Source organism: Pseudomonas sp. St316 (assembly GCF_018325905.1).
GTDB lineage: Bacteria > Pseudomonadota > Gammaproteobacteria > Pseudomonadales > Pseudomonadaceae > Aquipseudomonas.
Map to the genome: position 1 here is coordinate 1 of NZ_AP021901.1, position 57,145 is coordinate 57,145.

Here is a 57,145-nt window from a genome sequence, read left to right on the forward strand (position 1 = left end):
CGACTTTCGCCCCCACTTGTGCAACGACCTCAGGCCGGGTTATCCACAGAGCTTATCCACTGACCGCCCGTCGTCTTTCTCGCGGTTAACGCATTGATAAATCATGGGCGATCGGCAAGCTGCATGTGGATAAGTGGCCGTCTGCTCGCTACAATGGCCGCTTGTTTTTGCCTCACCGGCTTTCAACTTAGGGGATATCCGTGTCAGTGGAACTTTGGCAGCAGTGCGTAGAGCTTTTGCGCGATGAGCTGCCTGCCCAACAATTCAACACTTGGATCCGTCCACTACAGGTCGAAGCCGAAGGCGACGAGTTGCGTGTCTATGCACCGAACCGTTTCGTTCTCGACTGGGTCAATGAAAAGTACCTGGGCCGGGTCATGGAACTGCTCGACGAGCATGGCAATGGCATGGCGCCTGCGTTGTCCTTATTAATAGGCAGCAAGCGCAGCTCGGCACCGCGTGCAGCGCCCAACGCGCCGCTGGCCGCCGCAGCGTCACAGGCCCAGCAGGCTGCCCCGGCACCGGTTAACAACCATGCTGCCCCGGCACCCGCGCCAGCCCCGAGCAAACGCAACGCACAGAAGGCCGCCGAGGTCAGCGAAGAGCCCTCCCGGGACAGCTTCGACCCGATGGCCGGTGCCAGCTCCCAGCAGGCGCCAGTGCGTGCCGAACAGCGCACCGTCCAGGTCGAAGGCGCGCTCAAGCACACCAGCTACCTGAACCGGACCTTTACCTTCGAGAATTTCGTCGAAGGTAAATCCAACCAACTGGCTCGCGCGGCCGCCTGGCAGGTCGCGGACAATCCCAAGCACGGCTACAACCCGCTGTTCCTGTATGGCGGCGTCGGCTTGGGTAAGACCCACTTGATGCACGCCGTGGGCAACCATCTATTAAAGAAGAACCCGAATGCCAAGGTCGTGTACCTGCATTCCGAGCGTTTCGTGGCCGACATGGTCAAGGCGCTGCAGCTGAACGCGATCAACGAGTTCAAGCGTTTCTACCGTTCGGTGGACGCCTTGCTGATCGACGATATTCAGTTCTTCGCCCGCAAGGAACGTTCCCAGGAAGAGTTTTTCCACACCTTCAACGCGTTGCTTGAAGGCGGGCAGCAGGTCATTCTCACCAGTGACCGCTACCCGAAAGAGATCGAAGGCCTCGAGGAACGCCTCAAGTCGCGTTTCGGCTGGGGCCTGACGGTGGCCGTCGAGCCGCCCGAGCTGGAAACCCGGGTCGCGATCCTGATGAAGAAAGCCGACCAGGCCAAGGTCGAGCTGCCTCACGACGCCGCGTTCTTCATCGCCCAGCGTATCCGCTCCAACGTGCGTGAGCTTGAAGGTGCCCTCAAGCGGGTGATCGCTCACTCGCACTTCATGGGCCGCGACATCACCATCGAGTTGATTCGCGAATCCTTGAAGGACCTGTTGGCACTCCAGGACAAGCTGGTGTCTGTGGATAACATTCAGCGTACTGTGGCTGAATACTACAAAATCAAGATTTCCGACCTGCTGTCCAAACGCCGTTCGCGTTCGGTAGCCCGTCCGCGTCAGGTAGCCATGGCCCTGTCCAAGGAACTGACCAACCACAGCTTGCCGGAAATCGGCGATGTGTTTGGCGGACGCGACCACACCACCGTGCTGCACGCCTGCCGCAAGATCAACGAACTTAAGGAATCCGACGCGGACATCCGCGAGGACTACAAGAACCTGCTGCGTACACTGACCACTTGATGACCACCAGCGCAGCTTATTAAGGCAAGGGACTAGACCATGCATTTCACCATTCAACGCGAAGCCCTGTTGAAACCCCTGCAACTGGTCGCAGGCGTCGTCGAACGCCGCCAGACCTTGCCGGTACTTTCCAACGTGCTGCTGGTTGTCGAAGGCCAGCAATTGTCGCTGACCGGTACCGACCTGGAAGTCGAGCTGGTCGGTCGTGTGCAACTTGAAGAACCGGCCGACCCGGGTTCCATCACCGTGCCGGCGCGCAAGCTGATGGACATCTGCAAGAGCCTGCCCAACGACGCGCTGATCGACATCAAGGTCGATGAGCAGAAGCTCGTGGTCAAGGCCGGTCGCAGCCGTTTCACCTTATCCACACTGCCAGCCAACGATTTCCCGACCGTTGAAGAAGGCCCGGGTTCGCTAACCTGCAGCCTGGACCAGAGCAAGCTGCGTCGCCTGATCGAACGCACCAGTTTCGCCATGGCCCAGCAGGACGTGCGTTATTACCTCAACGGCATGCTCCTGGAAGTGTCTGCTGGCGTCATCCGCGCCGTTGCCACCGACGGACACCGCCTGGCGATGTGCTCGATGCAGGCCGATATTGGTCAGCCGGATCGTCACCAGGTCATCGTGCCGCGCAAAGGTATCCTGGAGCTGGCCCGTCTGTTGACCGAGCCGGACGGCAACGTGAGCATCGTGCTGGGCCAACACCACATCCGCGCCACCACTGGCGAGTTCACCTTCACGTCGAAGCTGGTAGACGGCAAATTCCCCGACTACGAGCGCGTGCTGCCAAAAGGTGGCGACAAGCTGGTCCTGGGCGACCGTCAGGCGCTGCGCGAAGCCTTCAGCCGTACCGCGATCCTGTCCAACGAGAAGTACCGTGGCATTCGTCTGCAACTGGCCAATGGTCAGCTGAAGATCCAGGCGAACAACCCGGAGCAGGAAGAAGCGGAAGAAGAAGTCGGCGTTGAGTACAACGGTGGCTCCCTGGAAATCGGCTTCAACGTCAGCTACCTGCTGGACGTGCTGGGCGTGATGACCACCGAGCAAGTGCGTCTGATCCTGTCCGACTCCAACAGCAGCGCGCTGGTGCAAGAGTCCGATAACGACGACTCGGCTTATGTTGTCATGCCGATGCGTCTGTAATCATGCCCAGCAGCAGAAGCTAGATGTCCTTAAGTCGCGTCTCGGTCACCGCGGTGCGCAATCTGCACCCGGTGACCTTCTCCCCTTCCCCTCGTATCAATATCCTTTACGGCGCCAACGGCAGCGGCAAAACCAGCGTACTGGAAGCCGTGCACCTGCTCGGGCTTGCCCGTTCGTTTCGCAGCACCCGCCTGTTGCCGGTCATCCAGTACGATCAACTGGCGTGCACCGTGTTTGGGCAGGTGGAACTGGCAGAAGGCGGCCATAGCGCCCTGGGGATATCGCGGGACCGGCAAGGCGAGTTCCAGATCCGCATCGATGGGCAGAACGCCCGCAGCGCCGCCCAGTTGGCCGAGATCCTGCCGTTGCAGTTGATCAACCCGGACAGCTTTCGCCTGCTGGAGGGCGCGCCGAAGATTCGTCGGCAATTTCTCGACTGGGGCGTGTTCCACGTGGAACCGCGTTTCATGACGACTTGGCAACGCCTGCAGAAGGCGCTGCGCCAGCGAAACTCTTGGCTGCGACATGGTACACTTGACGCCGTTTCGCAAGCGGTTTGGGACAGGGAACTGTGCCAGGCCAGCGCTGAAATCGATGAATACCGCCGCGCTTACATCAAGGCCTTGAAACCGGTCTTCGAGCAGACCTTGAGCGAACTGGTTGAGCTTGAGGGCCTGACGCTCAGCTATTACCGAGGCTGGGACAAGGACCGGGAACTGAGCACCGTGTTGGCTGGCTCGCTGCAGCGCGACCAGCAGATGGGCCATACCCAGGCCGGACCACAACGTGCTGACTTGCGTCTCAGATTGGGCGCACATAACGCCGCGGACATCTTGTCCCGGGGGCAGCAGAAGTTGGTGGTGTGTGCCTTGCGCATCGCCCAGGGGCACCTGGTCAGCCAGGCTCGCCGCGGTCAGTGTATTTATCTGGTGGATGACTTGCCGTCCGAACTGGACGAAGCCCACCGTCGCGCGCTGTGCCGCTTGCTGGAAGACTTACGCTGCCAGGTTTTCATCACCTGTGTAGACCACGAATTACTGAGGGAAGGCTGGCAGACGGAAACGCCAGTCGCTCTGTTCCACGTGGAACAGGGCCGTATCACCCAGACCCACGACCATCGGGAGTGAAGGCATTGAGCGAAGAAAATACGTACGACTCAACGAGCATTAAAGTGCTGAAAGGCCTGGATGCCGTACGCAAACGTCCCGGTATGTACATTGGTGACACCGACGATGGTAGCGGCCTGCACCACATGGTGTTCGAGGTGGTCGACAACTCCATCGACGAAGCCCTCGCCGGCCACTGCGACGACATCAGCATCATCATCCACCCGGATGAGTCCATCACCGTTCGCGACAACGGCCGTGGCATTCCGGTAGACGTGCACAAAGAGGAAGGCGTTTCCGCCGCCGAGGTCATCATGACCGTCCTCCACGCAGGCGGTAAATTTGACGACAACTCCTACAAGGTCTCCGGCGGTCTGCACGGCGTAGGTGTTTCGGTGGTGAATGCGCTGTCCGAAGAACTGGTCCTGACCGTTCGCCGCAGCGGCAAGATCTGGGAACAGACCTACATCCACGGCGTGCCCCAGGCACCCATGGCAATCGTTGGCGACAGCGAAAGCACCGGCACCCAGATCCACTTCAAGGCTTCGAGCGAAACCTTCAAGAACATCCACTTCAGCTGGGACATCCTGGCCAAGCGGATTCGTGAACTGTCCTTCCTCAACTCCGGTGTCGGCATCGTCCTCAAGGATGAGCGCAGCGGCAAGGAAGAGTTGTTCAAGTACGAAGGTGGCCTGCGTGCGTTCGTTGAATACCTGAACACCAACAAGACCCCGGTCAACCAGGTGTTCCACTTCAACGTCCAGCGCGAAGATGGCATCGGCGTGGAAATCGCCCTGCAGTGGAACGACAGCTTCAACGAGAACCTGTTGTGCTTCACCAACAACATCCCGCAGCGCGACGGCGGCACCCACCTGGTGGGCTTCCGTTCGGCACTGACCCGTAACCTGAACAACTACATCGAACAGGAAGGCCTGGCGAAGAAGCATAAAGTCGCCACCACCGGTGACGATGCCCGCGAAGGCCTGACCGCGATCATTTCGGTGAAGGTACCGGATCCGAAGTTCAGCTCCCAGACCAAGGACAAGCTGGTCTCTTCCGAAGTGAAGACCGCTGTCGAACAGGAAATGGGCAAGTACTTCTCCGACTTCCTGCTGGAAAACCCGAACGAAGCCAAGCTGGTGGTCGGCAAGATGATCGACGCCGCCCGTGCCCGTGAAGCGGCGCGCAAGGCCCGTGAGATGACCCGCCGCAAAGGCGCGCTGGACATCGCCGGCCTGCCGGGCAAACTGGCCGACTGCCAGGAAAAGGACCCTGCCCTGTCCGAGCTGTACCTGGTGGAAGGTGACTCTGCTGGCGGTTCCGCCAAGCAGGGCCGCAACCGCCGCACCCAGGCCATCCTGCCGCTCAAGGGCAAGATCCTCAACGTCGAGAAGGCGCGCTTCGACAAGATGATTTCCTCCCAGGAAGTCGGCACCTTGATCACGGCGTTGGGCTGCGGCATTGGCCGCGAAGAGTACAACATCGACAAACTGCGCTATCACAACATCATCATCATGACCGATGCTGACGTCGACGGTTCGCACATCCGTACCCTGCTGCTGACGTTCTTCTTCCGTCAGTTGCCGGAGCTGATCGAGCGCGGCTACATCTACATCGCCCAGCCGCCGTTGTACAAGGTCAAGAAAGGCAAGCAAGAGCAATACATCAAAGACGACGACGCCATGGAAGAGTACATGACGCAGTCGGCTCTGGAAGATGCGAGCCTGCACCTGAACGAAGATGCCCCAGGCATTTCCGGTGAAGCCCTTGAGCGCCTGGTCAACGACTTCCGCCTGGTGATGAAGACCCTCAAGCGTCTGTCGCGCCTGTACCCACAGGAACTGACCGAGCACTTCATCTACTTGCCGGCCGTGAGCCTGGAGCAACTGTCCGATCACGCAGCGATGCAAGATTGGCTGGCCCAGTACGAAGTGCGCCTGCGCACTGTCGAGAAATCCGGCCTGGTCTACAAAGCCAGCCTGCGTGAAGACCGTGAACGTAACGTCTGGCTGCCTGAGGTCGAACTGATCTCCCACGGCCTGTCGAACTACGTCACCTTCAACCGCGACTTCTTCGGCAGCAACGACTACAAGACTGTCGTATCCCTGGGCGCGCAACTGAGCACGCTGCTGGACGAAGGTGCGTACATCCAACGGGGTGAACGCAAGAAAGCCGTGACCGAGTTCAAGGAAGCCCTTGAATGGCTGATGGCCGAAAGCACCAAGCGCCACACCATCCAGCGATACAAAGGTCTGGGCGAGATGAACCCGGATCAACTGTGGGAAACCACCATGGACCCAAGCTCGCGCCGCATGCTGAAAGTCACCATCGAAGACGCCATTGGCGCAGACCAGATCTTCAACACCCTGATGGGTGATGCGGTCGAACCTCGTCGTGACTTCATCGAGAGCAATGCGTTGGCGGTGTCCAACCTGGATTTCTGATCCCTTCAGTTACCCCGCTCCAAAAAAAGCCAACGCATATGCGTTGGCTTTTTTTTACGTTTAAAAAACGTGCACCGTTTAAGGTCTTTGGGTAAAAAGTGGGGTAACTCGGTAACACCTTGGCACAAAGCCTTCACGCTCAATGGCTTAGGAATAGCGTGAGAGCCCCGGATAGCAAGGCCTCAGATTTTCTGGCGCAGAACTTGCGTGTTAAATAAACAACACATCGTTTCTTTAAATTGACAGAGAAGCGATGGGTACGAGGTGACACGAATAAATCCAATACCAAGGGTAGTCTCAATGAGCGGTACGCAAACTTCCAATCATCTTGAGCAAGGGCTCAAACCCCGGCATGTAACGATGCTATCCATCGCTGGCGTCATCGGCGCAGGCCTTTTCGTGGGCTCCGGCCACGCTATCGCCGCGGCCGGTCCAGCCGTGCTGCTGGCTTACGCTGCCGCGGGCGCCCTGGTGGTGCTGGTGATGCGGATGCTGGGGGAAATGGCGGTGGCGTCGCCGGACACCGGCTCCTTCTCGACGTATGCTGACCGTGCGATCGGTCATTGGGCCGGTTTCACCATCGGCTGGCTCTACTGGTGGTTCTGGGTCCTGGTGATTCCGCTGGAGGCCAACGCCGCCGCGACGATCCTGCATGCCTGGTTTCCGAACGTGGCGATCTGGGCGTTCACTTTGGTCATCACCCTGCTGCTGACGGTCACCAACCTGTTCAGCGTGAAGAATTACGGGGAATTTGAATTCTGGTTCGCCCTGGTCAAGGTCGTGGCGATCATCGGCTTTGTTGGCCTCGGCCTCCTGGCGATCTTCGGCTTGCTGCCCACCAGCCAGGTCAGCGGTGTTTCGCACCTGTTCGACACCCAGGGCTTCCTGCCCAACGGTATGGGCGCGGTGTTGGGGGCAATCCTGACCACCATGTTTTCGTTCATGGGCACCGAGATCGTGACCATCGCGGCGGCCGAATCGAAGAACCCTGGCCAGCAGATTTCCAAGGCGACCAACTCGGTCATCTGGCGGATTGGCTTGTTCTATCTTGTGTCCATCTTCATCGTCGTCGCCCTGGTGCCGTGGAACGATCCGCTGCTGGCCAGCGTCGGTTCCTACCAGACGGTGCTGGAGCGCATGGGCATCCCCAATGCCAAATTGATCGTCGATATCGTCGTCCTGGTGGCGGTCACGAGCTGCCTGAACTCGGCGCTGTATACGGCTTCGCGGATGATGTTCTCGTTGGGCAAGCGTGGTGATGCGCCGGCCGTTTCCAAGCGCACCAACAAGAGCGGTACACCTTACTGGGCGGTGATGCTGTCGACTGGGGCGGCCTTCCTGGCCGTGTTCGCCAACTACGTGGCGCCGGCTGCGGTCTTTGAGTTCTTGCTGGCCAGCTCTGGCGCCATTGCGCTGCTGGTGTACCTGGTCATCGCGATTTCGCAGCTGCGCATGCGCAAACAGCGCATGGCTCGTGGTGAAAAAGTCGCCTTCAGCATGTGGCTGTTCCCCGGCCTGACCTACGCGGTGATTATCTTCATCGTGGGGGCCTTGACCATCATGCTGTTCCAGGAAGCCCACCGCGTGGAAATCCTCGCGACCGGTCTGCTCAGCTTACTGGTTGTCGCTTGCGGGTTGCTGGTGCAACGCCGGCGGAACGCAAAAGCAGGGAGCTTGGTACAGACGATCGGGTGATATCCATTGTGGCGAGGGGATTTGCCTTGGGGCCGCTTCGCAGCCCAACGGGGATAAATCCCCTCGCCACGGATGTACCGCTTTTCTAACTCGCGACAGACGCCTCCGTTCCCGCCGCCACACTCTCCAACCGATACCCATACCCGTAAATCGTCAGCAACTGCCAACCCCGGTCTGCCGTCAGCCCGAGCTTGTTGCGCAGGCGATAGATGTGGGTGTCGAGCGGGCGGGACGAGGTCATTTCCTCGTGAGTCCAGAAGCGTTCATAGAAATACTCCCGAGACAGCGGCCGGCCCAGGTTGGCGAACAGGCAACGGGCCAGGCGGTATTCCCGTTCGGTCAGGCTGATGGGTATGCCGGCGCGGGTGATGGTCAGCTCGGCGTCGTCGAACGCCAGGTCGTTGAACACCAGCACGTCGCTGGCGGGCGCGCGTTGCAGGTTGTGACGGCGCAGCACAGCGGTGACCCGAGCCTTGAGCTCGTTGGGCCGGAAGGGTTTGCTCACATAGTCGTCGGCGCCGCTGTTGAGGGCCTGGACGATGTCGTGCTCGCCGTCGCGGCTGGTCAGCATGATGGCGGCCGGTGGCGAATCCATGTGTTCGCGGGTCCAGCGCAGCAATGAAAGCCCGCTGATATCCGGCAGTTGCCAGTCGAGGATCAACAGGTCGAAGGTTTCCCGGCGCAGTTGCCGCAACAAATCCTCGCCTCGCTCAAAGCTGTGCAAGGTCCAGGCTTGCTCGCCCCTGCCAGGGATTTGTTGCAGTGTCTGTTCTACCCGGCGCAGCTCGGCCGGCTCATCGTCCAATATGGCGACACGCATGGAATGCGATTCCTTGATCTCGAGAGTAACGGACATCTTCAGGTGGCAATGAAAGGCCGCCAGTGGCTGATTCGTTGTCATTGACCTGTCGCTGGCTGCGACAATACCGGCTCGCGGCACAGAGGGAAAGGCAGCAGCGCGCCAGCCATCGAGTCCCGTTATAGTCATGGGCTTTGCAGGCCCGTAAAGAAATCCCCAGTCCTTGAGGTTGGCCAGGAGGCCTATGAGTAACCAGCGTCGCCGTGAAAGTCGTGAGCCAACCCAGGTCCAGCGGTTGTTTCGTCAGTTGGTGCGGGAGTGGTTGTGGATAAGTTTGTTGCTGTTGCCGCTGACGGCCTTGCTGTCATTGAGCAGCCAATCGACGGGTAACTATCCAGGTGCTGTGTTGTTGTCGGTGTGTTTGGTGGCCTGTGTATTGGGCTTGTTGCTGTTGCGCCCGCGCTTGGCCCTGTGGACAACCGTGGGTGGCATGAGCCTGGCCCTGTTGATCAATGCCGTGCTGGGCGCGCGAGGCTGGTGGTGGTCGCCCATGGCAAGTGTGCTGGGCATCATGTTCGGCTACCTGATCTGGAATTGGCGGCGCCTGAGCGTGGTGCTGGCCTATTTCGGCTGGGAGCTGGCACGTCTGGACGCTGAGCCCAAAGTCTTCCCGGAACGTCGCCGCGCCTCCTACACCGGCAGCGACCGTTTGCAGGGTCAGATCATGGCTCTGGAACAAGCCATGAGTCGAACCCGCGACACCCGGCGCTTCATTGCCGATGGCCTGGAATACCTGCCGGTGGCGACCATGATCAGTGATCCCCAAGGCAAGCTGTTGCTCGGCAATCGCAAGGCGCGCGAGCTGTTCGGCCATGGCCTGGCGGGCGGTGACGTGCTGGAGCATCTCGGGCAATTGGGTTATCCAGGGTTGGAGCATGGGGCGCATTACCGATTATCCACATTACCCTTGGTGGAGTTTCGCGACATTCACGAGCGCAGCTTGCGCCTGGAGCGGGCTGCGTTATTGCCGGTTGATGGCGATGCGCCGATTGGTTGGTTGTTGAGCCTCACGGACCTGAGTGCCGAACGTGAGGCTGAAGAACAGCGCAGCGTCATGCTGCGTTTCCTCTCCCATGATTTGCGTGCCCCGCACTCGGCGATCCTCGCCCTGCTCGATGTGCAGCGATACCAGGAAGGTGGGGATAATCCGCTGTTCGACCAGATCGAGCGCCAGGTACGTCGCGCCCTGGACCTGACCGAGGGCTTTGTGCAATTGGCCAAGGCCGAATCCGAGGCGTATCAATTCCAGCCGACGTTGTTCGCCATGCTGGTGCTGGATGTGCTCGACCAGGCGCTGCCCATCGCCCAGGCAAAACGCATCCGGTTGATTCATGACATAGAGGATGAAGAGGCGATGGTGAGGGCGGATCAGCCGTTGCTGACCCGTGCCCTGTTCAATCTGCTGGAAAATGCCATCAAGTACAGTGCGCCCGACGCCTGCATTTCGCTGCAGGTTCAGTGCTCCCCGGGCTGGTTGATCTGCAATGTCGCCGACCAGGGCAAAGGCATCAGCGCCGAAGAACTACCCGACCTGTTCAGTCAGTACCGACGGTTTTCCTCGGCTCACGGGGTCGATGGAATTGGCTTGGGGTTGTCGATGGTCAAGGCTGTGGTTGACCATCACGAGGGGAAAATCGAGTGCCGTAGTGTGGTGGGTAAAGGCACGACGTTTAGCCTGCGTTTCCCGTTACTGGAAGATGAAAAGATCGCAGCCTTCGGGCTCTAGGCGTTGCCTAAGGCTGCGATCTTTTGGTGCTATAAAAAACTTATGCACCTAACCACGGGTTTTATGTGTTTAGGAAATATGTATTAAAAACATAGACCTACAGCATAAAAGCAACGGATTCAGAAAAAACGGTACACAGGTTATCCACAGATCTCAAACAGCGAGCTGGTCGGTGGTGGCCGGTGTTGTCGGGGTTGGAGGCAGCGAGCCCATTTCCCGTTGTGTCTGTTCATTCCAGGCTTGTACACGGTCATTGAGCTCGGCGATGGCGCGCGGCCCAGTGCCTTCGGCGTACATCGGCGCGCCGATCACCACGGTGATGACGCCCGGTTTCCTGATCCAGCCAGCCTTGGGCCAGAATTTGCCGGCATTGTGTGCAATCGGCAGCACGGGCAGATCGGCGTTCACGGCCAATGCCGAACCGCTGCGGGAAAATTTGCCGACGGTTCCAAAAGGAACGCGGGTGCCCTCGGGGAAGATCAGCACCCAAACATTATCCTTGAGCAGTTCGTCGCCCTTCTTCGCAACCTGCTTGAGGGCCGCCTTGGGGTTGTCGCGATCGATGGCGATCGGGCGCAGCATCGCCATGGCCCAGCCGAAGAACGGCACGAACAACAGCTCACGCTTGAGCACTTGGCTCAACGGTTCGAAATAGGCCGAGAGAAAGAATGTCTCCCAGGTGCTCTGGTGGTTGGACTGGATCACGCAGGGCCGGTCAGGCACGTTCTCGGCACCTTTGACTTCATAGCGGATGTCCAGGAACACTTTGCTCAACCACAGTGCGCAGCGGCACCAATACACGTTGATGAAACGGTAGCGCGCCTTGAACGGCAAGAAAGGCGCGATAAAAAAACTCAAGGAGCACCACAGCAAGGAACTGGTGCCCAACAGCAGGTAAAAGAGAAAGGCTCTGATGGCCTGCAATATAGACATAGCGGCATTTACCGTTGCGGGCAATGCCCGCCTGTTCAAGCGCTTCCCGAACAATCCTTGATCAGGTTGTCTTGGGAGCTCTAATTGTGGATAAGTTCAGCGGCAATCGCCGCCAAGTCGTCAAAAATCAAGGTGCCCACCGGTAGGGTCTTGCCCAGAGTCTTTTCGCCTTTCCCGGTCTTTACCAAAACTGGCTGACAATCGACGGCCTTGGCCGCCTCCAGGTCACCGAGGCTGTCGCCGACGAACCACACACCCGCCAGCGCCACGCCGTAATGTGCGGCAATGGTTTTCAGCATGCCCGGCTTGGGCTTGCGGCAATCGCAACCTTCATCCGGACCGTGTGGGCAATAGACGATCAGCCCGACTTCCCCGCCCTGCTCCGCCACCAGGGCGCGCAAGCGCTCATGCATGGCATCCAGGACGGTGAGGTCATAGTAACCGCGGGCGATGCCCGACTGGTTGGTGGCAACCGCCACCGTCCAGCCGGCCTTGCTCAACTGCGCGATGGCTTCGATCGAACCGGGCAGCGGCAACCACTCCTCCACCGATTTGATGTAAGCGTCGGAGTCGTGATTGATCACCCCGTCCCGATCGAGAATCAGCAGTTTCAACAGCAGCTCCTCAACCCAGCACGGAAATATCGGCAATATTGAGGAACAGGCTGCGCAGGCGGGCCAGCAATGCATAACGATTCTTGCGAACGTCTTCGTTGTCCGCATTCACCATCACGGCTTCAAAGAACGCATCGACTGGCTCGCGCAGTGCCGCCAGACGCGCCAGTGCCTCGGCATAATCGCGTTTTTCCATGAGCGGTTGTACCGACGCATACGCCTGTTGAATCGCCGAGTTGAGCGAAAACTCGGCGGCATTATCAAAGTAACGTGCTTCAACGGCTTTGACTGAAGGCTCGGCCTTGCTCAGCAGGTTCGACACACGCTTGTTCACCGACGCCAGCGCTGCCGCTTCCGGCAATTTGCGGAACGCCTGCACCGCTTGTACACGCTGGTCGAAGTCCAGGGCCGAACCCGGCTTCAGGGCACGCACCGACAGGTAGGTGGCGACTTCGACACCTTCGTCTTCATAACGCGCACGCAGGCGGTCGAAGATGAACTCCAGGACGGCATCGGCCAGGCCGGCTGACTTGACCTTGCTGCCGAACGCATTGACGGCGAACGCCACGGCGTCGTTCAGGTCCAGGTCCAGCTGTTTGTCGATCAGGATCCGCAACACGCCCAGCGCCGCACGACGCAAGGCATAAGGGTCTTTGCTGCCGGTGGGCAGCATGCCGATACCGAAGATGCCGACCAGGGTGTCGAGCTTGTCAGCGATCGCCACGGCCGCACCGGTCAGGGTGCTCGGCAGTTCGGCGCCGGCACCGCGGGGCATGTACTGCTCGTTCAGTGCCAGGGCTACGTCCTGCGGCTCGCCATCGTTGAGGGCGTAGTAGTAACCGGCGACGCCTTGCATCTCCGGGAACTCACCGACCATTTCGGTGGACAGGTCGCACTTGGACAGGATCCCGGCACGGGCCGCGCGCTGGGCGTCGCCACCGATGCGCGGGGCGATGAACGCGGCCAGTTTCGACACGCGCTCGGCCTTATCGTAGACGCTGCCGAGTTTTTCCTGGAACACCACGTTCTTCAGGCGCTCGTTGAAGCTTTCCAGGGGTTGTTTCTTGTCTTGCTTGAAGAAGAACTCGGCATCGGTCAGGCGCGGACGAACGACTTTTTCGTTACCGGCGATGATCTGCTGCGGGTCCTTGCTTTCGATGTTGGCGACCGTGATGAAGCGCGGCAGCAACTTGCCTTCGGCGTCCAGCAGGCAGAAGTACTTCTGGTTGTCCTGCATGGTGGTGATCAGCGCTTCCTGTGGCACTTCAAGGAAACGTTCCTCGAACGAGCACACCAGCGGCACTGGCCATTCCACCAGCGCGGTCACTTCGTCCAGCAGGCTTGGCGGCACGATGGCAGTGCCTTCCTGCAGGGTCGCTAGCTCTTCGGTGCGTTTGCTGATCAGCTCGCGGCGCTCGTTGGCGTCGGCCAGCACGTAGGCGGCACGCAGGTCGGCCAGGTAGTTGGCCGGCGAGGTGATACGCACGCTTTGCGGATGATGGAAGCGGTGCCCACGGGAATCGCGACCGGCCTTCTGGGCCAGGATCGTGCAATCGATGACCTGGTCACCGAGCAGCATCACCAGCCATTGGGTCGGGCGCACGAACTCTTCCTTGCGCGCCGCCCAGCGCATGCGCTTGGGAATCGGCAAGTCATTGAGGGAGTCTTCGACGATGGTCGGCAACAGGCTGGCGGTCGGCTTGCCCTTGATGCTCTGGCTATAGCGCAGCTTCGGGCCGCTCTGGTCGATTTCGCTCAGGTCCACGCCGCACTTCTTGGCGAAGCCCAGGGCCGCTTGGGTCGGGTTGCCGTCGGCATCGAACGCGGCCTGGCGTGGCGGGCCGTCGAGGTTGATGCTGCGGTCCGGCTGCTGGGTCGCCAGGGCGGTGATCAGCACGGCCAGGCGACGCGGCGCGGCGTACACCTGTTTGGCTTCGTAGCTCAGGCCTGCAGCCTGCAGGCCTTTGTCGATACCGGCCAGGAACGCATCGGCCAGGGTGTTCAGGGCTTTGGGTGGCAGTTCTTCGGTGCCCAGTTCAACCAGGAAATCTTGAGCACTCATTGTGCAGCCTCCAGCTTAGCCAACACTTCATCACGCAGGTCCGGGGTCGCCATCGGGAAGCCCAGCTTGGCACGGGCCAGCAGGTAGGCTTGCGCAACGGAACGCGCCAAGGTGCGTACACGCAGGATGTATTGCTGGCGCGCGGTCACGGAAATCGCCCGGCGTGCATCCAGCAGGTTGAAGGTATGGGACGCCTTCAACACCATTTCATAGCTCGGCAACGGCAGCGGCTGGTCCAGCTCGATCAGGCGCTTGGCTTCGCTTTCATAGAAATCGAACAGTTCGAACAGCTTGTCGACGTTGGCGTGTTCGAAGTTGTAGGTCGACTGTTCCACTTCGTTCTGGTGGAACACATCGCCATAGGTCACTTTGCCGAACGGGCCGTCGGCCCACACCAGGTCGTAGACCGAATCCACGCCCTGCAGGTACATGGCCAGGCGTTCCAGGCCGTAGGTGATTTCGCCGGTCACCGGGTAGCACTCGATGCCACCGGCCTGCTGGAAGTAGGTGAACTGTGTCACTTCCATGCCGTTGAGCCAGACTTCCCAGCCCAGGCCCCAGGCGCCCAGGGTCGGCGATTCCCAGTTGTCTTCGACAAAGCGAATGTCGTGCACCAGCGGGTCCAGGCCCACGTGCTTGAGCGAGCCCAGGTAGAGCTCCTGGAAGTTTTCCGGGTTCGGCTTCAGGACTACCTGGAACTGGTAGTAGTGCTGCAGACGGTTCGGGTTTTCGCCGTAGCGGCCGTCAGTCGGGCGGCGGCTGGGCTGCACATAAGCGGCGTTCCAGGTTTCCGGGCCGATGGCACGCAGAAACGTGGCAGTGTGGAAAGTGCCGGCGCCTACTTCCATATCGTAGGGCTGAAGTACCACGCAACCTTGCTCGGCCCAGTATTGCTGGAGGGCGAGGATCAAGTCTTGGAAGGTACGCACGGCTGGCGTAGGCTGGCTCACGAAATTCACCTGTTTCTTGGGCTGCGATTTAAAGAGCGGGAGTATACCCGATTCGTTCGTGCGCACGCCCCCTGGAGCCTTATGCCACGCTGCTTTTGGTGTTCTGACGATCCGTTGTACATGGCTTATCACGATCAGGAGTGGGGCACGCCGCTGCGCGATGCGCAGGGTTTGTTCGAGTTGCTTTTGCTCGAAGGGTTCCAGGCCGGGTTGTCCTGGATCACCGTTTTGCGCAAACGCGAGCGCTACCGCGAGGTGCTGTACGGCTTCGATGTGCAGCGCGTGGCGCAGATGAGTGACGCGGAAATCGACGACCTGATGCTCGACCCCGGCATCATCCGCAACCGCCTCAAGCTCAAGGCCGCCCGGCGCAACGCCCAGGCCTGGCTGGCGTTGGAAGACCCGGTAGCGTTCCTCTGGTCGTTCGTCGGTGACCAACCCATCATCAACCATTTCAAGGACCGCACCGAAGTGCCGGCCATCACGCCCGAGGCGCTGGCGATGAGCAAAGGCCTGAAAAAAGCCGGCTTTACCTTCGTCGGGCCGACCATTTGCTACGCCTTGATGCAAGCCTCGGGCATGGTCATGGACCACACCCAGGATTGCGACCGCTACGCCGAGCTGGCAAACGGTGGTTAGAATAGCCGGCTCGCAACACGGCCCATACATTCAGGAGTGACCTGTGGATAAGTTGAAAGGCGCCTTGCTGGTCGGCGCTCTGCGGTTGTTTGCGCTGCTGCCCTGGCGCGCGGTGCAAGCGGTGGGTTCGGCCATTGGCTGGCTCATGTGGAAGCTGCCCAACCGCTCCCGCGACGTGGTGCGGATCAACCTCGCCAAATGTTTTCCCGAGATGGACCCGGCCGAGCGCGAACGCCTGGTGGGCCAGAGCCTCAAGGACATCGGCAAATCCCTGACCGAAAGCGCCTGCGCCTGGATCTGGCCAGCCCAGCGCTCCATCGATCTGGTGCGTGAAGTCGAAGGCCTGGACGTTTTGAAAGAGGCGTTGGCCTCCGGCAAAGGCGTGGTGGGCATCACCAGCCACCTGGGCAACTGGGAAGTGCTCAACCACTTCTATTGCAGCCAGTGCAAACCGATCATTTTCTACCGTCCGCCCAAGCTCAAGGCGGTGGATGAATTGCTGCGCAAGCAGCGCGTGCAACTGGGCAACAAAGTCGCCGCCTCGACCAAGGAAGGCATCCTCAGCGTCATCAAGGAAGTGCGCAAGGGCGGCCAAGTGGGTATCCCCGCCGACCCGGAACCGGCGGAATCCGCCGGCATCTTCGTGCCCTTCTTCGCCACCCAGGCCCTGACCAGCAAGTTTGTGCCGAACATGCTTGCCGGTGGCAAGGCCGTGGGCGTCTTCCTCCACGCCCTGCGCCTGCCGGACGGCTCCGGCTACAAAGTCATCCTCGAAGCCGCGCCCGAGGCCATGTACAGCACCGACACCGAAACCGCCTGCGCCGCCATGAGCCAAGTGGTGGAGCGCTACGTGCGGGCCTACCCGAGCCAATACATGTGGAGCATGAAACGCTTCAAGAAACGCCCACCAGGCGAGGCGCGGTGGTACTGAAAGCCTATTGCCTGGGTGTGGTGAATGCCGAATCGTGAACACCCAAGAACCCCCTGTGGGAGCCGAGCTTGCTCGCGATGACGGCGGTACATTCAACATCAATGCAAGCAGCCCCACCGCTATCGCGAGCAAGCTCAGCTCCCACAGTTTTTCCGGATTTGTACACAGACATCGCCTCCACCCCCAATCCCTGTGGGAGCCGAGCTTGCTCGCGATGGCGGCGGCACATTCAACATTGATGCAAGCAGCCCCACCGCTATCGCGAGCAAGCTCAGCTCCCACAGTTTTTTCGGATTTGTACACAGACATCGCCTCCACCCCCAATCCCTGTGGGAGCCGAGCTTGCTCGCGATGGCGGCGGCACATTCAACATCGATGCAAGCAGCCCCACCGCTATCGCGAGCAAGCTCAGCTCCCACAGTTTTTCCGGATTTGTACACAGACATCGCCTCCACCCCCAATCCCTGTGGGAGCGAGCTTGCTCGCGATGACGCCGGTACATTCAACATCGATGCAAGCAGCCCCACCGCTATCGCGAGCAAGCTCAGCTCCCACAGTTTTTCCGGATTTGTGCACAGACATCGCCTCCACCCCCAATCCCTGTGGGAGCCGAGCTTGCTCGCGATGACGCCGGTACATTCAACATCGATGCAAGCAGCCCACCGCTATCGCGAGCAAGCTCAGCTCCCACAGTTTTTCCGGATTTGTACACAGACATCGCCTGCACCCCAATCCCTGTGGGAGCCGAGCTTGCTCGCGATGACGCCGGTACATTCAACATCAATGCAAGCAGCCCCACCGCTATCGCGAGCAAGCTCAGCTCCCACAGTTTTTCCGGATTTGTACACAGACATCGCCTCCACCCCAATCCCTGTGGGAGCGAGCTTGCTCGCGATGACGCCGGTACATTCAACATCGATGCAAGCAGCCCCACCGCTATCGCGAGCAAGCTCAGCTCCCACAGTTTTTCCGGATTTGTGCACAGACATCGCCTCCACCCCCAATCCCTGTGGGAGCGAGCTTGCTCGCGATGACGCCGGTACATTCAACATCGATGCAAGCAGCCCCACCGCTATCGCGAGCAAGCTCAGCTCCCACAGTTTTTCCGGATTTGTGCACAGACATCGCCTCCACCCCCAATCCCTGTGGGAGCCGAGCTTGCTCGCGATGACGGCGGCACATTCAACATCGATGCAAGCAGCCCCACCGCTATCGCGAGCAAGCTCAGCTCCCACAGTTTTTCCGGATTTGTACACAGACATCGCCTCCACCCCAATCCCTGTGGGAGCCGAGCTTGCTCGCGATGGCGGCGGCACATTCAACATCGATGCAAGCAGCCCCACCGCTATCGCGAGCAAGCTCAGCTCCCACAGTTTTTCCGGATTTGTACACAGACATCGCCTCCACCCCCAATCCCTGTGGGAGCGAGCTTGCTCGCGATAGCGCCCTGACAGCCGCCGCCCAACCGGGCTAACGTATTCCCCCAGGCAAACCCAATGGAGGCCGAATGGATAACGGTCCAGGTAAACGCGTCATCGTCGTTGGAGCGGGCATCGTAGGCGCATCGCTGGCCTACCACCTGGCGGCCAAAGGTGCGAATGTCACGGTGGTTGAGGCTGAGGGCATCGCGTCAGGTGTGACCGGCAGCTCATTCGCCTGGCTCAACGCCACCCACGGCGACCCCGACCCCATTGCATCATTGCGCGGTGCTGCCCTCCAGGAATATCACCGGCTTGAAGCGCAGCTACCCGGTCTGAAGATCCAATGGAGCGGCGCCCTGTCTTACGGCGCGAGCTCAGAAGGTTCGGCAAACCGGATACCTCAATCAAAGATCAGTGAGCTTGAGCCAAATCTCAGGAACCCTCCTCAGTTCGCTTCGTATGCAGCAGAAGAAGGAGCACTGGACGCCGTAGCAACAACCCATGCGTTGATTGCCGGGGCTCAGGCGAATGGCGCGAAAGTGCTTACCCAAACGCCGGTGCTCGGCTTTAAAACCCAGGATTCCAGCGTGTTTGGCGTCGAAACCGCCGCGGGCGTCATCGAAGCCGATATCGTCGTATTGGCAGCCGGCACAGGCATCACGAAGCTGACCGATCTGCTTGAAGTATCCCTGCCCATAGACGCCTCGCCGGCAATCTTCATCCGCTACAGCTCGCCACCCAACCTGGTACGCACCCTTATCTCCAGCCCTGAAATGGAAGTGAGGCAAACCCCGGAAGGTGCGTTGTTGGCGGCTGAAGACTACTTGGACGATGACCTGGAAAACCAACCAGCGGCGATAGCACTGCGAACGGCCAACGCCATCAAAAACGAACTCCACGGCGTTGTCTCCCTGGATCTGCAATCGGCCCGTGTCGGATTCAGGCCCATGCCCGCCGATGGTATCCCCATCATTGGTTATCTTGCGCAGGTCGGCGGCGTATACGTGTGCGCCATGCACCCCGGCGTTACCCTGGCCGCGATTGTGGGTCGTCTTGCCAGTGAAGAGATCGTCGGCGACAGCGCGTCCCCTGCCCTCAACCCCTGCCGTCCGGATCGATTTTTCAAGCTCAGTGACGGTTGAATGGCCTAAGCTCGGCTATTCCCCAATCAGCCAAGGAAGCGTCAATGGGCATTCGAGGTAAAGACCGTCAGATCGATAACGTTGAGTTCAATGTCAGCGACATCGCCCGCAGCAAAGCCTTTTATGGGAGCGTATTCGGCTGGAATTTCGTCGACTACGGCCCGACCTACACCGAATTCAGCGACGGTCGCCTGACCGGTGGCTTCACGACCGGTGAACCCGTGCGCCCGGGTGGACCGTTGATCATCCTGTACGCGGATGACCTCGAAGGCACCCAACTCAGGCTCGAAGCCACAGGGGCGACCATCAGCCGTGATGTGTTCGCTTTCCCGGGTGGCCGACGTTTTCACTTTATCGATCCGGATGGCTATGAACTGGCCGTGTGGTCGGCTTCCTGATGATCGATTGAGCACAAAGAGGCGCAAAACCTCAATCGTGTCCATGATTAAGGGCCTGCGATATCGGCGACGTTGGGATGGCAAAGCCATCTCTAAATCGGTCGGACTACCGTCCAGTCAGAAATATCGCACTTGCTCTGGTTCATTTATCAAGGAGTCCTCTCATGAACATCGACTTCACCGGCCGTCACGTCTTAGTCACCGGCTCCACCAGCGGTATCGGTTTCGCCACAGCCAAAGGCTTCCTCGAATCCGGCGCCCACGTGGTCATCAATGGTCGCAGCGAGAGCAGCGTGGCGGACGCGCTGCAGCGCTTGGGCGACCTTGCTTCAAGGGCCGATGGCTTTGTCGGCGATCTGAGCAACGCGCCAGGCTGCCAGGCACTGATCGCCAAATACCCACGCTTCGATATCGTCATCAACAACTTGGGCATTTTCAAACTGGAAGACTTTTTCGAGACGCCGGACAGCGAATGGCAGCGCTTTTTCGAAACCAACGTGATGTCCGGCGTGCGGGTTTCCAGGGCATACGCGCAAGGCATGGTCGAGCGCGGTTGGGGGCGGATTGTGTTTGTTTCGTCGGAGTCGGGCGTGAACATTCCCGCTGACATGATCCATTACGGCTTTACCAAAACCGCGCAACTGTCCATTGCTCGCGGCCTGGCCAAGCGCCTCGCCGGCACGGGCGTGACGGTGAATTCGGTGTTGCCTGGGCCGACGCTTTCCGAAGGCGTCGCCCAGATGCTCCAGGCAGATGTCGAGCGCAGCGGGGAAAGCCTGGAAAAGGTCGCGGCAGATTTCGTCAATCTGCACCGCAGCACCTCGATCATCCAGCGCGCTGCGCGCGTCGAGGAAGTGGCCAACATGATCATCTATGTCAGCTCGGAGCAGGCCTCAGCCACCACCGGTGCGGCGTTGCGCGTCGATGGCGGTGTGGTGGACAGCATCGTCTAGGGGACTGGACAGTCCTGACCAGAGCAGGGATGGAAGCGTCTGTGAGTCCAGGAGAGGGTCACCCACACTGACCAGGCTTGGAAGAACATGCCATGGATAGTTGGCGCTGCGGTGATGGAGCAGATGCAGATTGATGTGGTAAGGCCAGATGAAAAACCTTCCGAGCCATCCCACTTTCCAGGCGTAAGTCCATTCCTGCCAGCCGGGGGTTACACCGGGGCCGCCACTGTGTTCGGCGATGCTGCGGATTTTTTGCAGCAGATTTCCCAGGGTGGCGAGGGGCCCAAACCATAGCAACGCAATCAGCCACATCGTCTGGGCAGAGGTTTGCCAAGCCACGAACGTTAGTACTGCGAGCCAGACAATACCCGCGGCAACGACGGGCCGAGTCATTCTCGGTGGTGCCCCGCCCGCGTCTTTGTAGGCGCGCAGATTGCGCAGCATATTGATAATGAACAGGTCCCCCAGCAATTGCTTCAGCAATAACTTCCCGCTTAGCGGACGGAACGCCCAAGGTTGTCGGTGATAAAGAAAGCGTCTTTCCGGATCGCTCGTTGTTCCCGTGTGTTGATGATGTTCAAGGTGCAGTGGCCTATAGAACTCAACGGGGACCGTTCCCGGAACCCCGATGCTCAGGTTAATCAAAAAGTCGTTGATACCGCGATGACGCGTCAAGTGATAGTGAGTCGCATCGTGGTACAGGATGAAAAGTGCGTGTTGGCGCGCGGCGATGATGACGAAGGCCACGCCATACAAACCCCAGTGCGAGACATACAACGCAATGCGCAACGTCACGATGATGCATAACCATTCAAGCAGGATGGCCGCCATGGTGCGCAAATCCACCCTCAGGCGTGTCAGCATGAGGGTGCTCAGGCCTGCCGTCCCACCAATGGCCGCGCCGTACACCGCGTCGAGCAGTACATGTTGGCCGGTGGTCAACACGGTGATCATTAGAACCAGGCTCCACAGCGCGAAGAGCCATGCCTGGCGAACGCGCAGGTAACCGAGGACAACGCTAATGGCTACCGGCAATGCGACATGTCCACTGGGCGAGGCCGCGAGGGGGGAATCAATCTGGTAGAACCACGTGAGCCACTGCGACGTGCTATCCGGGCGCTCGATCATGGTTGGCCAGAACAGATGGCTCAGCAGGCAGGTGCCGGAGGCCAGGGCCGCCGCAAAAAAAACCGGTAGCAACCATTCGCGGCGACGCCCTAGAAACACCAGCGTGGGCATGATCAATAAATAGCTCAGGTACAGGGGCAGTGTGTAGGGCAGTTGCGCAATTTGCGCATCAATACGGGTGGGCTGAACAATCCGTACCGGCCCCATCGGGACGTGCGTGACAAGAAAATACAGGGCGCCCGTGACGACGATGTAGATCACCAGCCAACTAAAGGGACGGGTCACGCCAGTTTCGATACGACGACCTGCAAAAGTGGATGACATGAATAAGGGCGCCTGATTTATCCGAAAAAGTTGAGCCTGCGACACAACACGATGGCGCGATGTCTGCGTCGTTCGCCAATGGTTTCGTGGTCAGGCCAAGGTGGCGGTGAATGGACGTCTACGTTGCATTGGCCGATGGGCCTCGCCAAACTCCCTCTATCCTGCTTCCGATGCTGAAGGTTCCCATGAGTTTGAGTGCAACCTCCGTTGAGTGCTCCCATCTGCATAGCAATGAAACTGATCGGATGTTCGACATTTATGCTGCGTCCTACTGCGACACCTCGCGCGCAAGGTTCAATCAGGATTTCAAAGACAAAACCCACTGCATCGTATTACGTGACGCCGATGAAGTAATTGTTGGATTTACCACCCTCAAACTCTATGAAAAAACCTGGTTTGGCAAACCGATAAGAGTCATGTTTTCGGGCGATACCATTATTGACCGTGAACACTGGGGCAGCCAGCGACTGGCATTCGCCTGGATGCGGCTGGCGGGTGAGATCTGGCAGGACCGGCCTGACGTTCCCCTCTATTGGTTTCTGATCTGCAAGGGGCACCGAACCTATCGTTATCTGGATGCCGTGGCCCTGAGCTATGCACCTCGCGCCGGTACCGTGACGGACCCTGGGATTCAGGCGTTGATGGACTATCTGGCGATAGATTGTTTTGGCCAGGCCTATGATCCGAAAACCGGCGTTCTGTCCTTCGAAGTGCCTCAAGGTCGGCTGACCACGGAGCTGGCACAGGTGCCTGCTCCTCACCTGCGTCTGGAAAACGTGTTGTATTTTCTGGAAAAAAATCCTCGTTACGCAGCGGGCGATGAGTTGGTCTGTTTGTGTGAACTGCACCCCGACAATTTACGGCCGATGGTTCTGCGCCTGTTTGCGTCTGCACTGAAATCGCCATGCTGATCCGCCAAGCGAGCGCCGCGGACAACCTGAAACTGCTCGACTTTCAGACACAGCGGGCCATGCAGGGTGGCTTGCCGATGCGTTTTGACCGTGGGCCGGACTATTTCGCGCTGCATCGTTGCCATGCAGCCGATCATCGAACCTGGATAGCCGAAAACGAGGCCGGTGCGCTCAAGGGCATCGCCAGCCTGGTGGTGCGCGATGGCTACCTTCAAGGCGGCATTCAGCCGGTGGCCTATCTGGGGGATTTGCGGCTGGTGCCGGACAGGCGCCTGTCTACGTCGTGGATGGCCGAGGTCAAGGTGCGGCTCGAAGCGTTGGCCCATGAAACCGGTGCTCAGCACGCCTATTGCTGCGTCATTCGCGGCAATCGACTGGCGGCACATTCGCTGCTGGGGGGACGGCGGGCCAATCCGCTAATGCTTTCGCATTGGCGGGGTTACAGCAACGTCGCCGTGTACGGTCAGCGGGGTTGGCACAGCACGCCGCGAGCGGTGGATAACGTGCGCGTCGTTCAAGCGCAGCCTAGCCATACGGATGCACTGCGCGCATTTCTAGATGGCGAGTCGGCTGGCCAGCCCTTTGGTTGCGTTTTTAGTGAAGCGCAGTTTTCGCGACGCCTGGAAACCTGGCCGGACTTCGGTATCCAGTCATTTCTCCTGGCATTGGACGCACGCAACAATGTGCTCGGTTGTGTCGCCCCTTGGGATGCCGGGCGTATCAAGCGGGTGGTGTTGGAGAAACTGCCGTTGTCACACCAAGCGCTTCGTCTCGCGTTCAACGCCTGTGCTCCCGCCCTGGGGCGCCCAGCGATTGCCGCGCCTGGCGAGGCGCTGCAGGACATCTACCTGACCCATTTACAGGTGCGGCAGAGAAACCCGCAGGTTTTTGCGGCACTGCTCGATACCGCCTGGGCGCAACTTCGCGGCCAGTACGCGTTGATGCAAATGTGCCTGTATGACGATGACCCACTCTGGGCCGCCATGAAGCGTTATCGCAGCGTGGCCATTCCCATGGACCTGTACACGGCGCCCTGCGTCGGCAGTGCACGCGCGTTGGCGCCGGAGGATGCAGCACGTATTCCGGGTTTTGAGATCTATCTCGTCTGACGGCCCCTATTGGGCTTCGTCTCGTGCAAGGTGTTCAACAACGTCAGCCAGAAACGGGTCGCGTCAAATCCACCACCGCCCAAAACAGGTTGGCCGTGATCGAGTTGAGGAAGGCAAATCTGCGGCATGCCTTCGAGTCGCTGATGGTCGAGGTAAAACTGACCGTCATGTGCCCAGCCCGGTCGCAGGGTATTGAGACGTGCATGATGGGTGTCAAAACGCGAACTGGGCGTGCAGGCCCAACTGACCACGTGCGCGCAATGTAAGTCGGCAGGCAGATGATTGAGCATGTGCGTGATTTGCGGGTCGCGCAGACTGCTGATGTCTCGCGTGCCATCGGCCACCCAATGGGTTTTCGCAAGCACTCGGCGCACGCGGTCCAGCGGATAGTGTCGGGCGGGTGGTCGCGTGCTGCAGTTGAGCACCTCATCGATTACGGTCGACGGTCCTACCGGCGGTTGCACCAACGCAACGCCATCACACGCCTGGCTCAAGGCGCTGTTCTGTGACAGCGCCGCAAGCGCATCGAGCCCGCCCTTGCTGTGCGCCAGCATGACGAATCGTTGCCCTTGCTTGAGTTCGGCAGTCAGGACCTTGCCGATATGCCGTCCTTGAGCCATGACCCCACGCGAAGAGCTCACGGGCATGCGCAGCACCGGATAGCCCATGCGCCGTAACGTCTTGGCGCAGTCCTGAAAACAACGTGGCAACCATTCGGAAAATAGCCCGCCAACCAGCACCACCGCTGTATGTCGGGGAAGGCTTGGCATGGGGTCGTGCCAGCAGGAGATAAATGGCTTCGTCCAATCCAGGTGTGCGGCGGGCCTCTGCCATTGCGTTGTTGGGAAATGAAGTGACCAGTCGTCAAAGCCTTCTGGTGTCCAGGGCCTTTTCATCGGCAAGGGTTGCCTCATGGCGCGGGCCCAGCGTCATCGTCCAGTGTTCGGCGGGCCGCTTCCAAGGCTTCGCCGTTGTCGAGGTGGTTAGGGTGAAACCCCGGCGCGAACCAGGCCAGCCACCTCGGGAAGGCCCGTGTCAGCGGGCCAGGATTGACAAATAACCACCATTGCAAGCGCAGCCACCCCCGCCAGTTACCGCGTTGCCCATCATGGGCTGCCAGTTGGTAAATGAAATACATGACGTCGAACGCAAAGTACGCGGTCATTGTCAGCATGACCCCGCATCGCATCAGGTATCGCCAAAGTGGATGGCGAACTACCAGGCAAAGCACGTCATAAGCGACGGCCTTGTGTTCGGTTTCTTCTATGGCATGCCAACGCCACAGCATCGCCATCCTCGAGTCGGCACCTTTTAGTACCGCCGGATTACGCAGTAGCTGATCGGAGAGAATGGCAGTGAAATGCTCCAGGCTGGCGGTCATGGCCAAACGAGTAGCGGGGGTAAACCGGTTACCGACCTCTTGCCGGCGTAACAGAAGTTTTTCCAGCGCATCAATAGGCGCGCCTTGTTCCGCGAGTCGCTGGTTATAGCGCCGATGCTCACGAATATGTGACGCCTCTTGATAAACAAATGCTGTTACGGCGGTGGACAGTGCGTGGTCTGTTTCGATCTCTTGACGAAAGTGCACGACACTCTCGATGAAAAGTTTTTCGCCAAGTGGAAACATAATCGACAGGCCATCAAAAAAACGCGTGACGTGAGGCCAATCGCGATACCAATAACGAGCAATACCCTCGTCGAGGGCAAAATGTACCGTGCGGCGGGGGATTTTTGCGGACGCTGATTTGGCCGGCGAGCACCTGGATAAAAGGCGTTTGAGATACGACATATCGAAGGGTGCGGCCCTGAAAAACCACAGGCTATCTCTTTTGCGGTCGTGTGAGTGGATATTCAAGGTCAATCTGAAAGGACAGCCGTAAACAACAGCCAGAAGTCCCCGAGTTGTGAGGGCCTGGTTGTCATGTGCTGTCTTGCTGGCCAGTAGGGTCAGTCAGCTGTCGTTATGGCCGAGGTTAGGGCGCTATACTTTTACCTTCGACTTTCCCTGGGATCCACGATGCGCAGTTCTGGTGATGGTTCACCCTCCAGTCGTTACAACGTGGCCAATCTGTGGGTTTTGGCGCTGCAGACCTTAGTTTGGGGCGCAACGCTGACCTGGCTCTCATACACGGATGCGGGCTGGCTCAAATGGCTTGTGCTGATTCCTTTTTGCCTGGTCATGCAAGGTGTCTTTTCGATGATGCACGAGGCCTTCCATGGGTTGGCCCATAGTAAAAAAGCGCTGAACTACTTCGTCATGTGGTGGGCCTCTACCCTGTTTGGCGCCTCTGCCACGCTGATCCATATCAACCACCTTGGGCATCACACGCGTAATCGCACCCGGGCAGAACTGGCTGATTTTGCTGTCGCGAACGAGTCACTGCTGCGCAAGCGAGTCGAATACTATTTCGCGATTCTGGGCGGAATCTGGTTCGCGGCGTTTATCGGCAGTCTTTTGTTGCCGTTGCTGCCGGCGCGTATCACTGACAAATGGTCGCAAACCGCCGAGGTCAATACTTATGCGGCTGCCTTCAAGGATTTTAAACAAAGTGATTTCAGGCGCATCCGCCTGGAGGTGATTGCCAGCATCGCGGTGTGGTTAGCGGCCGGGCTACTGCTGGGGTGGACGTGGCATGTCGTGTTGATGACCTACCTCGTTTTTGCGTTTTCCTGGTCTTCGCTGCAGTGGGTCTACCACATGCGCACACCCTTGGACGTCGTTGAGGGCGCCTATAACATGAGGGCCCCGCGTCTGGTGCGCTGGGCATTCTTGAACTTTAACTACAACCTTACCCATCATCGTCAATCAGGCCTGCATTGGCAGCAGATGCATCGGGCCTCGAACCTGAAGGAAACGCGGCCACTGTGGGTGGGCTGGTTGCAGGTTTTCTTGCCGCCCCAACGGTTGCCGGACGACTTGACGCAACTCGACAAGACCTACTTTTGATGAGCACCCACGCGAGCGGCAATCGGGCGCTGTGGCAAAACTTCATAGAGAGCGCCCAGCCCACGCTGGATCAGTGGCACGAGCAACTGGAACAACCAGAGCTGACGCAAGAGCGCCTATTGCAGCGATTGCTAAAGGCCAACAGTGATTGCGCGTTCGGGCGTGCCCATAACTTTGCCCATATCACTCACTCAACTCAGTTTCGCGACACTGTTCCGATTCACGCTTACTCACAACTGCATCCCTGGATTCAGCGGGCTCAAAATGAATCGGAACCGATTTTGACGTCGCAGCCGCCGCTGTTCTTTGAGCGTACGAGCGGTAGCAGTGCGTTGCAGAAAGTGATCCCGTATACGCGCGACTTCCTGTCTGAAATGCACCGTTCACTGACCGTCTGGCTGGCGGACATGTACCGGCAAGTTCCAGGGATCGGTCATGGCTCGGGTTACTGGTCGATGTCTGCGCCGTTGCAAGCACCCGTGGCCGGCCCCAATGGTATTTGCGTAGGGTCCACCAGTGATCTGGAGTATCTGAGTGGCAGTAACATTGCCCCATTGGCAGGGACTTTACTGATTCCAGCGTTTACAGGCGATCTGTCGAACTGGCGTAGACAGACCCTCCGCTCTTTGGTGGCAGATGCTGATCTGAGTTTTATCAGCGTGTGGAGCCCTACGTTCCTGACCAGCTTGTTGCAGCCCGTGTTTGACGGCGAAACAGCTGCAGATGAGCAGACGTTTGCATGGCTGGAGGATGCACTTCCGGCAACCCGCAGGTCGGCTTTGCGCCGCGCGAGATCCCAAGGTGAGTGCACCGAGTTGTGGCCACGACTGGCCGCCGTCAGTTGCTGGATGGATGGCCCCAGCCGCAGCTACTTCAAGCCATTGGCGGCGCGTTTTCCTCAAGCGCAATGGTTGCCAAAAGGGTTGTTTGCCACGGAAGGCGTTGTGAGCGTACCAATGGGTGACGAGGCCGGGTGCCCACTGGCCATTGGCAGTCATTACCTGGAGTTTCTATGCGACGACGGTGTTCTACGCCACGCTCACTCCCTACGCATGGGAGAACGTGCGCAAGTCCTGCTGACAACCGGTGGCGGCTTGTATCGCTACGCATTGGGCGATCAGGTGCGAGTCGTGGGCATGCTTGGGTCTACGCCGCGTGTAGAGTTTGTAGGGCGTGCCGGGGTTACCAGCGATCTGGTCGGGGAAAAGCTTGATGAGCAGATCGTGCAGAACCTATTCGAGCGTTGCCTCACGACGACGGCGGCCGCGTGTCTGATCCCCAATGCCTCGGCTACGCCACCCCATTACCTGGCGCTGGTGGCGACCCCTGAAGATCTCGATGCAACAGCGCTGGCGTTTACGATCGAGGCGGCGCTGGCGGATGCCTTTCATTACAACCAGGCCCGCAGTCTGGGGCAACTGGGACCTCTTCGGGTTCGCTTGCTCAAAGGTGGCGCCGATCGACTAGCGTGGATACTGCAACAGGCCTCGGAGTTGAGCGGTGTCCGCGCGGGTGACGTCAAACCTCGCCCACTTATCAATCGGCTTGAGACAGCCGAGGCCATTCTTGCTCTGACGGAAAGCTCATGTCGGCATCTTTAACTAGCTCCCCCGAGGCGCCCAGCGCTGGAGTCCTCGAGCAATGGTATGTGGCGTGCGCTCAAAAGGAACTGAAGAACAAACCCTTCAGGGCAAAGATCCTGGGCTTGAACCTGGTGCTTTTTCGTCAGTGTGACGGCCAGGTGGCGGCGTTGCTCGACCAATGCGTGCATCGGGGACCCGATTGTCAGCCGGCAAGATTGCCGAAAATTGCCTCGTCTGTCCTTACCACGGCTGGCGCTACGATGCTCAGGGGCAAGTGGTGCATATCCCCAGTCTCGGCGAAAAACAGCACGCATCGACATCGCGTGAGCATCGGTACAAACAGCGTCATTTTGCGGTGCAAGAGCTGGACGGGTTGATCTGGGTATACACCGGCAAAGATGACCCGCAGGCCAAAGCTGTGTTCAGACTGCCTGGCTACGATGACAAACGCTGGCAGTCATACTTCATGATCAACACCTTTGAGGCAGACGTAGGCAGCCTGGTGCAGAACTTCATGGACGTTCCGCACACCGTCTTTGTGCACGAGGGCATCTTCAGGTCCAGCACGGGGCGGACGATGGAAGCCACGCTCGCGTGTAAAGCGCAGAGCATCGAAGTGACCTATCACGATGACGGGGACAAGATTGGGTTCATGAACTGGCTGAGCAATCCCGACGGCGAGCCGCTTGTTCACACGGACCGTTTTTTTGCACCCAACGTAACGCGCTGCGACTACCAGTGGGGCGAACGTTCGGCTTTTTTGATCATCAGTCAAATCACCCCCATCGATTCACGCCAGTCGCGCGTCTACACCTACATCGCCTACCGTTTCCGATTCCCGCGTTGGGTACTGGGACTGTTGCGGCCGTTCCTCCACCTGTACACCTGCATCGTCATTCGCCAAGACGTGAAAATCATTCGGGCGCACCGACAAGGTCTCGATAACGCGGCGGATTTCAAACCGTCCAATGTGCAAGCGGACGCCGTCCATATCGGTATCGATCAACTACTGGCCGCCGTGACCCGAGGAGAGGATTTGTCGCCGGCACAGCGTCGCGAAAGCCGGATACGTTTTGAGCTTTGATTGCAGACAAAAAACGCGGGTGCATTCACATGCACCCGCGGCAGCTACGAAACCAGACCGTAGCCAGCCGCGATCAGAAGCGGAGCAAGCAAGAGCGTTGCCCAGAATCCGGACTTTGGAACAGCGATGACGCAGGCGATGGACGTAATGAGCACATAGCTTCCCACCATCTTCAGCAGCGCGAGATCTCCAACCTCTACGGCGTGAACCGCCACGTGACCGGCGAGCATAAAAAGTGGCCCCAGGACCGTGAACCATAGCGCCGAACGCCGATCTTCGTGAGCCGTGAACTGGCCGACGAAGCCCGCATTCATCGCGGCGGCGAACGGTACTTTGAACTTCGTAATGCCAAACAGGATGTGGGCGAGGCCCAGGGCAAACAGTATCCACGCGAAAATTATTGCCATGTTTTTGCAGTCCGCTACAGAGGGTGTGATTAGCACCGACATTGACGCTGATGGCCGGACAGCCTGTCTACCTCTTTCCTCCAACGCCGGCTGATGACGCAAAGCCAATCCTACTGAGCCACAGCCACCCGGTTACGCCCTAACGCCTTCGCTTGATAGAGCGCCTTATCAGCATTGTTCATCAAACTATGAAGATCCTTATCACCGGCATCCGTCGACGCTACGCCGAGGCTGGCTGTTATGCGGTGCACAGGCTCGATCATCAACTCAGCAACCGTCAGGACGAGCGCTTCTGCAATCTTGATGGCGACCTCAATGGAGGTGTCCGGGAGCAGAATGGCGAATTCTTCTCCACCTAGCCGGCCGTGAATATCCGTCACCCGAAAGGACGAACTGATGACCTCACCCATTTGGCGCAATACCTGATCCCCGACCTGATGGCCGTAGGTGTCGTTGATATGCTTGAAATGATCCATGTCCAACATGACGGCGCACAACCCTAGCCGGTTGATCTTACATTCGTCGTAGAGCTGCTGGGCATGCTCGAAAAAAGCCCGTCGACTCTTCAGGCCGGTCAGTTCATCGGTTTGTGCGGCGCGGGTTGAAATGCTGTTCGCCCGTTCCATTTCACGGGTGAGTCGAAAGGCGGTTTCCAGTGCCTGGGACATTTTGTGCGTGGCGCGGGCCGCAAATGCCGCGAACACCAGGATCGAAAGTGCCATGCCGACTTGAATCGGTAACGGCTGAAACAGCAGCCAGACGGTACATGGAAACAACACCAGGCCGATGGAGGCCAGGGTCATATCGCGGTAGGCCGAATAACAGGACACCGCGCTGACGGACATGCCGACGGTAAAGAGCATGACCAGCGCCTGAGACAACAGATCGTCTGCCGGCATGACCACCAACGCACCGCCGCCCCAGATGCTGGCGGATAACACTAGCGTGACCCAGTACCTGCGCTCCCAGCGTTGAGGTGTACGCTCACTTTCGTCACTACGGAAATAGGCAACGAACATCGTGATACGCAACAGCGTGGATGCGCTCAGGATGGCCAGCCACCAAAGAATAAGACTGTGCTCAAACCGATCCCAACACAGCCAGCTGAGTATGATGGCCGCGAGGTAACTGCCGAACACCGCAGAAACGGATTGGCGAAACAGTTGCTGCAATCGATCAGTGCGCACCTGCTCGGCTATGCAAAAATCCTGGCCATTGCGAGATCTTGGGCCACCCATTTGATCCACCTGATCATGACGCAACTAGAAAACTATTGTGGCACCTTGCTATCAACGTAAACAACCGAATTACGGTCGTGGCGGGCCGCAAGGCGCTTGAAAAGTTGCCCGTCTCTTCAAGTAGCGAGAAGATTTGCAATAACAAAGCCCGGTATAGCAACGGTTGCACGCGTCTCATCAGTCAGGCATTGCCTGCACTCGATGGTGGCTGTGCGCATGGCGCCTTCGGGCGCCCCGGGTTTCTACCTGCTGCCCAAACAGACGAAACCTGGTGCTGCCACGACCCCTAGCGATAAATATTAGCCGGCCATGAAAGACGGCTAACGGCCGACTCTGTTGAAAAAGTAGCTCTCCTGCATTGAGCCTTCACTGATCTCAAGTTTCGTCATACAACGCCGAGACATGACGATCACCTCCATAGTGATTACTCTGAAATCCTGCCCTCCTCTATCTCAACACAGTGATATTTATGCACCTTCGAAGATCACCGCTAAAAGCATTTGTTATGTCCTGCATGGTTGCAGGTTGGGGGCTGGTGTATGTCGGTCGTATTGTCTGGGCCCTGCGTGTTGCCGGATTGATGTATGCGGGCTTGGTGTTGGCTGGCATCTTCGGGGTGATTTCAAGTCCCAAGGGTATGTATGCACTCTTTGCGTTCATTGTGCTGATCAAGCTGACCTCGGCCCTGGCAGCCGCACGGTTGGCTCATAAGCACGATGATATTGCCGCACCTCCTGGTGTCCGTTTTCATATTCTCTATGTTGCAGCTCTCGCTGGGGTCACTCTGATATTGTTTTTGCCACTCAAATCGATGCTGCTCGGTTATCAGCTCTATCAGATCCCCTCAGGCTCCATGTCGCCAACCTTGGCAATTGGAGACTACATAGTCACCGACACCCGATACAGCAAACCGAAGGTTGGAGATATTGTGGTGTACCGATTCAATGGCACGGAGGCTACCAAACGTGTCGCTGCAGTCGGCGGAGACACACTGGCAATCGTCAACGGCGATCTGATTAACAATGGTCACAACCTCGGGCTATTTTTTGCACCCGCTAACCGGGTCAAAGAGGCGTACTCGCTGACCCTCGCACCGCTCAAGGTCGAGGCGGATCACGTGTACCTACTGGGCGATAACCGCGACGTAAGTAACGACAGCCGCTTCATGGGCCAGGTCGCGATTGACGACATCACCGGAAAGGTAACCGGGATATGGTTTTCTAACGAACCTGCAAAGATCGGAAGCACCTTTGAATGACCACTTCCCTCGTGACAGGCAGCCATTGGCCGGTTGGGGTGAAACAGGTGTGTTTCAGGACTAGACAGGGAGTCTCGGACTGATCAACCCGAACGCCTTTAAGGATCCACTAGTCGATGATCTGAAAACCTCACAACTGCCGCTGGTGTCGACTCGGTACCTTTCTTGAAAGCCAGCGAGGCCCCACCACAACCACGCAGGCATGCCTGCAATAAAAACGGGCGACCTAAGGTCGCCCGTTTAGCTTTCGCCCAATGCTATTTAAGGCAGGCGATTACTTAACCGGTATATACGAGTATCCCTTCACCATGGCTTTCCCCTCCTTAGCGTCCCGTACCCGGACCATTTCAGCCGCGTACTCCTGCGTATATTCAACGAAGTACTCTTTACCCGGTTCGACCGACAGGTTCAGATATACGTTTTTAGGATGTGGACGCGGCCCGGCCGATACCTTGTGCAGGCCTGGACTCACCTGTACCCAGGAATAGGTCTTGTCATTGAGCCCCACCACCGCACTGTCATTGATACTGAAAACGCTGTCATAAAAGCTGCCTTGAATGACCTGAGTCCGCATCATGTAGATCAGCGCCTTGCCCTGTGGTGGTGGCGGTGGTTCGAAATATGGCTGACTGGAGCTGGTGTGACCACAACCGGTCAACACCAGCATGAGCAACAGGGCCGGGATACTTTTCGATGTTGAACTCATTTGTTTTGCCCCAGTAACTGGTTAATCACCGGCGCCATCTTCTCTTCGACCGGCGCTACTTTGGATGGATCGAAACCGCCCTCACCCGTCAGATGGTATTGCCCGAAACCGATCTGTTGATCGCTTTTGAAGAGCCGGACACTGGCATCGGACAAGTACGGAGAAAAGTCCCAGGAACGAATGGCGGTGTAGGTAAGACGATACTCACAACTACCCGGAACGGGCGCCGCGTAAAGCCGACTTTCGATACGGTGCTTACGCAGTAGCGTTTGCAGGCCATCCACGAAGTCGCCCACCACCACTTTCGGGTTTTCTTCGATGCAGATCTGCGAAATTTTGTATTGAGAAGCGACTGGCTCGACTTTGATGTTGGTACAACCGGCCAATGCCAGTAGAAGGCCTGCCGTGATGACTCTGGAAAGCATGTTCGATCCCTGAAATGTGCAGTGATATCAAAACGATGCCATCATGGTAGTTTTGCGCGTTTTCCCGGTCAATGTGCTGACGAGAAAAGGTGACGGATTTATTTTCGTCCTCGCCTAAAAAATAAATCCGTCCCCATGTTTCATGTTTCCGAGCGGGGCGTTGAGCCGCGATAGTGGGTAAACCCGCCAAAAAAAAACCGACGCTTAAGGTCGGGTTTTTCGTGGGTATTGCGACCCGCGAGTGAGTCACGGGTACAAAAGGGATGGAGCGCAATGTTGAATGACCGCGAGCGAGCCCGACGTGCTTATTGTTTACGGGTTACTCGACCTGCGACAGCTTGGCGTCGTCACAACCGGCAGCCCGGCACTCGCGCTCGACAGCCTTGAGTATGACGATACGCGCCTCGGTCTTCTCGTTGGCGCAGTCCAGGTAGAGCAGGCCATCGTTGGAACAGGCGTTGTCACGAATCTTGATCCACTGGATTTGAGCGGCTTTCACCTTTTTCTTCTGATCCGGGTTCAGGGCACTCATCGTCTTCTTGTACTGATCGTTGATGTCCTGATCCGACTGAACCATTTTCAGCGAAGCGCAATAGGTCCTGTCATAGGCGTTTCTAGGGTTATCGCAACTCATCGCAAAGGCCGATGCGGATGCCATGGCCAACAACGTCCCAACCAACAAAGACTTGATCACAGACTTCTCTCCCTGAATGCCCCCTATTGATTAGAGGTCGCGGCGGGGAATTTATCATGAGGGTTGTGGAACAATGAAGCAGATCGTGGGGATCCTTCCTGTTTTTCACGGCCCACCATCAACCGCGACGGCCAGTCGCTACAGCTTGGCATTTCTCGACCAAAGATCGAGGTCGCTGCCGCATGCCGCGACGATGTAGTTTCCGCACCACGAGAATCCGAACGCCCTCACGTGGTCCGTGTAGATCACCGTGCAATCCGCTTGATGCCCCTCAATCAGCGCATTCTTGAAGGGTTTGCTCAGAATAAGTTTGTTCTCAGGCCAATCCGGGGAAACCAACTCCAGCCCTTCCCCAGCGATGTTACTGGTCGGCAAGCCGCCGCCATGGATTCCACACAACGGTATGACTTCATCGGCGATCACGCCGATGCCCTGGCCATGCAATCCGAGTTCGCTCAAGCCCGCATATTCTTCATAGTCGCGCGCAATCTTTTCCCCTGTGTTGCAATGCACCACACTTCGACCCGAGCTTGAGACCACCAGCAAGTAAGGCCCTTTTTGCGAAAACCCAACCGATAGCAGCCCGCCGACGGCTATCGAAGCCACATGCGTCCAGCCCTCGGGGTTTGCATCAACAGGGATCTGCTCGATGAGCCTTATCAAGCGCTTTCGATTGTCTTCGCGTAATGAATTCATGAGTGCACTCGGATAAAAAGAGGGGCAAGTTCATGCGCGACTGCAATATGCCCTTGGCCCCTCTTTTAGAGCAACGCTACGTATCGGCGCGCCAGATTGATTCTGGCTGTCGTGTAGCCTTATGGCTTGGCCTTGCCCAGTTGCTTGCCGGTCTCGGCGACGATGGTGTTGAGGCCCTGCTCGTTGATCTTCTTCCAGTCACCGTCGGTGGCCATCTGCATGCTGTCGCGCGCAGTCGTAATCACTTCAAGCGGCGCTGCGCCCGGGGTTTCGATTTTCAAATGGGCCTTGTTGTTCACCGCCACGGTGAACGCACCGGGAGAGAACCACGACCAGTACTCGATAATGTGCACATTCACCGCCGCGGCGCTCGGCGTTGGCGTGGTTACAACCTGATAGCCGGCCTGCTGATAGGCCGTTGCCACCGCGTTGCCCACCAGTTGCGAAACGGTACGGCCCGAGGGCAACACCACATCGCCCAGACCTTTGCCGAAGCCGTTGCGCTTACGGCCAATCGCGCGATGGGTGACGCTGGTATCGTTCACTTCTTCATCGTTTTTCAGCGAAGGGATATCGGCGCTGGGTGGATCAATCTGGAAGACCCGTTCGTCCACGGCGTTGATGTACACCTGCTGACCTTGGCCCGACATGCCCGCTTGCGGCGCGGGGCCGGTTACCTCGACCTCGGATCGGTTTGTGGCGCAGCCCACCAATGAGGCGAGGGCGATAACGACGGCGGTTGCTTTCAAATAAGACATGCTTGCTCCTGAGTTGTACGTTTGTCCTTGGTGCCAGGCTTCTCCATGACCGATGGCAGATCTTGGGTAGTCCATGGGACCCACCTGACATGACGAAACTAAAAAGGATTGTGGCACCAAGCCACTATCGCAAACAACCGCAATTACGGGGCTTCAATCGCAAAAGATTAACGACGACATGAAGTCTTACGAAGTCCAATTGTGGCGAGGGAGCTTGCTCCCGCTGGGCTGCGCAGCAGCCCCCACCGGGCCGACACATTCCTACAGACAAACCGCCACAGCCGCTTCCTGCCCGCCCGGACGGACCCCCATAGCCCCGATTTGCAGGGCGGTAGGGCGCTCTGTTTATCCTCCCATCACCACCCTTCCGCCAGGCTACCCAACCTTGCGCCATTGCCTACAACTACGCCAGAATCCGCCCGCTTGTGCGCCTTGTCCCTGGGCTCTATCGTTTTCCTGCCACTGCCCATCAGTGGTCGGGTTTAGTAGCCCGCGGTTTTCCCGCAAGTTGCATGAGTCTCCGTTCAGGCAGGTATCTCGGATCCTGTTCTTCATGGTGGCTGTGCGCAGGGCGCTTCGGCGCGCCGGCAATGCTGGAATCCCCGGTCTACTAACCTGCGCACAGCCGCCACCCTTCTTTTAGTAGGGAAAGGGTTGCGGCCTAACTCGAGGATTCCAGCCTATGTTCAAAGTAACTCCAAACCCTCCGGAAGCGGACCAAACGTCCCCGTCCAAAAAATCCAAAACCAAGAAACTCGACGAAGCCGCCGAACGCGCCTTGGACTACTACCTGCTACCAAAACCGGAAAAACCAGAAGACACGTCCCGACCGGGCCAGCTATTCACCGTCGCAAAAAACGCCGACAACGAATGCCTGCTCGCCAACCTCAGCGAAACCCTGGCGGCAGCCGACGCGATGGTCAGTAATCTGGCCTTCGATCTGGAAGGCTCACGCCGACACATTGCTCTCGGTATCCAGCAACTGATTGAGCTGAGTTCATTGCTGGCGAATCGGGTGTTGGATAACGTCGATCCGCGATAGCGGGTAAACCGCTCAAAGAAAACCCGACGCGTTACGTCGGGTTTTCATGGAGTACGGTTCTTTGAGTGTCCTATCACTTCATAGGTTAGATATTAGCTGCTCTGGCAGGCTGTTATCGGCCAAAAGCGGTCAATCGGATTAAACTACACCGAAGTCCTGTCAGAGATTACTTACATGCTGATTGAGTGCCAAAGGTGCGGTCAAGGTTACGTTCGAGCAATGCGGGTTCGCTCTACAAAAATTTTGCTGTGGGTGTGCGAAGAATGCGAAGCGACGTGGACGAGTCAGGCTGAGGTAAATATCTGTAAATTTGAAGATTACGGAACGTTAATGGCGGGCATTGGCCGCAGTTGTTTATGGTCGGACTTGGAGCCACAGTGAAAAGTTAGTTGTCGAGTACTTACTGTCAAATGCCCGCTTTGAGTCGAAATCAGCCTACTGACACAAACAGGCCTCGCAACGTTTCCGGTTAGTATTTTTTCAGTGACGGCTTCGGAGTGGCTGTGGTCGTACAGTGGCATGGCCACCGGCTGCTGCGGTATAGGGTCTTTACCGACGTTCTTCAATGGCTTGCGTTGTGGGCTTCAAAGGTTGGAGCTTCATCAAGACATTGTTCAGCTCCACTCCAATGTTTACGGTCAGATGCTGAATACGGTCATGCTCCTTTCGCATGAACTCGCGAGCGTTGGTTTTTTCAAACAATTCACCTGCGTACCAGAACGACTCCAAGAACAGAATCCACTTCTCTTCCCGCTTGCCAGTGGCGTCCTCGTTCAGTTCTGAGCGGACAATGCTGCGGTGCTTTGACGTATTGGTCAGGGCATCAAGGTACTTGTAGTCATCGCCAGTTGTGATCTCGCGGAAAAATCTACAGAGCTTGTCGTACTCGGAATGCCCGGCATCGCGTTGCTGCTCTAGGAGCCTGAGGACCTTCTTGGCATAGATGTCCCGCTCCTTAAGGGGCCTGGGGAGTTTGTCCAGCTCCAAGGAGTAATAGAGCATGTGGGAGCAGGTATCCGCGACGGCATGCAGGCTCTGGACGAAGGCAGTGACATTCCCCCTGATCTTAAGCATCAGGTAACTAAACTCATCGTAGTCCTCGTAGACACCCCACAAGCCTGTCTCCTTCAGTTTGGATTCGATGTATCCATTCATCATGTCCAAGGCTTCGTGGTAGTGGTAGCGGCAGAACTGAGGTCTGTCCGTCATGGATCTTACGCTAGGGTGCGCCTTCTTCCACTGCGCCGCCCCGAATACCGCAGTGACTAGCTCCCCCGTCAATCCAATGTCCCATGTGGGGTGCTTCTTTTCTTCAGTTTTAGAATCGACGTCCATTTTTCTACTTATTTGGTTAGGAAATCTCTAAGTTGTTAATCCGCGTACGTACTTTAGCTGTCCATTGAAACTTTGTTCTGAAAGCCCGCAATGGATGCTTCTTGACAGGTCCTGTCCTCCTGAATGACTGCTTATGGCCGATTTCTGCCTGTCACGACCCGCCCTAAATTTAAGTAGGAATAATTTGTTCGGGGCTCTCCAAGGCCGCAAGGAAGTCGTCTTCACTCTCAGCTCCCCACCATGGGATAGATACAACGCCGCCGAGGTCTCTTAGCTGCCGCAGTAGCTCCAACAATGAATAGATCTGATCTTGTCCCCACTGAGCCCCCATCCGATAGTCCAAAGTGAGGCTATTAGTGAAAACGTAAACACCAAGGTCAGGTATTTGACCCCGGGTGCCGTAAAGCCCACCGAGAACGACGTGGAATGCCTCTGCTGCTCCTGAGCTTACAAGCAAAGCATCCTGAGGGCCGGAGAATGGCTTTCCACTTTGGGATGCTTTAATCCAAAGATAGCCGCCGTCAACAGTGACATTTTTCGCGCCATGATCGAACAGATATTGAAATGCCTGCGGTACGAGCGACGAATCTGAATACGTCACCACAACCTCAGGGAGCGATCCATCGTTAGTTGCAAAGTATTCGGAAAGATTCACGTGGCGTGCCTATCGTTTGCAAGGGGCATTTTCGATAAGCCGATGCCCCCTGGATGATTGTGCGGTGTTGGCCAGGTTGAGCCAATCTGTCGTTATTAACCCAACTGAAAACTGATTGCGAGCGGATGGTCAATGCTTTGGGCGGGAAGGGATGGCTCTGAGGGGTAGCTTCGACCCATAACGGCCGGTCGACACGAGCGGCCATCTGTTATAACTAGACATCATTACCTACATGAGCCATCGGTCTTGCATACAACAGCTTTTCCATCCGAATCTGAAATTCGTCTCGCGGCACAGCGCGCCTTGCTGGGTGAAATTCCGCCACGTCTAAGATCTGTGTCGTTCGATATCGCTGACGATGGGCGACTGCGCGCGCGATTCGAGTTCGACGGTGATCCGACGGATGAAGAGAGGGAGTGTGCCAGCGTCGTTATGACAAATATTCTTGCTATGCTCGGCCCTACGATTTCCTACACGGAAGACTTCGTGTCCAATATTTTTCCACAACACCGCGATTTCCTTCCTATTTCTGTCTATGCACGAAATGAAGACGCTTGGAATAGCTGGACCGCGAGCTATGGAAACGAATAACTGAACGACCGCTTAGGATCGAGGACGCACTGGTTTCAAAATTGCAATTAGCGCACTGAGTTTTGAGCGCCATGTGCAACGATTAGGGGGAGTGCACAAACCGCCGTCTGGTCACGAACAGCCCCGCGCCCACCGGCACGGCAAGGACCGACATCAATCCCATGTCAAAGCCCAGCAACTGGGTCTGGCTCACGGCAACGCAGCCGATTGCGCCTGCCACCACCAGCGTCACCCCTAGCCACTTGCGCAGCGGGTACGGCTTAAGAAACCGATCAAGTAGAAAGGCCAGCGCCACGACGATGACCGTCTGGGTAATTTCGGACATGTGCAGCCCCACTCAGGTCTTGATGATCAGGGATTCGGAAGAGCGCTGTGGGCCAATCCCACCATTGACCTGCGCCTGGATGCTGACGATTACGTCGCCAGCATGGTAGGTGGGCAGAGCGTCATTGACGTACGAGCGCACACCCGCCGTTGCAACGGTACCTGCGGCGACAGTGCCTGCAGGCCCGGCTAAACCGCCCACAGTACCGGCGGCGCCACCGAAGGCGGAGGCGGCCAGGTTGGCGATCTTGGTGCGCTGGGCATTGAGGGTATCGCCCTGTTGCCGGGTCAGCGGCTTGGAAATGCCGATCATCATCACGCACGGCAGGCTCTTGGCCTGCATCTTGTCGTACACCTCGACGACCTTGCTGTTGACCTCATAGTGGGCGCTTTTCGCCTCGCCAAAATGCAGCTCGCGTAAGCGCCCACGTTCGCTGTCGGTGAGGGTGATCTGCGAGACGTTGAAGATGATCCCGTGCGGGGTCATGTATTGGAAAGTCCCTTCGACCTTCATAGCACGTATCCTTTCGAGCAAGAGGGGGGCGATTTTCTACAAACAGCGCCTGAGATGCAAACCGGCACTTTGCTGGCAGGTCGCGGCGGTTCGCTCAATGCTTAGCGCTAGCCAGGGCCAAAGCAGCTTTCTCAACATAATCGGCAGATCACCAGTAATCCATGGTTAACGACGGCTACGCCGCCGAGCGGGAGCAAGCTCCCTCGCCACGGGGAATGTCGGTGGTTGAGCAGAACGCTGGTACTCCAAAAAAAGGGGGACGCACTCGCATGCATCCCCCCGTTTTCATTCAACCGCGCGTCTCAAATTAAAACGCCGGCAACACCGCCCCTTTGTACTTCTCAAGAATAAAAGCCTTCACTTCCGGCGTATGCAACGCCGCAACCAGCTTCTTCATCGCCTCACTGTCCTTATCATCCTCACGCGCCACCAGGATGTTCACATAAGGCGAGTCGTTACCTTCAATCACCAGCGCATCCTTGGAAGGATCCAGCTTGGCCTCCAACGCATAGTTGGTATTGATCAACGCCAGATCCACCTGGGTCAGCACGCGCGGAATGGTCGCCGCTTCCAGTTCGCGGAATTTCAGATCCTTCGGGTTCTCAACAATGTCCTTGGTGGTGGACAAGATGTTGTTCGAATCCTTGAGTTTGATCACCCCAGCCTTAGCCAGCAACAACAGCGCACGGCCGCCGTTGGTGGCGTCGTTCGGGATGACCACGTTGGCGCCACCGGGCAGTTCTGTCAGTGCCTTGTACTTGCTGGAGTACGCGCCCAAAGGCTCCAGGTGCACACCGGCCACGCTCACCAGGTGGGTGCCCTTGGCTTTGTTGAATTCATCCAGGTACGGCTGGTGCTGAAAGAAGTTGGCGTCCAGGCGTTTTTCCGCGACCTGCACGTTCGGCTGGATGTAGTCGGTGAAGACTTTGACCTTGAGGTCCACGCCTTCCTTAGCCAGGGCCGGTTTGACGAATTCGAGGATTTCCGCGTGCGGCACTGGCGTGGCCGCGACGGTCAGGGTGTCGGCGGCGTGGGCGGAAAACGCTGCGGCAGCAGCGAAGGCAACCAGTAATTTTTTCATTCAGCTAACTCCTTGTGAGGCGCCCGCTCTCGGCGCCTGCCAGCGAATGGCCGGCTCATGGTTTATTGGCCGCGAGGCCTTATTTTCTAGAGAAATGCACAACTAACTTGTCGCCCACGGTTTGCAGCACCTGAACCAGCACCAGCAGCAACACCACCGTGACCACCATCACATCGGTCTGGAAGCGCTGGTAACCGAAGCGGATCGCCAGGTCGCCCAAACCACCGGCGCCGACGACACCGGCCATGGCCGTGTAGGACACCAGCGTAATCGCTGTCACCGTAATCGCTGCAAAAATGCCTGGACGGGCTTCCGGCAGCAAGGCGTTGACGATGATCTGCCGCGTGGTCGCGCCCATGGCCTGGGTCGCTTCGATGATGCCGCGATCGACTTCGCGCAGGGCGGTTTCCACCAGGCGGGCGAAGAACGGTGTGGCGCCGACCACCAGTGGCGGGATCGCGCCGGCCACGCCCAGGGAGGTGCCGGTGATCAATACCGTGAACGGGATCATCACGATCAACAGGATGATGAACGGCAGTGAACGCAGGATGTTCACGATCAGCGATAGCAGCGCATACACGCCGCGGGCTTCGAGCAACTGGCGCGGGCTGCACAGGAACAGCAGCACGCCCAGGGGCAGGCCGAGCAGCACGGTAAACAACAGCGAACCGAACAGCATCAGGAAGGTGTCGCCGGTCGCCAGCCAGATTTCCAGCCAGTCGATGTTGGAGAAGAACGAACTCAACAGTTCCATTAGCGCAGCACCTCCATGTGGACATCGGCCGCGGTGAAGCGGGCAAACGCCGCCTCCATGTCACCGCCGGTGATGGCGAGGGTCAGTTGCCCGTAGGGGGTGTCTTTGATGCGGTCGATACGACCGGCCAGGATGCTGTAGTCCACGCCGGTTTCCCGGGCGATGGTGCCGAGCAATGGCGCGTAAGTCGCTTCGCCCTGGAACGTCAGACGCACGATGCGCCCTGGGACGTGAGCGAAATCGTCGCGCTGTTCGCTTTCGTCGATCTGCTCGTCTTCCTGGACGAAACGCTTGGTGGTGGGGTGCTTGGGGTGCAGGAACACCTGGGCCACCGGGCCTTGCTCGACGATCACGCCAGCGTCCATCACCGCCACTTGATCGCAAACGCGGCGGATCACGTCCATTTCATGGGTGATCAGCACGATGGTCAGCTTCAGTTCGCGGTTGATCTCGGCCAGCAGTTGCAGCACCGAGGCGGTGGTTTGCGGGTCGAGGGCGCTGGTGGCTTCGTCGCACAGCAGGATCTTGGGTTTGGTCGCCAGGGCGCGGGCGATGCCGACGCGCTGTTTCTGGCCACCGGACAATTGCGCCGGGTATTTGCGGGCGTGGTCGGACAGCCCTACCCGCGCCAGCAACTCGGCCACTCGGCGGTCGATGTCGCTGCGGGACAATTCGCCCGCCAGCGTCAGCGGCAGCGCCACGTTGTCGGCCACGGTCTTGGACGCCAGCAGGTTGAAGTGCTGGAAAATCATCCCGACTTGCTGGCGGAAGCGGCGCAGGCCGCTGGCGTCCAGGGCGGTGACTTCCTCGCCGTCGACAATGATCTTGCCGCCAGTGGAATCTTCCAGGCGATTGATCAGGCGCAGCAGGGTACTTTTTCCCGCACCGGAATGGCCAATCAGGCCGAAGACCTGACCGTTCTCAATCGTCAGACTGGTCGGATGCAGGGCGGGGATATCCCTACCGGCGACTCGGTAGGTTTTATGGACGTCTTGAAACTCGATCACGTAGCGAACCTTGTGGGGCGCGTTGGAAAAGGATCAGCGGTTAGCCGGGCGCGCATTTTAGCCTGTCCCGTATAGAGGTTCTTAGCATTTATTTGCGATCGGACCTGTCATTTGGCAATAACGCGATCAAAGGCCATAAAAAAGGAACACGGCCAAACGGCATCGGTCACTCATTAAGCCACTTGAAATACCGGGGTCATGCACCTGCGGTATCGAACTCAGATTCCTGGCCAAGGCGAGGAACGCAAAGAGGAGTCATGCCTGATGAGTACCAAGAAGCCCACAGTCAACAAGAGCCAACTGGCCGGGACCGACACGCTGGATCGCGGCAACACCAACGCCAAGCTCGAGAGCCTGGAGCAATTTCGTTCCGACGCCACCGAACAAGCGCTGCGTACCAACCAAGGCGTGAAAATCGCCGATAACCAGAACACTCTGCGTGTTGGCGCTCGCGGCCCCTCGCTGCTGGAAGACTTCATCATGCGTGAAAAAATCACGCATTTTGACCATGAACGCATCCCGGAACGCATCGTTCACGCCCGGGGCACCGGCGCCCATGGTTATTTTCAGAGCTATGACGCGCACTCGGCATTGACCAAAGCCGGTTTCCTACAAGATCCGAGCAAGAAAACCCCGGTATTCGTGCGTTTTTCCACGGTGCAAGGGCCACGGGGTTCCGGCGACACCGTGCGGGACGTGCGTGGCTTTGCGGTGAAGTTCTTCACCGACGAAGGCAACTTCGACCTGGTGGGCAACAACATGCCGGTGTTTTTCATTCAGGACGCGGTGAAATTTCCGGACTTTGTCCACGCGGTAAAACCCGAGCCCCATAACGAAATTCCTACAGGCGGCTCGGCTCACGACACCTTCTGGGATTTTGTCTCGCTGGTGCCGGAATCGGCCCACATGGTCATTTGGGCGATGTCTGACCGGGCCATTCCAAAAAGCCTACGCACGATGCAGGGTTTTGGCGTGCACACCTTCCGCATGATCAACGCCGAAGGCAAAAGCAGCTTCGTCAAGTTCCACTGGCGCCCTACCGTCGGCACCTGCTCGTTGGTATGGGACGAAGCCCAGAAACTGGCGGGTAAAGATACGGATTACCACCGTCGCGATCTCTGGGAGTCGATCGAGATGGGCGACTACCCGGAATGGGAGTTCGGTGTGCAGATCGTCGCCGAGGAGGACGAGCACAAGTTTGACTTCGACCTGCTCGACCCGACCAAGATCATCCCGGAAGAACTCGTGCCGATCACGCCCCTGGGCAAAATGGTGCTGAACCGCAACCCGGACAACTTCTTCGCCGAAGTCGAACAGGTTGCCTTCTGCCCCGGGCACATCGTGCCGGGCATCGACTTTTCCAATGACCCTTTGCTGCAAGGGCGGCTGTTTTCCTACACCGATACGCAGATCAGCCGACTCGGTGGGCCGAATTTTCATGAGCTGCCGATCAACCGGGCGATCACGCCGGTGCACAACGGCCAGCGTGATGCGATGCACCGCACCACCATCGACAAGGGGCGTGCGTCCTACGAGCCGAACTCCATCGACGGCGGCTGGCCGAAGGAAACCCCGCCCGGCCCGGAAGACGGCGGCTTCGAAAGTTATCCAGAGCGTATCGACGCCCACAAGATCCGCCAACGCAGCGAGTCGTTCGCCGATCATTTCTCCCAGGCGCGGCTGTTCTACAAGAGCATGAGCCCTCATGAGCAGGAGCACATCATCGCGGCCTACAGCTTCGAGCTGGGCAAGGTGGAGCGGGAGTTCATCCGGGCGCGGCAGGTCAATGAGATCCTCGCCAACATCGACCTGGAACTGGCCGGGCGAGTGGCGAAAAACCTCGGGTTGCCGGCGCCCACCGCTGGCACCGTCGATGTGCCCACGCCATCGCTGGAGCAGTCGCCGGCCTTGAGCCAGGCGAACCTGCTGTCCGGCGACATCAAGACGCGAAAAGTGGCGGTGTTGGTGGCTAACGGTGTCGATGGGGCGATCATCGATACGCTCAAGCAGGCCCTGAAGGCCGAGGGCGCCCACGCCAAAGTGCTGGGGCCGACCTCAGCGCCGGTGACGACGGCCGATGGGAAAACGCTGGCGGTGGATGCGTCGATGGAAGGGTTACCGTCGATTGCCTTCGATGCGGTGTTCGTACCGGGTGGCGCGGAATCGATCAAGACCTTGAGTCGGGACGGCGTGGCGTTGCATTACGTGCTGGAGGCCTACAAGCATCTGAAGGCCATTGCGCTTCATGGCGAGGCCCGGCAGTTGCTGGTGGAGTTGAAGCTGGGGGTCGATGCGGGGTTGATCGAGGACGCGGATGCGAGCAATTTTCCGCGGTTTTTTGCGGCCATTGCCCAGCATCGGGTCTGGGGGCGGGAGGCCAAGGCTAAGGGGGTTCCGGCTTGAGGGGTATCTGAAAGAGCTTGGTTTCTAGATAGGACGCTATCGCGGGCAAGCCTTGCTCCCACAGGTCAGCTCTCACAGGGGAACACATTGACCTGTGGGAGCAAGGCTTGCCCGCGATGCTTTTAGGATTTGCGAGGCGTCAGCACCATCTGCGCCGGCACGCTACGCAGAATCTGCTTCTGCAGTTTCAGATCAAACCCCGGATCAAGTTTTTTGACCCGCTTGGTCAGCAACGTCGCCAGCCATGGGTAGTCGTCGGTACGTGGTGCCTGGATGCTGACGTCGCAGTGGAAATTCACCACATCCGTCGCGATGGCGTCCAGTTGCCGGCGAAGTTGCTGCATATCGCCTATGTTCAATGCAATCGTCGTGCTTTCGGCACTCGGGTCGATCAGTTTAGCGACGGGTTTGGCTTCGGCAGCCTTGAGGTCGGCCTCGGCTTTATCCAGGTCGGCCTTGCGGGCTTCGGCAATGGCGCTGTTGACCTCGCCAGTGAGGGCCGGGGCCTTGGGCATCAACGCGCGGGCACGGCTCAGGGCGGTTGCGGCAGCGTTGACATCGCCTTTTTGCAGATCGATCTGGCTGCGCCGCAAATACGCCTCGGCCAGTTGCCGCTGGTAGGGCTCCAGCGCCGGGTCTTCGGGCGACTGGGCTTGCAAGGCGGCCAACTGGTCTTCGGCGGTGGCCAGCTCATTGCTGGCCAGGCTTTGCTCAAGCTGCGCGATGGCCGGGCCCCGGGTATCGGGGGCCTGAGTGACCGGCGGTGTACTTTGGCAGGCGCCCAGCAGCAGGGAAAATGCGACAAGGAGCAGATAACGGGAGGCGAACGGCTTCATTCCTGCGACTCTCTATTTGCGCAAAAAGCGAGCAAGTCTACACCCCTCGACGAGGCAGGACAAAACTCAGCAGAAACAACGCAGCGGCGCTGACCACGATCGACGGGCCGGCCGGGGTGTCCTTGAACCAGGAAAGTGCCAGGCCGCCACACACCGCGAGCATGCCCAGCAGGCTCGCACCCAGGGCCATCTGCTCGGGTGAGCGGGCGTGACGCTGTGCCGCAGCCGCCGGGATGATCAGCAATGAAGTGATCAGCAACACCCCGACGATTTTCATCGCCACTGCAATGACCACCGCAATCAGCAGCATCAGTGCCAACCGCAAACCCAGCACGGGCAGGCCTTCGACACGGGCCAGTTCCTCGTGCACGGTGACGGCCAGCAAGGGACGCCAGAGCGCCACCAGCAACAGCAGCACCGCCGCGCTACCGCCGAGGATCCACGAAAGGTCCGTTGGACTGATCGCCAGCAGGTCGCCGAACAGATAGGCCATCAGGTCAATCCGCACGTCATGCATGAAGCTTAGTACCACCAGCCCGAGGGACAGGGTGCTCGGTGCCAGAATACCCAGCAGCGTGTCGGACGCCAGCGGCTGGCGGTGTTGCAGGGTCACCAGCACCACCGCCAGCAACAGGCAGCCAACGGTCACCGCCACCGCTGGGCTGACGTCCAGCAGAAACCCCAGGGCCACGCCGAGCAACGCTGCGTGGGACAAGGTGTCGCCGAAATAGGCCATGCGCCGCCAGACCACGAACGAACCCAGGGGACCGGCTACGAGGGCGAGTGCCAAGCCTGCGAGCAGGGCGTACAACAGAAAATCAGCCATGCTTGCAGCCATCTCCATGAACATGATTGGAAGCAGAAGGGGCGCTGACCACCGAACCATGCAGGTCATGGGCGTGGTCATGGTGGTGGTGATAAATCGCCAGGCTTTGTGCGTTCTTTCCGAACAGCTCGACGAAGGCCGGATCGCCGCTGACCTGCTCGGGATGCCCGGAACAGCAGACATGGCGGTTGAGGCAGACCACTTGGTCGGTGGTGCTCATCACCAGGTGCAAATCGTGGGAGACCATCAGCACGCCGCAGCCGTGGCGGTCGCGCAGGCGCGTGATCAGGCTGTACAGCTCGGCCTGCCCCGCGACATCGACCCCTTGTACCGGCTCGTCGAGCACCAGCAGCTCAGGCTCGCGCAGCAGGGCGCGAGCAAGCAAGACGCGCTGCATCTCGCCCCCGGAAACACTTTGCACCGGGCTGTCGATCACCTGTTCGGCGCCGACTTCCTTGAGCGCGGCCAAGGCGCGTGCACGGTCCACGCCCGGCACCAGGCGCAGGAAGCGCAGCACGGACAACGGCAGCGTCGGGTCTACGTGGAGTTTTTGCGGCATGTAGCCGACGCGCAACCTGGGCTTGCGCCAGACGCTGCCGCTGTCGGGCTTGAGCAAACCCAGCACGGCGCGCACCAGGGTGGTCTTGCCGGCGCCGTTGGGGCCGATCAAGGTCACGATCTGCCCCGGCTCGACGCTCAGGTGGATGTTGTCCAGCACGCTCTGCCCGGCGAACGTCACGGCCACCTGTTCGAGGCGGATCAACGCATTGCTCATCAGGCCCCCTGGCAGCCGGAGCACAGGCCGACTACCTCGACGGTCTGGGTGTCGACCACGAAGCCGACGTCCTTGGCGCTGGCGATGATGGCATCGCTGATGGACTTCTGTTCCAGCTCGATGGCGGCGTGGCATTCGCGGCAGATCAGGAACTGGCCTTGGTGGGCGTGCTCGGGATGATTGCAGCCGACGAAGGCGTTGAGCGACGAAATGCGATGCACCAGGCCGTTTTCCAAGAGGAAATCCAGGGCCCGGTAGACCGTCGGCGGTGCGGCACGGCGGCGGTCTTGCTCGCTGAGCACCGCGAGGATGTCGTAGGCGCCCAGCGGCTTGTGGCTTTGCCAGACCAATTCCAGCACGCGCCGACGCAGGGCGGTCAGGCGCAACCCTTGGCGCGCGCAGATGGCATCGGCCTCGGACAGCGCGCTGTGCACGCAGTGGGAGTGATCGTGGGGGCGACTGGCAAGGGGTGTAATAGGCATGGGCAGCGACGAGTTTAGTGAGAGACGTTATTATGTTACCCGTTCTCGCCTCTACGAGTGGTCATCGTGTCCCGATTTTTTTCGCTCTTTGTCGCTTTTGTCGCAAGTTTTCTGCTGATTGGCTCGGCCCAGGCCGACGTCAAGGTGCTCACCAGCATCAAGCCGCTGCAACTGATTGCCGCCGCCGTGCAGGACGGCGTGGCGGTTCCAGAGGTGTTGCTGCCGCCAGGGGCTTCGCCGCATCACTATGCGTTGCGGCCATCGGATGTTCGCAAGGTGCAGTCGGTGGACCTGCTTTATTGGATCGGCCCCGATATGGAAGGCTTTCTGCCGCGGGTGCTCAACGGTCGCACGCTGCCCTCTGTTGCCATCCAGGACTTGCCTGGGCTCAAGTTGCGTCACTTCGCCCAGGACAGCGCCTCCCACGAGGACGATGACCATGACGGCGATGAACACGATCACGACCACCGCCCCGGCACCGTGGATGCTCACCTGTGGCTCTCGCCGCTCAATGCACGAGTGATCGCGGCCAAAATGGCCGCTGACCTGAGCGCGGCGGATCCGGCCAACGCGGCCCGCTATCAAAGCAACCTCAAGGGCTTCAACCAGCGTCTTGATGCCTTGGATGTGCGCCTGAAGGCGCGCCTGGCCGGGGTCGCGGGCAAGCCGTATTTCGTGTTCCACGAGGCGTTCGACTATTTCGAAGACAACTACGGCCTCAAGCACGCCGGGGTGTTCGCCGTGGCCGCCGAAGTCCAGCCCGGTGCCCAGCATGTGGCGGCAATGCGCACGCGCTTGCAAGCGGTGGGCAAGACCTGCGTCTTCAGCGAACCGCCCCTGCGCCCGCGCCTGGCCGAAACCCTGGTGGCCGGGTTGCCGGTGAAATTGGCGGAACTGGATGCACTGGGTGGCTATACCCCGGCGACGGCGCAAGGGTATGAGCAGTTGTTGGAGAAGCTGGGCAATGATCTGGCGGGGTGCCTGGAGTCGCTGTAACTCCCACCGCAGAACTGTGGGAGCAAAGCTTGCTCGCGACATAGGCGACTCGATTTCTGAAGGATTTCATCGCCTTCATCGCGGGCAAGCCTTGCTCCCACAGGTAAAGTCGCTTACTGCTGTGGGAGCAAGACTTGTCCGCGATGCTGTTTAAAGGGCGAACGGCAACAACGCGCTGACCTTCTGCCGCTGCGCCAAGCGCTGCTGGAATTCCATCGGATCGTGAATCAACACATCCTGTCCGGCAAAGGATTCAGCGGCGATCAACCGCGACAGCCAGAACCGCACGCACGCCACGCGCAGCATGGTTGGCCATAACTCGGCTTCGGCGGCAGTGAACGGTCGCAGCGCCGCATAGGCCCCCAACAACGCCCGCGCCCGCGCGCCATCGAGCACGCCGTCGTCGTCCGAGCACCAGTCGTTCAAGGCAATGGCCACGTCATACAGCATCGGCCCGGAGCAGGCGTTGTAGAAGTCGATCAGCCCGGTCAGGTGCGTGCCTTCGAACATCGCGTTGTCGCGAAACAGATCGGCATGGATGTTGGCGCGCGGCAGCGCCAGGATGCCGACCTTTTGCAGAACGATTTCATCCAGCGCCGCTTCCAGCAACCGGCGCGGCGCGGCGTCGAGGTGCGAGAGCAGCTTGGCGCCCTCCTCCTGCATCCAGTCCAGGCCGCGATCGGTCTTGCGCTTGATCATGTTGCCTTGGGTCGCCAAGTGCAGATGCGCCAGCAACTCGCCAACCTGGGCGCAATGCTGGGCGTTGGCCTGCTTGATGTGCTTGCCGGCCAGGCGCGGTTGCAGCAGCGCCGGCTTGCCCGCCAGTTCCCGCAGCGCGACGCCGTCGGTGGTGCGCAAGGCGTAAGGCACCGGCAGGTCGGCGTCATGCAGCACGTCCAGCAGTTCGATGAAGAACGGCATTTCCTGCACCGGGCCGCGCTCGACCAGGGTCAGGACGAATTCGCCCTGTTCCAGGCTGATAAAGAAATTGGTGTTTTCGCTGCCGGCGGCGATCCCCTGGAAATCAAGCAGGCGGCCAAGCCCATAAGGGGCGAGAAAGGTTTCCAGCTCGGGCCGAGCCAGGGGCGTGAACACAGACATGGTTAAAACTGCCAGTACGGGCGCCCTTCAGCGGGCGCCGGTTGAAGTGCAGAGCGGCATTACCACTCAAAGATTTTCCACGATGGAATCAGCATATCCGGCTGATCCGAGCGGATGAAGTTTGCATCGGTACCGTCAGCGCGCACCAGGAAATAAGGCTTGCCATTCTTGGGCGTGACCTTGATCGCGTACAAGAAGCCGTTTTGCCGATACTCCTGAATGGTTTTATCTCCTTCGGTCCGGATGGTGACGTCCGGGTCTGCCGAGGGTGCGTCATCCGCCGCCATGACGGCCAACGGGGTGATTGCAAACAAGCCAGCCAGTAACAGGCGATTGAGTGTGCGCATGATAACCTTGTCCCTTTGTCGTCAACGGTCCCGCTATTCTAGCCCCGGACCCGCCGAAAAGGTTGATCCTGCTCATGAGCCAAGCCCCCCTCGTCCTGGTGGACGGTTCTTCTTATCTGTACCGCGCCTTTCATGCGCTGCCACCGCTGACCACGTCCAAAGGCCTGCCGACCGGTGCGGTCAAGGGCGTGTTGAACATGCTCAAGAGCCTGCGCAAGCAGTATCCGGACAGTCCGTTCGCCGTGGTGTTCGACGCCAAGGGAGGGACGTTTCGCGATGCGCTGTACGCCGAATACAAGGCCAACCGCCCGAGCATGCCCGACGACATGCGCGTGCAGATCGAGCCGCTGCATGCCAGCGTCAAGGCCCTGGGCTTCCCGCTGCTGTGTGTGGACAACGTCGAGGCCGATGACGTGATCGGCACCCTGGCCCGCCGCAGCGCGGCGGCTAACCGCCCTGTGGTGATCTCCACCGGCGACAAGGACATGGCGCAGTTGGTCGACGGGCACATTACCTTGGTCAATACCATGACCGGTAGCGCCCTGGACGTGGCTGGCGTGAAGGAGAAGTTTGGCGTCGCTCCCGAGCAGATCATCGATTACCTGGCGTTGATGGGCGATTCGTCCGACAACATCCCGGGCGTTCCCGGTATCGGGCCGAAAACCGCGTCTGGCCTGTTGGTGGGCGTCAATGGCGGCCTGACCGAGCTGTACGCGCAACTGGACATCGTCGCCACCCTGCCGATCCGTGGCGCCAAGACCCTGGCCGCCAAGCTTGAAGAGCACAAGGAAATGGCGTTCCTTTCCTACGAGCTGGCGACGATCAAGGTCGACGTGCCTTTGGATATTGGCCTTGACGACCTGCAAATGGGCCCGCCGGATCACGAGAAGCTCGCCGAGCTGTACACCCTGCTGGAATTCAAGAGCTGGTTCGAAGACAACCAGCGGGACGCCAAGCGTGCCGGCCAGGAGATCGTCGAAGTTGCCGAAGAACAGCCGGGTGCCACCGAGGCTAAATATGAGGTCATCCTTGATCAGGCGAATTTCGATGCCTGGTTAGCCAAGCTCGATAAAGCGCCGCTGTTTTCCTTCGTCACCGAAACCAATGGCGGCGATGCCCAGCACTCACAACTGGTGGGCTTGTCGTTCGCCGTGGCCCCTTTCGAGGCGGCCTACATCCCGCTGACCCATTCCTACATGGGCGTGCCGGAGCAACTGGACCGCGACACGGTGCTCAAGGCCCTCAAGCCCCTGCTGGAAAACCCGAACAAGCTCAAGGTCGGCCAGCACGCCAAGTTCGAAACCAACATCCTGGCCAACTGCGCCATCGGTGGCGATCAGGGCAATGGCATCCTGGTCCAGGGCATCGCCTTCGACACCATGCTTGAATCCTATGTGCTGGACTCCACCGCGACCCGCCACGACATGGACAGCCTGGCGCTCAAGTACCTGGGCCAAAGCAAGACCGATTTCCAGGACATCGCAGGCAAAGGCGTCAAACAGCTGACTTTTGACCAGATCTCCCTGGAACTGGCCGGCCCTTACGCCGCCGAAGACGCCGACGTGACCTTCCGCCTGCACCAGGCCTTGCAGGAAAAGCTGGCCGCCACGCCAAGCCTGGGCACGGTGCTCAACGACATTGAAATGCCGTTGATGCCGGTCCTGGCGCGCATCGAGCGCCAGGGTGCGCTGGTCGATGCCAACCTGCTGGGCGTACAAAGTGTCGAGTTGGGCGAGAAACTGGTGGCGCTGGAGCGTGAGGCGTTTGCCATCGCCGGCGAGGAATTCAACCTGGGTTCGCCGAAGCAATTGGGCGTGATCCTGTACGAAAAACTTGGCTTGCCGGTGCTCAGCAAAACCGCCAAGGGCCAGGCGTCCACCGCCGAAGCGGTGCTCGCCGAATTGGCGGAGCAGGATTACCCGCTGCCCAAGGTGCTGATGCAGTACCGCTCGCTGAGCAAGCTCAAGAGCACCTACACCGATCGCCTGCCGGAACAGATCAATAGCCGCACCGGCCGCGTCCACACCAATTACCAACAGGCCGTCGCCGCGACCGGGCGCCTGTCGTCCATCGACCCGAACCTGCAGAACATTCCGATCCGCACGGCCGAAGGCCGACGCATCCGCCAGGCGTTCGTCGCACCGAAAGGCTACAAGCTGCTGGCGGCGGACTACTCGCAGATTGAACTGCGGATCATGGCGCACCTGGCCAAGGATGAAGGGCTGCTCCATGCCTTTCGCAATGATCTGGATGTGCACCGGGCCACGGCGGCCGAGGTTTTCGGCGTTGAGCTGGAGGCGGTCACCCAGGACCAGCGCCGCAGTGCCAAGGCGATCAACTTCGGCTTGATCTACGGCATGAGCGCGTTCGGCCTGGCCAAGCAGATCGGCGTCGACCGCAAGCAGTCCCAGGCTTACATCGACCGCTACTTCGCCCGCTACCCGGGTGTGCTGGCGTACATGGAACGCACCCGCGCCCAGGCGGCCGAGCAAGGTTTTGTCGAAACTATTTTCGGTCGCCGGCTGTACCTGCCGGACATCAACGCGAAAAACCCGGCCCTGCGCAAAGGTGCCGAGCGCACCGCCATCAACGCGCCGATGCAAGGCACGGCGGCCGACATCATCAAGAAAGCCATGGTGGCTGTGGACCGCTGGCTGACGACGTCCGGGCTGGATGCCAAGGTCATCCTGCAGGTACACGACGAACTGGTACTGGAAGTGCGTGAAGACCTGGTCGACCAGGTGCGCGAGGAAATCCGCCAGCACATGAGCGCCGCCGCCACGCTGGACGTGCCACTGCTGGTGGAAGTGGGCGTGGGCAACAATTGGGATGAGGCGCACTGAGTCGCAGTGCCCTGAAGCCTGCGAGAGACCCGTGGCGAGGGAGCTTGCTCCCGCTTGAGTGCGAAGCGCTCACAAAAATTTTTGGGGCGGCTGCGCCACCCAGCGGGAGCAAGCTCCCTCGCCACATTAAACTCGTCAGTCGAGGTAGGGCTTCTTTTGGTTCGGAAAACGCCTACGGATATTTCCAAAAATAATCTGAACTAAACCCCTGAATTGCCACTCAGAGATTTTGAATGGCTGGTGAAGCCCTTCAATGCTCCTATGTTGTGTTAAGTGTTGGCAGATATCTGGACCCCGCCCTAGCGGTCCGGAACTTGGACCCCGAACTTCCCCCTCCCCATAAGAAGTCCGGGGTTTTTTTTGCCTGCGATTTGGCTTATTCCGCCTCTTCGCTGCCCTTGTCCGCCAATTCCATCCAGTCGGCCAGCACCGTGTAGGCTTCTTCCAGGCCCATGCGCTTGGGCGCCGAGAACAGTTGGATGGTGATCGCCTCGCCCCAGCCTTTGCGAATGTCCGACTGCACTTTGAGCAGGGTATTTTTGGCCGCGCCGTAGGTGAGCTTGTCGGCCTTGGTCAACAGGATGTGCATCGGCATGCCGCTGGCGACGGCCCAATCGAGCATCAACAGGTCGAAGTCGGTCATCGGATGGCGAATGTCCATCATCAGGATCAGGCCTTTCAAACTCTCGCGGCTGCCCAGGTAGGCTTCCAAGTGACGCTGCCAGTGTTGCTTGAGCGGGATCGGTACCTTGGCGTAACCGTAGCCGGGCAGGTCGACCAAACGCCGTTCATCGTCTAGCTTGAAGAAGTTCAAGAGCTGTGTGCGACCCGGGGTTTTCGAGGTGCGTGCCAGGCTTGCATGGGTCAAGGTGTTCAGCGCGCTGGATTTGCCGGCATTGGAACGCCCGGCAAAAGCCACTTCAAAGCCTTCATCGTCAGGGCATTGATCGACTTTGGCGGCGCTGAGCATGAAGGTGGACTGTTGGCACAGGCCAAGGATGGGGTTCTTCAGTTGCATGGGATTTCCGATGTGGGCGGCGTCGGGAATGGACGCGGCAAGCTGTGTCGTTTCCGTTTCAGTGACGCCAGTATATAATGCCGCAGATTTTGTGTGCGCTTTGTCCCAGCGTAGGATGAAGCTCACGGGAGCGACCGACCGAAATTGCGCATTAGAACGCAGCTCGTTCCCAACCCTGAAAAGGTCGTTTTATGACGAAATGGCTGCTAGCTGCCGGTGTCTTGATGCCGCTTTACAGCGCTCAGGCTACACAGGATCCGGAAGCTGTGTACAACCGTGTTTGTGGTGCCTGTCATTCCGGCCAACTCCCCCTGGCGCCCCGCAAGGGCGATCAGGTAGCTTGGACGCCGAGGTTGGCGAAAGGTATGGAGACGCTGGTGCAACACGTGACCCAGGGTTTCAAGGCGATGCCGCCGCGTGGTTTGTGCATGGACTGCAGTGCCGAGGATTACCGAGCCATCATCCAGTGGATGAGCGAGTGAACCCGGTCCATAACTCTTTAACCCTTAGCCGTAGTTGGATTAGCTGATGAACAAACTGATCGTGAGTCTGCTGTTGACCTTGGGGATATCCGGCGTAGCCCACGCCGCTGGCGATGCCGCTGCCGGTCAGGCGAAAGCGGCCGTATGCGGGGCCTGCCACGGCCCGGATGGCAATAGCATGGCGCCCAACTTTCCGAAACTGGCGGGCCAGGGCGAGCGTTACCTGAACAAGCAACTGCACGACATCAAGTCCGGCAAGCGCACGGTGCTGGAGATGACCGGCCTGCTGACCAACCTGAGCGATCAGGACCTGGCGGACATCGCAGCCTACTTCGCCAGCCAGAAAGGCAGTGTCGGCGCCGCCGATCCGAAGCTCGTGGCCCGTGGTGAAGCGCTCTTTCGCGGTGGCAACCTGGACAAAGGGCTTCCAGCCTGCACAGGCTGCCACTCGCCTGACGGCAAAGGCAACGCTGCAGCCGGCTTCCCACACTTGGGCGGCCAGCATGCCCAGTACGTCGGCAAACAGTTGACCGACTTCCGCAAAGAAGAAGGCGGCCGGACCAACGACGGCGACAGCAAACCGATGCAGAGCATCGCCAAAAAGCTGAGCGACGAAGATATCGCCGCGGTATCCAGCTATATCCAGGGCCTGCACTGAGGCCTTTGGCTGGCGTTGCGAGGGGCGTACATCCCTTGCAACGTTAACGCTCGATTAATCTGTCGATGCAAGCATCAAAAGGGTGGCTTTGGCCGCCCTTTTTTGTGGCCGCTGCCGTTACACTAGAGAACTTGAACCCGCCACGGCCTGTCTTAGAAACAGGTCTCGCGAGGCCCCCTCATTGTCCAGGAGTAAAGCATGCGTAATCTGATCATCAGCGCCGCGTTCGTCGCCGCCAGCCTGTTCGGCGTCACTGCCCAAGCGGCTGAAAAGCCCGCCGCACCCTATGTCGAATTGACCAACCCTGTTGCGGTGGCGGTGCCTGGCAAGATCGAAGTCGTGGAGCTGTTCTGGTACGGCTGCCCGCATTGCTACGCTTTTGAACCGGTGATCAACCCATGGGTCGAGAAACTGCCTTCGGACGTTAATTTCGTGCGCATCCCCGCCATGTTCGGCGGCCCATGGGACGCCCACGGCCAGATGTTCCTGACCCTTGAAGCCATGGGCGTCGAGCACCAGGTTCACGCCGCGGTATTCAACGCGATCCAGAAAGAAGGCAAGAAGCTGGTCAAGAAAGAAGACATGGCCGATTTCCTCGCCACCCAGGGCGTCGACAAGGACAAGTTCCTCGCCACGTTCGACTCCTTTGCCATCCAGGGCCAGATCAAGAAGGCCCGGGAGCTGGCGAAGAAATACGAGATCACTGGTGTACCGACCATGATCGTCAACGGCAAGTATCGCTTTGACATCGGCTCTGCCGGCGGTGCCGAACAAGCGCTGCAACTGGCCGACCAGCTGGTCGCCAAAGAGCGGGCGGCCAACAAGGCTGCTGCCAACTAAGCGCGGCCCACGCCCATGGCCCGCTGGAGCACCGAACGCATCGTTGGCCTGCATGAACCGCGGGTCAACGAGCATCACGTCATGTCCACGGGCCTGCCTGGCGACAGCCGCTTGCGGCTGCTCAGCTTCAATATCCAGGTGGGCATCAGCACCGAGCGCTACCGGCATTACCTGACTCGCGGCTGGCAACATTTGCTGCCGCACACCGGGCGTGCCGGTAACCT

General features: G+C 58.9%; 54 protein-coding genes and 1 pseudogene (1 of these 55 cut by a window edge). 26 read left to right on the forward strand and 29 right to left on the reverse strand.

What is annotated here, in order from left to right:
• Positions 1-200: 200 nt before the first annotated feature.
• From dnaA to gabP, 5 genes are all read left to right on the forward strand, one after another.
• The gene (gene dnaA / locus KI237_RS00005; RefSeq protein WP_212798270.1) at positions 201-1,727 is read left to right on the forward strand and encodes a chromosomal replication initiator protein DnaA; all 1,527 of its coding nucleotides are present in this window, start codon (positions 201-203) and stop codon (positions 1,725-1,727) included.
• Positions 1,728-1,766: 39 nt separating this feature from the next.
• The gene (gene dnaN, locus KI237_RS00010; protein ID WP_003196145.1) at positions 1,767-2,870 is read left to right on the forward strand and encodes a DNA polymerase III subunit beta; all 1,104 of its coding nucleotides are present in this window, start codon (positions 1,767-1,769) and stop codon (positions 2,868-2,870) included.
• Between the two features lie 23 nt (positions 2,871-2,893).
• Positions 2,894-3,997, forward strand: a complete 1,104-nt coding sequence (gene recF, locus KI237_RS00015; RefSeq protein WP_003196148.1) for a DNA replication/repair protein RecF — start codon at positions 2,894-2,896, stop codon at positions 3,995-3,997.
• 5 nt (positions 3,998-4,002) lie between these two features.
• Positions 4,003-6,420 carry a DNA topoisomerase (ATP-hydrolyzing) subunit B gene (gene gyrB, locus KI237_RS00020; RefSeq protein WP_212798271.1) on the forward strand — a complete coding sequence of 806 codons (2,418 nt, stop codon included), beginning with the start codon at positions 4,003-4,005 and terminating at the stop codon, positions 6,418-6,420.
• Between the two features lie 300 nt (positions 6,421-6,720).
• Positions 6,721-8,115, forward strand: coding sequence for a GABA permease (gabP, locus tag KI237_RS00025; RefSeq protein WP_212798272.1), 1,395 nt, complete (start codon positions 6,721-6,723; stop codon positions 8,113-8,115).
• An 85-nt stretch (positions 8,116-8,200) separates the two neighbouring features.
• Here the strand turns inward: gabP and KI237_RS00030 are convergent, their stop codons facing one another.
• Positions 8,201-8,935 carry a response regulator transcription factor gene (locus KI237_RS00030; RefSeq protein ID WP_212798273.1) on the reverse strand — a complete coding sequence of 245 codons (735 nt, stop codon included), beginning with the start codon at positions 8,933-8,935 and terminating at the stop codon, positions 8,201-8,203.
• A gap of 223 nt (positions 8,936-9,158) precedes the next feature.
• Here KI237_RS00030 and KI237_RS00035 point away from each other — a divergent pair, with 223 nt between their 5' ends.
• A complete protein-coding gene (locus KI237_RS00035; protein WP_212798274.1) occupies positions 9,159-10,700 on the forward strand; it encodes a sensor histidine kinase in 1,542 nt (513 codons plus the stop codon).
• Between the two features lie 153 nt (positions 10,701-10,853).
• Here KI237_RS00035 and KI237_RS00040 read toward each other — a convergent pair whose 3' ends face one another.
• The 4 genes from KI237_RS00040 to glyQ all read right to left on the reverse strand — a co-directional run bounded on the left by KI237_RS00040 (position 10,854) and on the right by glyQ (position 15,259).
• A complete protein-coding gene (locus KI237_RS00040) occupies positions 10,854-11,633 on the reverse strand; it encodes a lysophospholipid acyltransferase family protein (RefSeq protein WP_212798275.1) in 780 nt (259 codons plus the stop codon).
• 80 nt (positions 11,634-11,713) lie between these two features.
• Positions 11,714-12,253 (reverse strand): D-glycero-beta-D-manno-heptose 1,7-bisphosphate 7-phosphatase, encoded by a 540-nt coding sequence (gene gmhB / locus KI237_RS00045; RefSeq protein WP_212800522.1) that lies wholly within the window; start codon positions 12,251-12,253, stop codon positions 11,714-11,716.
• Between the two features lie 4 nt (positions 12,254-12,257).
• Positions 12,258-14,309 (reverse strand): glycine--tRNA ligase subunit beta, encoded by a 2,052-nt coding sequence (gene glyS, locus KI237_RS00050; RefSeq protein ID WP_212798276.1) that lies wholly within the window; start codon positions 14,307-14,309, stop codon positions 12,258-12,260.
• On the reverse strand, positions 14,306-15,259 hold the full coding sequence (gene glyQ, locus KI237_RS00055; protein ID WP_022641565.1) for a glycine--tRNA ligase subunit alpha: 954 nt from the start codon (positions 15,257-15,259) through the stop codon (positions 14,306-14,308). Before glyQ ends, glyS begins: the two co-directional genes overlap by 4 nt.
• Positions 15,260-15,340: 81 nt before the next feature.
• On the opposite strand from glyQ, the gene KI237_RS00060 reads away from it, so the two are divergent.
• The 5 genes from KI237_RS00060 (at position 15,341) to KI237_RS00080 (ending at position 20,743) form a co-directional block, all read left to right on the forward strand.
• Positions 15,341-15,898 carry a DNA-3-methyladenine glycosylase I gene (locus tag KI237_RS00060; RefSeq protein WP_212798277.1) on the forward strand — a complete coding sequence of 186 codons (558 nt, stop codon included), beginning with the start codon at positions 15,341-15,343 and terminating at the stop codon, positions 15,896-15,898.
• Between the two features lie 43 nt (positions 15,899-15,941).
• Positions 15,942-16,829, forward strand: a complete 888-nt coding sequence (locus tag KI237_RS00065; RefSeq protein WP_212798278.1) for a lysophospholipid acyltransferase — start codon at positions 15,942-15,944, stop codon at positions 16,827-16,829.
• A gap of 1,507 nt (positions 16,830-18,336) precedes the next feature.
• Positions 18,337-19,392, forward strand: coding sequence for an NAD(P)/FAD-dependent oxidoreductase (locus tag KI237_RS00070; protein ID WP_212798279.1), 1,056 nt, complete (start codon positions 18,337-18,339; stop codon positions 19,390-19,392).
• 44 nt (positions 19,393-19,436) lie between these two features.
• Entirely contained in the window at positions 19,437-19,790 is a 354-nt protein-coding gene (locus KI237_RS00075; RefSeq protein WP_212798280.1) for a VOC family protein, read from the forward strand.
• 164 nt (positions 19,791-19,954) lie between these two features.
• The gene (locus tag KI237_RS00080) at positions 19,955-20,743 is read left to right on the forward strand and encodes an SDR family NAD(P)-dependent oxidoreductase (RefSeq protein WP_212798281.1); all 789 of its coding nucleotides are present in this window, start codon (positions 19,955-19,957) and stop codon (positions 20,741-20,743) included.
• Here the strand turns inward: KI237_RS00080 and KI237_RS00085 are convergent.
• A complete protein-coding gene (locus KI237_RS00085) occupies positions 20,684-22,195 on the reverse strand; it encodes a fatty acid desaturase (RefSeq protein ID WP_212798282.1) in 1,512 nt (503 codons plus the stop codon). The genes KI237_RS00080 and KI237_RS00085 overlap by 60 nt on opposite strands.
• 245 nt (positions 22,196-22,440) lie before the next feature.
• Between KI237_RS00085 and KI237_RS00090 the strand changes: the two genes are divergently transcribed.
• Together KI237_RS00090 and KI237_RS00095 are read left to right on the forward strand one after the other, a co-directional pair.
• Positions 22,441-23,106: a hypothetical protein gene (locus KI237_RS00090; RefSeq protein WP_212800523.1), complete on the forward strand. Its 666-nt coding sequence runs from the start codon at positions 22,441-22,443 to the stop codon at positions 23,104-23,106.
• Positions 23,100-24,215: a hypothetical protein gene (locus tag KI237_RS00095; protein WP_212798283.1), complete on the forward strand. Its 1,116-nt coding sequence runs from the start codon at positions 23,100-23,102 to the stop codon at positions 24,213-24,215. Before KI237_RS00090 ends, KI237_RS00095 begins: the two co-directional genes overlap by 7 nt.
• On the opposite strand, the gene KI237_RS00100 is transcribed toward KI237_RS00095, so the two are convergent.
• Together KI237_RS00100 and KI237_RS00105 are read right to left on the reverse strand one after the other, a co-directional pair.
• A complete protein-coding gene (locus KI237_RS00100; RefSeq protein ID WP_212800524.1) occupies positions 24,203-25,111 on the reverse strand; it encodes an esterase/lipase family protein in 909 nt (302 codons plus the stop codon). The genes KI237_RS00095 and KI237_RS00100 overlap by 13 nt on opposite strands.
• 14 nt (positions 25,112-25,125) lie before the next feature.
• The gene (locus KI237_RS00105) at positions 25,126-26,070 is read right to left on the reverse strand and encodes a metal-dependent hydrolase (RefSeq protein ID WP_349305654.1); all 945 of its coding nucleotides are present in this window, start codon (positions 26,068-26,070) and stop codon (positions 25,126-25,128) included.
• A gap of 162 nt (positions 26,071-26,232) precedes the next feature.
• Here KI237_RS00105 and KI237_RS00110 point away from each other — a divergent pair, with 162 nt between their 5' ends.
• From KI237_RS00110 to KI237_RS00120, 3 genes and pseudogenes are all read left to right on the forward strand, one after another.
• A complete protein-coding gene (locus KI237_RS00110; protein ID WP_212798284.1) occupies positions 26,233-27,162 on the forward strand; it encodes a fatty acid desaturase family protein in 930 nt (309 codons plus the stop codon).
• Entirely contained in the window at positions 27,162-28,763 is a 1,602-nt protein-coding gene (locus KI237_RS00115) for a GH3 family acyl-acid amido synthetase (RefSeq protein ID WP_212798285.1), read from the forward strand. The genes KI237_RS00110 and KI237_RS00115 overlap by 1 nt, the downstream gene beginning before the upstream one ends.
• Positions 28,748-29,829 (forward strand): annotated as a pseudogene (locus tag KI237_RS00120) (Rieske 2Fe-2S domain-containing protein). The gene KI237_RS00115 and the pseudogene KI237_RS00120 overlap by 16 nt, the downstream one beginning before the upstream one ends.
• 44 nt (positions 29,830-29,873) lie before the next feature.
• Here KI237_RS00120 and KI237_RS00125 read toward each other — a convergent pair.
• On the reverse strand, positions 29,874-30,236 hold the full coding sequence (locus KI237_RS00125; protein WP_212798287.1) for a DUF6463 family protein: 363 nt from the start codon (positions 30,234-30,236) through the stop codon (positions 29,874-29,876).
• Positions 30,237-30,346: 110 nt separating this feature from the next.
• A complete protein-coding gene (locus KI237_RS00130) occupies positions 30,347-31,474 on the reverse strand; it encodes a GGDEF domain-containing protein (RefSeq protein ID WP_212798288.1) in 1,128 nt (375 codons plus the stop codon).
• Positions 31,475-31,979: 505 nt separating this feature from the next.
• Between KI237_RS00130 and lepB the strand changes: the two genes are divergently transcribed.
• Positions 31,980-32,732, forward strand: a complete 753-nt coding sequence (gene lepB / locus KI237_RS00135; RefSeq protein ID WP_249410678.1) for a signal peptidase I — start codon at positions 31,980-31,982, stop codon at positions 32,730-32,732.
• 274 nt (positions 32,733-33,006) lie between these two features.
• On the opposite strand, the gene KI237_RS00140 is transcribed toward lepB, so the two are convergent.
• The 5 genes from KI237_RS00140 to KI237_RS00160 form a co-directional block, all read right to left on the reverse strand.
• Positions 33,007-33,438, reverse strand: a complete 432-nt coding sequence (locus tag KI237_RS00140) for a DUF2846 domain-containing protein (RefSeq protein ID WP_212798290.1) — start codon at positions 33,436-33,438, stop codon at positions 33,007-33,009.
• The gene (locus KI237_RS00145; protein WP_212798291.1) at positions 33,435-33,863 is read right to left on the reverse strand and encodes an Sbal_3080 family lipoprotein; all 429 of its coding nucleotides are present in this window, start codon (positions 33,861-33,863) and stop codon (positions 33,435-33,437) included. The genes KI237_RS00140 and KI237_RS00145 overlap by 4 nt, the downstream gene beginning before the upstream one ends.
• Positions 33,864-34,182: 319 nt before the next feature.
• Entirely contained in the window at positions 34,183-34,557 is a 375-nt protein-coding gene (locus KI237_RS00150) for a lysozyme inhibitor LprI family protein (RefSeq protein ID WP_212798292.1), read from the reverse strand.
• 138 nt (positions 34,558-34,695) lie between these two features.
• Positions 34,696-35,253 carry a hypothetical protein gene (locus KI237_RS00155; protein WP_212798293.1) on the reverse strand — a complete coding sequence of 186 codons (558 nt, stop codon included), beginning with the start codon at positions 35,251-35,253 and terminating at the stop codon, positions 34,696-34,698.
• Positions 35,254-35,372: 119 nt separating this feature from the next.
• Positions 35,373-36,011, reverse strand: coding sequence for a YajG family lipoprotein (locus tag KI237_RS00160; protein WP_212798294.1), 639 nt, complete (start codon positions 36,009-36,011; stop codon positions 35,373-35,375).
• Between the two features lie 682 nt (positions 36,012-36,693).
• On the opposite strand from KI237_RS00160, the gene KI237_RS00165 reads away from it, so the two are divergent.
• Entirely contained in the window at positions 36,694-37,053 is a 360-nt protein-coding gene (locus tag KI237_RS00165) for a DUF6124 family protein (protein WP_212798295.1), read from the forward strand.
• Positions 37,054-37,602: 549 nt separating this feature from the next.
• On the opposite strand, the gene KI237_RS00170 is transcribed toward KI237_RS00165, so the two are convergent.
• Together KI237_RS00170 and KI237_RS00175 are read right to left on the reverse strand one after the other, a co-directional pair.
• A complete protein-coding gene (locus KI237_RS00170) occupies positions 37,603-38,388 on the reverse strand; it encodes a hypothetical protein (protein WP_212798296.1) in 786 nt (261 codons plus the stop codon).
• 169 nt (positions 38,389-38,557) lie between these two features.
• Positions 38,558-39,043 carry a hypothetical protein gene (locus KI237_RS00175; RefSeq protein WP_212798297.1) on the reverse strand — a complete coding sequence of 162 codons (486 nt, stop codon included), beginning with the start codon at positions 39,041-39,043 and terminating at the stop codon, positions 38,558-38,560.
• Between the two features lie 246 nt (positions 39,044-39,289).
• On the opposite strand from KI237_RS00175, the gene KI237_RS00180 reads away from it, so the two are divergent.
• Entirely contained in the window at positions 39,290-39,634 is a 345-nt protein-coding gene (locus tag KI237_RS00180; protein ID WP_212798298.1) for a MafI2 family immunity protein, read from the forward strand.
• 82 nt (positions 39,635-39,716) lie between these two features.
• On the opposite strand, the gene KI237_RS00185 is transcribed toward KI237_RS00180, so the two are convergent.
• The 5 genes from KI237_RS00185 to KI237_RS00205 all read right to left on the reverse strand — a co-directional run bounded on the left by KI237_RS00185 (position 39,717) and on the right by KI237_RS00205 (position 43,314).
• On the reverse strand, positions 39,717-39,959 hold the full coding sequence (locus KI237_RS00185) for a hypothetical protein (RefSeq protein WP_212798299.1): 243 nt from the start codon (positions 39,957-39,959) through the stop codon (positions 39,717-39,719).
• A 12-nt stretch (positions 39,960-39,971) separates the two neighbouring features.
• Positions 39,972-40,472 carry a hypothetical protein gene (locus tag KI237_RS00190; protein WP_212798300.1) on the reverse strand — a complete coding sequence of 167 codons (501 nt, stop codon included), beginning with the start codon at positions 40,470-40,472 and terminating at the stop codon, positions 39,972-39,974.
• 307 nt (positions 40,473-40,779) lie between these two features.
• Positions 40,780-41,553 (reverse strand): MetQ/NlpA family ABC transporter substrate-binding protein, encoded by a 774-nt coding sequence (locus KI237_RS00195; protein ID WP_092221060.1) that lies wholly within the window; start codon positions 41,551-41,553, stop codon positions 40,780-40,782.
• A 79-nt stretch (positions 41,554-41,632) separates the two neighbouring features.
• A complete protein-coding gene (locus KI237_RS00200; RefSeq protein ID WP_003196204.1) occupies positions 41,633-42,307 on the reverse strand; it encodes a methionine ABC transporter permease in 675 nt (224 codons plus the stop codon).
• A complete protein-coding gene (locus KI237_RS00205) occupies positions 42,307-43,314 on the reverse strand; it encodes a methionine ABC transporter ATP-binding protein (protein WP_212798301.1) in 1,008 nt (335 codons plus the stop codon). The genes KI237_RS00200 and KI237_RS00205 overlap by 1 nt, the downstream gene beginning before the upstream one ends.
• Before the next feature lie 198 nt (positions 43,315-43,512).
• On the opposite strand from KI237_RS00205, the gene katE reads away from it, so the two are divergent.
• On the forward strand, positions 43,513-45,717 hold the full coding sequence (gene katE, locus KI237_RS00210) for a catalase HPII (protein ID WP_283246282.1): 2,205 nt from the start codon (positions 43,513-43,515) through the stop codon (positions 45,715-45,717).
• A gap of 122 nt (positions 45,718-45,839) precedes the next feature.
• On the opposite strand, the gene KI237_RS00215 is transcribed toward katE, so the two are convergent.
• The 4 genes from KI237_RS00215 to zur are packed head-to-tail and all read right to left on the reverse strand — an operon-like array spanning position 45,840 to position 48,636.
• Complete coding sequence (locus KI237_RS00215; RefSeq protein WP_212798303.1) at positions 45,840-46,553, reverse strand: PA5502 family lipoprotein; 714 nt, start codon at positions 46,551-46,553, stop codon at positions 45,840-45,842.
• A gap of 37 nt (positions 46,554-46,590) precedes the next feature.
• Positions 46,591-47,379 carry a zinc ABC transporter permease subunit ZnuB gene (gene znuB, locus KI237_RS00220; protein ID WP_003196213.1) on the reverse strand — a complete coding sequence of 263 codons (789 nt, stop codon included), beginning with the start codon at positions 47,377-47,379 and terminating at the stop codon, positions 46,591-46,593.
• Entirely contained in the window at positions 47,372-48,154 is a 783-nt protein-coding gene (znuC, locus tag KI237_RS00225) for a zinc ABC transporter ATP-binding protein ZnuC (protein WP_018602784.1), read from the reverse strand. The genes znuB and znuC overlap by 8 nt, the downstream gene beginning before the upstream one ends.
• Positions 48,154-48,636: a zinc uptake transcriptional repressor Zur gene (gene zur, locus KI237_RS00230; protein WP_212798304.1), complete on the reverse strand. Its 483-nt coding sequence runs from the start codon at positions 48,634-48,636 to the stop codon at positions 48,154-48,156. The genes znuC and zur overlap by 1 nt, the downstream gene beginning before the upstream one ends.
• Before the next feature lie 66 nt (positions 48,637-48,702).
• Here zur and znuA point away from each other — a divergent pair, with 66 nt between their 5' ends.
• Positions 48,703-49,632, forward strand: coding sequence for a zinc ABC transporter substrate-binding protein ZnuA (gene znuA, locus KI237_RS00235; RefSeq protein WP_212798305.1), 930 nt, complete (start codon positions 48,703-48,705; stop codon positions 49,630-49,632).
• 150 nt (positions 49,633-49,782) lie between these two features.
• Here znuA and KI237_RS00240 read toward each other — a convergent pair whose 3' ends face one another.
• On the reverse strand, positions 49,783-50,733 hold the full coding sequence (locus tag KI237_RS00240; protein WP_212798306.1) for a homoserine kinase: 951 nt from the start codon (positions 50,731-50,733) through the stop codon (positions 49,783-49,785).
• Between the two features lie 59 nt (positions 50,734-50,792).
• On the reverse strand, positions 50,793-51,080 hold the full coding sequence (locus KI237_RS00245; protein ID WP_018602771.1) for a DUF2782 domain-containing protein: 288 nt from the start codon (positions 51,078-51,080) through the stop codon (positions 50,793-50,795).
• A 74-nt stretch (positions 51,081-51,154) separates the two neighbouring features.
• On the opposite strand from KI237_RS00245, the gene polA reads away from it, so the two are divergent.
• Entirely contained in the window at positions 51,155-53,923 is a 2,769-nt protein-coding gene (gene polA / locus KI237_RS00250; RefSeq protein ID WP_212798307.1) for a DNA polymerase I, read from the forward strand.
• Between the two features lie 376 nt (positions 53,924-54,299).
• Here the strand turns inward: polA and yihA are convergent, their stop codons facing one another.
• Positions 54,300-54,941 (reverse strand): ribosome biogenesis GTP-binding protein YihA/YsxC, encoded by a 642-nt coding sequence (gene yihA, locus KI237_RS00255; protein ID WP_212798308.1) that lies wholly within the window; start codon positions 54,939-54,941, stop codon positions 54,300-54,302.
• A 191-nt stretch (positions 54,942-55,132) separates the two neighbouring features.
• Here yihA and KI237_RS00260 point away from each other — a divergent pair, with 191 nt between their 5' ends.
• The 4 genes from KI237_RS00260 to KI237_RS00275 all read left to right on the forward strand — a co-directional run.
• Positions 55,133-55,423 (forward strand): c-type cytochrome, encoded by a 291-nt coding sequence (locus KI237_RS00260; protein ID WP_212798309.1) that lies wholly within the window; start codon positions 55,133-55,135, stop codon positions 55,421-55,423.
• Positions 55,424-55,469: 46 nt separating this feature from the next.
• Complete coding sequence (locus KI237_RS00265) at positions 55,470-56,081, forward strand: c-type cytochrome (RefSeq protein ID WP_212798310.1); 612 nt, start codon at positions 55,470-55,472, stop codon at positions 56,079-56,081.
• Between the two features lie 198 nt (positions 56,082-56,279).
• Positions 56,280-56,921, forward strand: coding sequence for a thiol:disulfide interchange protein DsbA/DsbL (locus KI237_RS00270; RefSeq protein ID WP_212798311.1), 642 nt, complete (start codon positions 56,280-56,282; stop codon positions 56,919-56,921).
• Between the two features lie 15 nt (positions 56,922-56,936).
• On the forward strand, positions 56,937-57,145 hold the start of the coding sequence (locus KI237_RS00275) for an endonuclease/exonuclease/phosphatase family protein (protein WP_003196237.1). It continues 670 nt past the right edge of the window; only the first 209 of its 879 coding nucleotides appear in the window; the start codon lies at positions 56,937-56,939; its stop codon lies beyond the right edge, outside the window.

Bases quoted from the DNA above. Each gene is read 5' to 3' on its own strand.
- dnaN (WP_003196145.1), top strand. From the start codon at position 1,767: ATGCATTTCACCATTCAACGCGAAGCCCTGTTGAAACCCCTGCAACTG.
- recF (WP_003196148.1), top strand. From the start codon at position 2,894: ATGTCCTTAAGTCGCGTCTCGGTCACCGCGGTGCGCAATCTGCACCCG.
- gabP (WP_212798272.1), top strand. From the start codon at position 6,721: ATGAGCGGTACGCAAACTTCCAATCATCTTGAGCAAGGGCTCAAACCC.
- KI237_RS00030 (WP_212798273.1), bottom strand. From the start codon at position 8,935: ATGCGTGTCGCCATATTGGACGATGAGCCGGCCGAGCTGCGCCGGGTA.
- KI237_RS00035 (WP_212798274.1), top strand. From the start codon at position 9,159: ATGAGTAACCAGCGTCGCCGTGAAAGTCGTGAGCCAACCCAGGTCCAG.
- KI237_RS00040 (WP_212798275.1), bottom strand. From the start codon at position 11,633: ATGTCTATATTGCAGGCCATCAGAGCCTTTCTCTTTTACCTGCTGTTG.
- glyS (WP_212798276.1), bottom strand. From the start codon at position 14,309: ATGAGTGCTCAAGATTTCCTGGTTGAACTGGGCACCGAAGAACTGCCA.
- KI237_RS00060 (WP_212798277.1), top strand. From the start codon at position 15,341: ATGCCACGCTGCTTTTGGTGTTCTGACGATCCGTTGTACATGGCTTAT.
- KI237_RS00070 (WP_212798279.1), top strand. From the start codon at position 18,337: ATGGATAACGGTCCAGGTAAACGCGTCATCGTCGTTGGAGCGGGCATC.
- KI237_RS00075 (WP_212798280.1), top strand. From the start codon at position 19,437: ATGGGCATTCGAGGTAAAGACCGTCAGATCGATAACGTTGAGTTCAAT.
- KI237_RS00080 (WP_212798281.1), top strand. From the start codon at position 19,955: ATGAACATCGACTTCACCGGCCGTCACGTCTTAGTCACCGGCTCCACC.
- KI237_RS00085 (WP_212798282.1), bottom strand. From the start codon at position 22,195: ATGTCATCCACTTTTGCAGGTCGTCGTATCGAAACTGGCGTGACCCGT.
- KI237_RS00090 (WP_212800523.1), top strand. From the start codon at position 22,441: ATGTTCGACATTTATGCTGCGTCCTACTGCGACACCTCGCGCGCAAGG.
- KI237_RS00095 (WP_212798283.1), top strand. From the start codon at position 23,100: ATGCTGATCCGCCAAGCGAGCGCCGCGGACAACCTGAAACTGCTCGAC.
- KI237_RS00100 (WP_212800524.1), bottom strand. From the start codon at position 25,111: ATGAAAAGGCCCTGGACACCAGAAGGCTTTGACGACTGGTCACTTCAT.
- KI237_RS00110 (WP_212798284.1), top strand. From the start codon at position 26,233: ATGCGCAGTTCTGGTGATGGTTCACCCTCCAGTCGTTACAACGTGGCC.
- KI237_RS00115 (WP_212798285.1), top strand. From the start codon at position 27,162: ATGAGCACCCACGCGAGCGGCAATCGGGCGCTGTGGCAAAACTTCATA.
- KI237_RS00125 (WP_212798287.1), bottom strand. From the start codon at position 30,236: ATGGCAATAATTTTCGCGTGGATACTGTTTGCCCTGGGCCTCGCCCAC.
- KI237_RS00130 (WP_212798288.1), bottom strand. From the start codon at position 31,474: ATGGGTGGCCCAAGATCTCGCAATGGCCAGGATTTTTGCATAGCCGAG.
- lepB (WP_249410678.1), top strand. From the start codon at position 31,980: ATGTCCTGCATGGTTGCAGGTTGGGGGCTGGTGTATGTCGGTCGTATT.
- KI237_RS00140 (WP_212798290.1), bottom strand. From the start codon at position 33,438: ATGAGTTCAACATCGAAAAGTATCCCGGCCCTGTTGCTCATGCTGGTG.
- KI237_RS00145 (WP_212798291.1), bottom strand. From the start codon at position 33,863: ATGCTTTCCAGAGTCATCACGGCAGGCCTTCTACTGGCATTGGCCGGT.
- KI237_RS00155 (WP_212798293.1), bottom strand. From the start codon at position 35,253: ATGAATTCATTACGCGAAGACAATCGAAAGCGCTTGATAAGGCTCATC.
- KI237_RS00160 (WP_212798294.1), bottom strand. From the start codon at position 36,011: ATGTCTTATTTGAAAGCAACCGCCGTCGTTATCGCCCTCGCCTCATTG.
- KI237_RS00165 (WP_212798295.1), top strand. From the start codon at position 36,694: ATGTTCAAAGTAACTCCAAACCCTCCGGAAGCGGACCAAACGTCCCCG.
- KI237_RS00170 (WP_212798296.1), bottom strand. From the start codon at position 38,388: ATGGACGTCGATTCTAAAACTGAAGAAAAGAAGCACCCCACATGGGAC.
- KI237_RS00185 (WP_212798299.1), bottom strand. From the start codon at position 39,959: ATGTCCGAAATTACCCAGACGGTCATCGTCGTGGCGCTGGCCTTTCTA.
- KI237_RS00190 (WP_212798300.1), bottom strand. From the start codon at position 40,472: ATGAAGGTCGAAGGGACTTTCCAATACATGACCCCGCACGGGATCATC.
- KI237_RS00195 (WP_092221060.1), bottom strand. From the start codon at position 41,553: ATGAAAAAATTACTGGTTGCCTTCGCTGCTGCCGCAGCGTTTTCCGCC.
- KI237_RS00200 (WP_003196204.1), bottom strand. From the start codon at position 42,307: ATGGAACTGTTGAGTTCGTTCTTCTCCAACATCGACTGGCTGGAAATC.
- katE (WP_283246282.1), top strand. From the start codon at position 43,513: ATGCACCTGCGGTATCGAACTCAGATTCCTGGCCAAGGCGAGGAACGC.
- KI237_RS00215 (WP_212798303.1), bottom strand. From the start codon at position 46,553: ATGAAGCCGTTCGCCTCCCGTTATCTGCTCCTTGTCGCATTTTCCCTG.
- znuB (WP_003196213.1), bottom strand. From the start codon at position 47,379: ATGGCTGATTTTCTGTTGTACGCCCTGCTCGCAGGCTTGGCACTCGCC.
- znuC (WP_018602784.1), bottom strand. From the start codon at position 48,154: ATGAGCAATGCGTTGATCCGCCTCGAACAGGTGGCCGTGACGTTCGCC.
- zur (WP_212798304.1), bottom strand. From the start codon at position 48,636: ATGCCTATTACACCCCTTGCCAGTCGCCCCCACGATCACTCCCACTGC.
- KI237_RS00240 (WP_212798306.1), bottom strand. From the start codon at position 50,733: ATGTCTGTGTTCACGCCCCTGGCTCGGCCCGAGCTGGAAACCTTTCTC.
- KI237_RS00245 (WP_018602771.1), bottom strand. From the start codon at position 51,080: ATGCGCACACTCAATCGCCTGTTACTGGCTGGCTTGTTTGCAATCACC.
- polA (WP_212798307.1), top strand. From the start codon at position 51,155: ATGAGCCAAGCCCCCCTCGTCCTGGTGGACGGTTCTTCTTATCTGTAC.
- yihA (WP_212798308.1), bottom strand. From the start codon at position 54,941: ATGCAACTGAAGAACCCCATCCTTGGCCTGTGCCAACAGTCCACCTTC.
- KI237_RS00260 (WP_212798309.1), top strand. From the start codon at position 55,133: ATGACGAAATGGCTGCTAGCTGCCGGTGTCTTGATGCCGCTTTACAGC.
- KI237_RS00265 (WP_212798310.1), top strand. From the start codon at position 55,470: ATGAACAAACTGATCGTGAGTCTGCTGTTGACCTTGGGGATATCCGGC.
- KI237_RS00270 (WP_212798311.1), top strand. From the start codon at position 56,280: ATGCGTAATCTGATCATCAGCGCCGCGTTCGTCGCCGCCAGCCTGTTC.